Consider the following 55,051-nt stretch of genomic DNA (forward strand, 5'->3'; position numbering starts at 1 on the left):
CTCCCCCCCCCCCCAGCCCCCCCACCCCCACCCACCCCTCCCCCACCCCGCGCCACCGGAGAACAGCAAGGGGTGGGAGGTGTGGGAGGGTCAGGGGGTTGGGGTGGAGAGGCTGGCGCTGGCGGCGTCTCGGGCGGTTTCGCGGGGCATCAGGCGGCCGGAGCGGTAGCCGATGCCGATGCCGGCGATCAGTACGAAGATCGCGCCGAACGTCTGCAACGAGCCGATCAGGGCACCGCCGAGGCCGAGCAGCGGCGCGGCGATGATCAGCATGACGCCGTCGCCGAGGCTGAAGGTGCCGGAGCGGGCCACCGCCCACCCGGTGAGGAGCCAGCCCACGCTGTAGAACGTCGCGCCGACCAGGACCAGCGACCGCGCGGTGGCACCGAAGACCGGCGTGTGCTCTTCGAACCCGGCGAACGGCAGCATCAGCACGGTCCCGGCGATGCTGACCAGCAGCCCGGCGGCGGCCACCCGGCGGCTGCGGGTCGCGGCCAGCAGCCCGGTGAGGGCCAGCAGCGCGAGCAGGCCGAGCCAGACCGCCGCCACCCAACCGATCAGGTACACCGCACGGCCGTCGGCCGGATAGGGGTCGTTGCCCACCCCTCCGTCGCTGGCCATCGCCACCGCGCCGTAGAGGATGGCGTACGCGGGCAGCAGCCACACCGCCGCCCGCGCGAACCGACGCACCGACCAGGCCCAGCTGGCGTTCGTGGCCGGGGCGCCCGGGGTCGGCTCACCGACGAAGGGCAGTACGCCGAACCCGCCACCGCTGCGCCGGGAGCCCAGTGGGGCGACCGGGTCGTGCGCGCCGGGCGTCGGGGCGGAGGACCACATCCGATTCGCCGGATCCTTCATGCGTCACCTCGCTCGTCGTCGAGCGGTGCACCGACGCGCCGGGGCGCCCCGATTGCCTGGTCACCACCCGTCCTAGGACCGATCGTGGCAGGCGTCGGAGCGCCCCATGAGTCTTTCTCGCATTTAACCGGCCGGGCGGCCGGCGTGCTGGATCAGCCGCGCTCGCGCTGGTCGGCAGGATCCTCGGTCAGGCTGGCCGGGGACACCGGCTCCGGGGCGGGCAGCCCCTGCGGCTTGTTGCCGCCGGTGGCCTGCGCCTCGGCGACGCGTACCTCGTCGTGGATCTGCTGGGCGGCGTCCGCCGCGGCCTGCGCCGCCTCGGCGGCCTCGCGCTCGACCTGGCTCGCGTGTTCGGCCGCCTCCGGCGCGGGCAGATCCCCCACCATCTGGCTGAGCCCGCCGAGCGCGCCACCCATTCCCTCCAGGGCCTTGGTCAGCTCCGCCGGGATGATCCAGACCTTGTTGGCGCTGCCCTGGGCGATCTGCGGCAGAGCCTGCAGGTACTGGTAGGCGAGCACCTTCTGACTCGGGTTCGCCTGGTGGATCGCGTCGAAGACAGTCCGGATCGCCTTCGCCTGACCCTCGGCCTGCAGGATCCGGGCCTGCCGGTCACCGTCGGCCCGCAGCACCGCCGACTGCTTGTCACCCTCGGCGGTCAGGATCACCGACTGCTTGTGGCCCTCGGCGGTCAGGATCGCCGCCCGGCGGTCCCGCTCGGCACGCATCTGCTTCTCCATCGAGTCACGGATGCTGGCCGGCGGCTCGATCGCCTTGATCTCGACCCGGGTCACCTTGATGCCCCAGCGGCCGGTGGTCTCGTCCAGCACACCCGAGAGGTGCCTGTTGATCTCGTCGCGGCTGGTCAGCGCCCGCTCCAGATCGAGCGAGCCGATCACGTTACGCAAGGTGGTGACGGTCAACTGCTCGATGGCCTGGAGGAAGCTGGAGATCTCGTAGGTCGCCCGGACCGAGTCGACCACCTTGAAGTAGAGAACGGTGTCGATCGAGACCACCAGGTTGTCCGAGGTGATCACCGGCTGCGGCGGGAAGCTGACCACCTGCTCCCGCATGTCGACCTTGGTACGAACCGCGTCGATGAACGGCACCAGCAGGTTGAGGCCGGGGCTGAGGGTGCGCTTGTACTTGCCGAGCCGTTCCACCACGTCCTGGCGTTGCTGCGGCACGATCCGCACCGCCTTGGCCAGCGTTATCACGGCGATCAACGCCACCGCGATCACCACCACCCCGATTAAGGTCATCCCGTTCACCCTCTCGATTCCGGCAGCTCGCCGGCGGAAGAAACATCGTCCTGCCACACCAGGGCAGTCGCGCCCCGGACCTTTATCACCCGAACCCGTTGACCGGGGTCGTAGACCTGTGTCGTGTCGTACGAACGGGCGCTCCACAACTCACCGTCGATCTTGACAAGACCGTGCTCGGCGTCCACCCGTTCCAGCACCAACGCCGTGGAGCCCTCGATCGCCTCCACGCCGAACGGCTGCTCGCCGCTCTCCAACGCGGAACGACTGTGCCGCCGGATGACCGGTCGGACCACCAGCAGACTCAACGCCGACACCACCGCGAAGACCAGCGCCTGCACCGCGACCGGCGCACCCAGGGCGGCCGCACCGGCGGCAGCGAACGCACCGGCCCCAAACATGATCAGAAATAGCGTCGTCGTAAAGATCTCGGCGACGGCCAGCAGCACACCCAACACGATCCACACCACGGCGTCCACACCACGATCGTGACACGCGAATGCACGCGCGGCCTCCCCGTGAAGATCAGTAGGCTCGGCGAAGCCCTTTTCCGGCCACCAAAACACTACGAATCGGCGGCCCGACCCGAGGAGATCCCGTTGCCCCTGCTACCCGAGACCGCCCGACAGATCGACACCCGGGTCGCCCAGGCACAGGCCGACGGTCACGCCCCATCGTTGCTGCTGGGCGTGGTCCGCGACGGCGCACTGGCGCACCTGGCCATCGCCGGCGACCACCCCCGGCCCGACGTCGACCTGCAATACCGGCTGGGCTCGATCAGCAAGACGATGACCGGCACCCTGATCATGCAGTTGCGCGACGCCGGCCAACTGGCCCTCGACGACCCGCTGGAGCAGCACCTGCCCGGCACCGGCGTCGGCGCGCTCACCCTGCGCCAACTACTCGGCCACGCCAGCGGCATCCAACGCGAACCTGAGGGCGACTGGTGGGAACGGACCGCAGGGGTCGATCTGACCACCCTGCTCGCCGGGATCAGCGCCGACAAGATCGCTTACCCACCGCACCGCACGTACCACTACTCCAACCTGGCGTACGGGCTGCTCGGCGGGTTGCTCGAACGACTCACCGGAATGCCCTGGGCCGATCTGCTCAACGCGCGGATCCTCACCCCGCTGGGCCTGCGCCGCACCACCTACACGGCCACCGAGCCCTACGCCCGCGGCTACGTCGTACACCCCTGGCACGACACGCTGCGCGAAGAACCCCGTACCGACACCGGCGCCATGGCCCCCGCCGGGCAGCTCTGGTCGACGATCGAGGACCTGGGCCGCTGGGCCGCCTTCCTGGCCGACCCCGACCCGTCGGTGCTCGCCGCCGAGACCCTGACCGAGATGTGCTCCCCCGTGGTGATCAGCGACCCCGACTCCTGGACCGGCGGGCACGGTCTCGGGCTTGAGCTCTACCGCGATGGCGAGCGCGTGTACGTCGGGCACGGTGGCTCGATGCCCGGGTACGTGGCCGCCCTCGTGGTGCACCGGCCCAGCCGTACCGCAGTGGTCGGCTTCGCCAACTCGTACGGCTTCCCGATCACGGGGCTCGGCCGGCGGCTGCTGACCACCGTTCTGGACGCCGAGCCGGCGTTCCCGCAGCCGTCGCGGCCGGCCACCGCCGCGCCTGGTGCCGAGGTGGCCGAGCTGACCGGTCGCTGGTGGTGGATGGGCACCCCGTTGGACCTGCGCTGGGACGCGGGTGACCTGGTCGCCCACGTACGCGGTGAGCGGGTCAGCCGGTTCGTCGCCGAGGGGACGGACCGCTGGCGGGGCCGGTCCGGCCCGGAGAACGGTGAGATCCTGTCGGTGCTGCGCGACGACAGTGGACGGGTGCGGGCGGTCGACATCGCCACGTTCGTCTTCACGCGCAGCCCCGACGAGGCCCCCTGACCGGTGCCGCAGGGCGGGGCGGAAGGTCAGGCTGGCTCGGTCACGAAGTCGATGAGGCGTTCCACGGCGTTGATCAGAGGTGTCTCCACGTCGGCGAAGCTGTTCACCCGGGACAGGATGTGCCGCCACATGTCGGCCGGCTCGGCCACCCCGAGGTCCGCGCAGACCCCCTCCTTCCACGGCCGCCCCGGCGGCACCACCGGCCACGCCGCGATGCCCAACGCCGTCGGCTTGACCGCCTGCCACACGTCCACGTAGGGGTGCCCGGTCACCAGCACGTGCGGCGAGTTCACCCGGGCAACGATCCGGCTCTCCTTGCTGCCCGGCACCAGGTGGTCGACGAGCACGCCGAGTCGTCGGGTCGGGCCGGGGCCGAAGTCGCGTACCTCGGCGTCGAGAGCGTCGATGCCGTCCAACGGCTCGACCACCACGCCCTCGATTCGCAGGTCGTCGCCCCAGATCCGCTCGACGAGCGCGGCGTCGTGGATGCCCTCCACCCAGATCCGGCTGGCCTTGGCCACCTGGGCCCGGACGTTGTCCACGGCGACCGAACCGGACGCGGTCCGACGACGGGCCGCCGGCACCGTCGCGCGGGTCGGGCGACGCAGCGTCACCGGGCTGCCGTCGAGCAGGAACGCCGCTGGTAGCAGCGGGAAGTTGCGCCGCTTGCCGTGCCGGTCCTCCAACACCACCGCGCCAGACTCGAAGCCCACCACCGCGCCGCAGAACCCGGAGTCGGCATCCTCCACCACGAGATCTGGTTCGGCATCCACCTCGGGGGTGACCTTGCGCCGCCGCCAGTCGCCCGCCAACACGTCCTCGCCGTATCGCCCCGCCATGTCGATCACGCTAACGCCACCCGCCCCACCGCACCCCCCGACACACCGCCCGCCCCGCCCGGGTGGGGGCTCGGAACGGGTGGGTGCGGGGCCGCTCAGGGGTGGACTGTGGGGTCGGTGGGGCGGGGCCAGTGGGGGCGGTCGGCGTCGCGCAGGGCGGCGGTGCGGACGGCAGCGAGCTGACGCTCCACCTCAACGAACTGGTCCGCCGGTAGCGGGCCCCGGCGCAGCGCGGCGGCGTTCTCCTCGACCTGGGCGACCGTACGGCAGCCCGGGATCGGGATGGTGCGACCGCTGCGCGCCCAGATCCAGCCCAGCGCACCCTGGGCGAGGGTGCGACCGTCGGCGGTGAGCGCGGCACGGACCGCGCCGACGCGGCGCAGCCACTCCGGTGCCGGCCGGCCACCCCGGAACCACTCCAACCAGCCCGGGGCCAGCCCGCGTACGTCGTCGTGGGGCAGTGTCGACCCGGCTGAGTACTTGCCGGTCAGCAGCCCCATCCCGAGTGGACCTCGGTTGATGCTGGCCAGGTCGTACTTGTCGCAGACGGCGAGCAGTTCGGGGGCGTCGCGCAGCACCGAGAGGGTGTGTTGCACGGCGGTGGCGCCGGCGGCGCCGTGCCCGAACGCGGCGGCCCGGTCCGGGCGGTCGGTGCTCCACCCGTAGGCGCGGATCAGACCCTCGGCCACCAGGTCCTCGCAGGCCCCGATCAGCGCCTGCGCCCGCGGCACCGCCAGGTCGGCCAGGTGCAGCTGGTAGAGGTCGATCCGGTCGGTGTCCAGCCGGCGCAGCGAGGCGGTCACGGCACTGCGCAGGTACGCGGGCGACGCGTCCTCGCCGGTGGCCTGTCGGCTGGCCTCGTCGAAGGTGTAACCCCACTTGGTGGCGATCACGGCATCGTCGCGGCGGCCGGCGAGCGCGCGTCCGAGCACCCGCTCACCGTGCCCGGCGCCGTACGTGTCGGCGGTGTCGAAGAGGGTGATGCCCAACTCGAGCGCCCGACGTACCGCCCGCACCGACTCGTCGTCGTCGACCGCACCCCAGCCCAGCGGCTGGGTGCCCTCCGCCCAGGGGCCGCCGATCGCCCAGCACCCCATGCCGAGGGCGCTGACCTCGATGCCGCTGCGCCCCAACGTCCGTGTCGTGACTGCCATCGGCCGATCGTGCCACCTCCACCGGGTCGGGGCGTAACAGATCCGGTGGGCGGACACGCGGGTGCACGGCGACGGTCACACTGCGGCATGATCGACGCCATGCGACGGCTGGGTGTGGACATCGGCGGAGTGATCATCGAGCCGGCCGACGACGACGCCGACACGTCGTTCTTCGGCGCGCACTACCTGCGAACCCCCGCCGTCGTCGGGGCGTTCGACGCGCTCGCGGCGCTCGGCCCGGCGTTCGACGAGGTGCACCTGGTGTCCAAGTGCGGGGAGTCCACCGAGCGGCGTACCCGGGAGTGGTTGGCCCACCACGACTTCGCGGCCCGCACCGGCGTCCCCGTCGAGCGGGTGCACTTCTGCCGGACCCGCCCGGACAAGGCGCCGATCGCCCGGCGGCTCGGCCTGACCCACTTCGTCGACGACAAGCTGGAGGTGCTCGGCTACCTCGACTCGGTGCCGCACCGCTTCCTGTTACGGCCCCGCACGGCGGAGGTCGCCGCACACGCCGCGTTGCTGCCCCGCGTACACCGGGTGGAGAGCTGGTCGGAGCTGACCCCGCTGCTGCGCGCCGACTAGCCGGGCCGGCGCGGACGCCGCGCAGCCGACGCCGCGCGGCGGTCAGGACGGCCAGGCGCGGGCGAACAGGTCGCGGGTGTCGTTGAGCAGCTGCGGCAGGACCTTGGTGCGGCCGATCACCGGCATGAAGTTCGCGTCGCCGCCCCAGCGCGGCACCACGTGCTGGTGCAGGTGCGCGGCGATGCCGGCGCCGGCCACCCCGCCCTGGTTCATGCCCAGGTTGAAGCCGTGGGCGTTGCTGACCTTGCGGATCACCCGCATGGCGGTCTGGGTGTACGACGCCAGCTCGATGGTCTCCGGCACGTCCAGGTCGGTGTAGTCGGCGACGTGTCGGTAGGGGCAGACCAGCAGGTGCCCCGGGTTGTACGGGTAGAGGTTGAGCACCGCGAAGACGTGCTCACCCCGGGCCACCACGAGGCTCTCCTCCGGCGGCAGCTTCGGCCCTCGACAGAAGGGGCAGCCGGTGGGCTTCTCGTAGCCCTCAGCCGGGCGGTCCTCGCCGGAGATGTAGGTCATCCGGTGCGGCGTCCAGAGCCGCTCCAGGCCGTCTGCCATGCCGTCGGTGTCCGTGTGCCGTTCCGCCCCTGTCACGAGCCGATCCTACGGAGCCGCCCGGGCATGCCGCGACACCCGCCGTCGGGAAACTCGATACTGCAAGTTCTTGACGGATCAATGCCGAAACCTGAAGATTCCATGCATCCAAAAACTTGCATAGACTGATGGAGGGTTACATGATCCGACGGCTCGGCAGGTTCCTCGCGGCACTTGCGCTGACCGCCACCACCACAGTGGCCGGCGTCACCCTCACCGCCGGCGCGGCCCAGGCGGACGGCTGCTACACCTGGGGTCGCACCCTGGCCCAGGGGGCATCCGGCGAGGACGTCCGGCAACTTCAGATCCGGGTCGCCGGCTACCCCGGCTACGGCGCGGTGCTCACCCTCGACGGCGCGTTCGGCCCGGCCACCCGGTCGGCGGTGGTCCGCTTCCAGCAGGCGTACGGACTCCCCGCCGACGGCATCGCCGGCCCACAGACGTTCAACCGCCTCTACGCCCTTCAGGACGACGACTGCACCCCGGCCAACTTCAGCTATCCCGAGCTGAACAAGTGCAACAGCGACTGGTCCGGCGGCGCGGTCTCGGCGAGCACCGCCCGGTTCAACGCGCTCGTCTCGATGTGGAAACTCCAGGCCATGCGGCACGCCCTCGGGGACGTGGCCATCTCGATCAGCAGCGGCTTCCGCAGCTACGCCTGCAACAGCGCGGTCGGCGGCGCGTCGAACAGTCGGCACCTCTACGGCGACGGCGTGGACCTGGTCGGATCACCGTCGTTCTGCCGGCTGGCGCAGCAGGCCCGCAACCACGGCTTCGGGCAGATCCTCGGCCCCGGCTACCCGGACCACAACGACCACACCCACGTAGCGGCGGTCGGAGGCTGGTCAGCACCGAACTGCGGCATCTGACCCGGGGGCGCCGCCTCCGGGCACCGGCCTCTCGCGCTGGCCTCCCGCACCGGCCTCCCGGCGAAGATCGCGCTCGAACATGGAAGTAGTGGCCTCCCACACCGGGGAGGCCACTACTTCCTGGATCGAGCACGATCATGCGGCCGGCAGCGTGATCACGCGGCAAGGCGGGCCGCGCAGGCCGGCCGCGCGAGCGGTCGGCCTTACTCCGCGGCGGCGGAGGGGCCGATGTTGGTCCGCGAGCTGACCACGTCCAGGATGTGGGTGACCGCCTCGGCGATCGGCACCCCGTTGCGCTGGGAGCCGTCGCGGTAGCGGAAGGAGACTGTGCCGGCGGCCACGTCGTCGTCACCGGCGATCACCATGAACGGGATCTTCTGCTGCTGCGCCGTCCGGATCTTCTTCTGCATCCGGTCGTCGCCCGCGTCCACCTGGGCCCGGATGCCCTCGGCGCGCAGCGCCGCGACGAAGCCGTGCAGGTAGTCGGTGTGGTCCTCGCGGATCGGGATGCCCACCACCTGCACCGGCGCCAGCCAGGCCGGGAAGGCACCCGCGTAGTGCTCGGTGAGCACCCCGAAGAACCGCTCGATCGACCCGAACAGCGCACGGTGGATCATCACGGGCCGTTGCCGGCTGCCGTCGGCGGCCTGGTACTCCAACCCGAACCGCTCCGGCTGGTTGAAGTCGACCTGGATGGTGGACATCTGCCAGGTCCGGCCGATCGCGTCGCGGGCCTGCACGGAGATCTTCGGCCCGTAGAACGCCGCGCCGCCCGGGTCGGGCACGAGCTCCAGCCCGGAGGTCGCGGCGGCGGTGCGCAGCGCCTCGGTGGCCTCGGCCCAGTCCTCGTCGGCGCCGATGAACTTGGGCGAGTCGTCCCGGGTCGACAGCTCCAGGTAGAAGTCGTCCAGGCCGTAGTCGCGCAGCAGGTCCAGCACGAAGCTGAGCAGCGTGGACAGCTCACCGGCCATCTGCTCACGGGTGCAGTAGATGTGCGAGTCGTCCTGGGTCAGACCACGAACCCGGGTCAGGCCGTGCACGACGCCGGACTTCTCGTACCGGTAGACCGTGCCGAACTCGAACATCCGCAGCGGCAGCTCCCGGTACGACCGCCCGCGCGACCTGAAGATCAGGTTGTGCATCGGGCAGTTCATCGCCTTGAGGTAGTAGTCCGCGCCTTCGAGCTGCATCGGCGGGAACATGGTGTCCGCGTAGTACGGCAGGTGCCCGGAGGTCTGGAAGAGCTGCGCCTTGCTGATGTGCGGGGTGTTGACGAACTCGTACCCCGCCTGCTCGTGCCGTTGGCGGGAGTAGTTCTCCATCTCCCGGCGGATGATGCCGCCCTTGGGGTGGAAGACCGCCAGGCCGGAGCCGATCTCGTCGGGGAAGCTGAACAGGTCGAGGTCCGCGCCGAGCTTGCGGTGGTCGCGCCGGGCGGCCTCCTCCAACAGCTTCAGGTACGCCTTGAGCTCGTCCCGGGTCGGCCACGCGGTGCCGTACACCCGCTGTAGTTGGGGGTTCTTCTCCGACCCCCGCCAGTACGCGGCGGCGGAGCGCATCAGCTTGAACGCGCCGATCAGTCGGGTGGTCGGCAGGTGTGGCCCCCGGCACAGGTCCGACCAGCAGACCTTGTCCTCCTTGGCGTCGAGGTTGTCGTAGATGGTCAGCTCACCGCCGCCCACCTCCATCACCTCGTCGGTGTCCAGGCCCTCGCCCTTGACCTCGATCAACTCCAGCTTGAACGGCTCGGCGGCCAGCTCGGAGCGCGCCTCGTCCAGGCTGTCGAAGCGGCGACGGCGGAACCGCTGCCCGGACTTGATGATCTCCTGCATGCGCTTCTCGAGCTTGCTGAGGTCATCGGGCTGGAACGGCTTGTCGACGTCGAAGTCGTAGTAGAAGCCGTTCTCGATGGGCGGGCCGATGCCCAGCTTGGCCTCGGGGAAGATGTCCTGCACGGCCTGGGCGAGGACGTGCGCGGTGGAGTGGCGCAGCACGTTGAGCCCGTCGGGCGAGTCCAGGCTGACCGGCTCGACGACGGTCTCCTCGGCCGGCGCCCAGTCCAGGTCGCGCAGCTGGCCCTGCGGGTCGCGGACCACGACGATCGCCTTGGGGCCGTTCGCGGGCAGTCCGGCCGCGGCCACCGCGTCGGCCGCCGTGGTCCCGGCGGCGACGACGACGGGGTCGGCCACGGCGGGGGTACGGGGTGCGGACACGATGACTCCTCCAAGTGGTACGAAACGGTGCCGATCCTCGGCTCCTGCCGATGCTATCGGTCGCCCCGCCCCCGACCGGGAACGGCACCTTCCTTAGCGGCGGCGTTGAACCTTTCGCGCCTCACAGCCGAACTAGAAGGTGTGGCTGGAAACGGTGCCGGCCGCGTCGACACGGATGGGGGCACGAGATGGCGAGCACGCACGGCGGTGGCCGTCGGCGGCGGATCGTGGCGGCGACCGCGGTGACCGCCGCTGGCCTGCTGCTCTGGCCTGGCACGGCGTACGCGGCGGACGTGACGACCACCCCGACCGAGGCTCGGCAGGGCGACGCCATACGCCTGGAGTTCACCGTTCCCGAGGAGCGGGCCGGCACGAAGACCAACCAGATCGAGGTCCGGTTGCCGGCCGACGCGCCGATCGCCGAGGTCTACCCGATGTCGGTGAACGGCTGGGCGCCTCGGATCAGCTCCCGCACCCTGGACAAGCCGGTGGCCGGTATCCACTCCTCCGGAGTGAGCACCGTGACGACCGGGGTGACCTGGGTCCGGGTTGGCGAGAGCGATCCAGGGCCGGCCCGGTTGTCGCTCTCCATGGGGCCGATGCCCCAGTCGGAGCGGCTCACCTTCGAGGTCGTGCAGACGTACGCCGACGGCACGGTGGTGAAGTGGGCGGACGCCGCTGGCGCGCACCGGGCGCCGGTGCTCACCCTGCTGCCGGCGGCCCCCGGCGGGGCGGGAGCGGTCGGGCACGGCCACGGTGCCCCGGCGGCCGGCGGCCCGGCCACTGCGGACAGCGGTGGCGACGCACCGCCCGCTAGCGCGGGCGGTGCGCCCGAGGAGTCCGGCAACGCCGACGGGATGTTGGCCGCCGGCCTGCTGGCCGGGTTGGGCGGCGGCGCGGCGATCGGCTGGCTGGTCAGCCGGTGGCGTCGACGCAACCCGGACGAGGCCACCGCGCTCGCCGAGGTGACCGGCGGCCCGGACCAGGCCGCGACCCTCGCCGAGATCACCGGCCGCGCCGACGAGACCGCAACGCCCGAGCCGCAGCCCGCGGGGTCAGGGCAGCCAGGCAGGTAGCGGCTCGCGGGCGGACAGCCACGACTCGGGCACCCCGCCCGGGGTACCGACGCCGGTGTACGCCGCCACCACCGCTCCCGCGATGGCGGCCGTGGTGTCCACGTCCCCACCGACCCGCACGCAGGTCTCGATTGCCGCCGGATAGTCGTCGAGGTGGGTGGCGGCCACCCAGAGGGTGAACCCGACGGTGTCCTGGGCGGTCACCCGGGAGCCGTTGCCGAGCGCCGCCACCACCCGGGGCAGTGGCCGGCCGAGCAGTCCGGCCGCCCGCTGTATGCCCCGATGCACCTCGGTGCCCGGGTCGAGCGCGGCGGCGATCCCGGCGAGCAGGCGCTGCGGGGCGGGCCGGTGCCCGTCGAGGCGGGCCCGGGCGGCCAGCGCGGCGGCGACGGCCACGGCGACCGCGCCGGCGACCCCCTCCGGGTGCGCGTGCGTCACCTCGGCCGAGGCGCGGGCCTGCGCCGCGGCGCGCACGGTCGAGTCGGCGAAGTACGCGCCCAGCGGGCCGACCCGCATCGCCGCGCCGTTGCCGCAGGAGCCCTGCCCGTCGAAGGCGGAGGCGGCGGCCAGCGGCCAGGGGGTGCCGGTGCGGATCAGCTCCAGGATCAGCATGGCGCCCGCCCCGTAGCCGCGGCGCGGAGCGCACCGCTGCGCGAAGGAGAGGGCCAGCCGGTCCCGGTCGATGCTGCCGGAGTCGGCCAGCTCGGCGAGGACCGAGCAGGCCATCTCGGTGTCGTCGGTCCATTCCCAGGGCGCTGGCGGCAGCGCGTCGGCGGCGAGATCCACGGACGTCGACCCGGAAAGGAAGAATTGCGCGCCGAGCGCGTCGCCGGTGGAGAGACCGGCGAGGCTGTCCCGGGCGAGCGCCAGGCGGGCATCGGCGAACAGGGTGAACGACATCGTCGTACCAGCTTGCCCGGTCGCCGGGCAGGTGGCAACGCGATCAACTTGCCAGGCCAAGTACGGTCTTGTCGTGGCCTCCGTGCTCCTGGTCGAAGACGATCACGTCGTACGCGGCGCGATGCTGCGGTCCCTCACCGACCGGGGGCATGCCGTGCACGCCGTGGGTACGGCGTTGGATGCTCTGCGTCGGGTCGCCGCTGAGACACCCGACCTGGTGGTGCTCGACCTCGGCCTGCCCGACCTGGACGGCTCGGACGCGCTGCGGATGTTGCGCGGCATCACCGACGTTCCGATCATCATCGCCACCGCCCGTGACGACGAGCAGTCGGTGGTCAAGCTGCTCCGCGCCGGTGCCGACGACTACATGGTCAAGCCGTTCACCGGGGCGCACCTGGACGCGCGGATCACCACCGTGCTGCGCCGGGCCGGCCGGGCCAGTCGGACGGTGCAGCCCGCGGTGCACAGCGTCGGCGGGCTCCGGGTGGACGTGGGCGAGCGCAGCGCCCAGCTCGACGGGGAGCCGCTGGCGCTGACCCGCAAGGAATTCGACCTGTTGGCGTATCTCGCCGCACGACCAGGGCGGGTAGTGTCCCGCCGGGAACTCTTGGAGGAGGTATGGCGGCAGCCATCGGTCGGCGAGGATCAGACCATCGACGTTCACCTGTACTGGCTCCGCAGAAAGATGGGCGAGTCCGCGGCGAAGCCGCGCTACCTGCGCACCGTGCGGGGGGTCGGGTTCCGGCTGGTGGCACCGGACTGAGGACGGCGCTGGCCCTGCTCACGGCCGGCATGTGCAGTCTCGTCGCGCTCGCGTTTCTGATCCCGCTCGGGCTCAGCCTGCGCGAGCAGAGCCGCGACGAGGCGATCGCCGACGCGGCCCGGCGCAGCGCGCTGGTGACCGGCGCGCTGGCGGTCAGCACCGACCCGGCGGTCGTCGAGCGTGCCGTGGTGGCCAGCGCCGAGGGTGCCCCCACCCGGCCCGTGGTGCACGGGTTGGGGCTGGACGAGTCCGCTACTCGGGCCCATGGCGGCGATCTGGACCGGGCCCGCTCCGAGCGCCAGTCGTTGGTCGTCGACGTCGACGGGGGTGTGGTCCGGCTCGACCCGGTCGTCCTCGGTGACCGGACGGCCGTGGTAGAGGTGTTCCTTCCGGACTCGACGCTGGGCGAGGGCGCCGGCGGCACCTGGCTGCTGCTGTTCGCGGTCGGCGCGGCGATGGCCGGTGCGGCGGTGCTGGTGGTCGACCGGGTCGCTGCCCGCGCGGTGGACTCGACCCGGGGCCTGGTCAAGGCCGCGCTCTCCATCGGCGACGGCGACCTCGGCGTACGCGTCGAGCCGACCGGGCCTCGCGAGTTGGCCGAGGCCGGGTACGCCTTCAACCGGATGGCGGACCGGTTGGACGCCGCTCGCACCGACGAGCGGGAGTTGGTCGCCGACCTGTCGCATCGGCTGCGTACCCCGTTGACGGTGCTGCGATTGGACGCGGAGGCGCTGGAGTCCGACGACACCAGCGTGGGTTCGTTCAGCCCGGCGGAGTTGGACCGGCTGCGCGGGATCCGGCGGATCCGGCAGGCGATCGTCACCCTGGAGGGTGAGATCGACGTGTTGATCAAGACGACCCGCAAGTCGGTGGCGCACGAGGCCGGGCCGGCGATGTGCGACGTCAGCGAGGTGGTCCGGGACCGGATGGTGTTCTGGGCAGCGCTGGCCGGCGACCAGAACCGGCCACAGCGGGTGAACGGCGCGCAGCTGCGCATCCCGGCGCCGGTGCCGCGGGCCGAGTTGGCCGCCGCGCTGGACGCGGTGATCGGCAACGTCTTCCGCTACACGCCGCAGGGCACCGCGTTCGAGGTGGCGGTGTCCCGGCGCGACGGTTATGTGGCGATCCGGATCGACGACGCCGGCCCCGGCATCGCCAACCCGGACCGGGCGCTGCGCCGGGGCACCAGTGACCAGGGCTCGACCGGGCTCGGCCTGGACATCGCCAAGCGGGTGGCGTTGCAGGCCAACGGCTCGGTGAGCATCGACCGTGCCCGGCTGGGCGGGGCCAGCGTGGTGATGCTGCTCGCCGACCCGGAGGCGACGCCCCGGCAGGTCAGCCGCTTCGGTCTGGTCGGTCGGATGGCCCGCGACGCCCGGGACACGAAGACCACCGGACGTCGCTGGCCCCGCCAACGCCCCACCGACGACTGACCGGGCCGAGCCCGGGGTTGTGCGCTAACGCAAGTCTTCCTTAGATCGCGGTTAACGACCGCGTTGGATCGGCCGTGGGCTGACAGGATCAGAGCACGAACCCACCAGTTCCACCGGCCGAGCGCACCACGCACCCACGGCCGGTGGAGCCGCGCGCGCGGCGGGAGTCTCAGGTCCCCCCACACCCACGCTCCCGCCGCGCGCCCTGCTCACCGACCAGCTCAGCCGGCGCTGGCGAGGTACGCGTCGATCTCGTCGCTGATCCGCTGCTTGCCGGCGGGGTCGAGGAAGGACGCGGTCACCGCGTTGCGGGCCAGCCCGGCCAGACCCTCGGCGCCGACGCCGAGCAGGCGGGCCGCCACCGCGTACTCGTCGTTGAGGGTGGTGCCGAACATCGGCGGGTCGTCGGAGTTGATGGTGACCAGCAGCCCGGCCTCGACGAGCCGGCGCAGCGGGTGCTCGTCGAGGCTCGCCACCGCCCGGGTCCGGACGTTCGACGTCGGGCAGACCTCCAGCGCGATCTGCCGCTCGGCCAGGTACGCGAGCAGCGCCGGGTCCTGCGCGGCGGAGATGCCGTGCCCGATCCGCTCGGCGCCCAACTCGTTGAGCGCGTCCCAGATGGTCTGCGGCCCGGTGGTCTCCCCGGCGTGCGGCACCGAGCGCAGCCCGGCCGCGCGGGCCTGGTCGAAGTAGGGCCGGAACTGCGGTCGGGGTACGCCGATCTCCGGGCCGCCCAGACCGAAACTGACCAGCCCGTCCGGGCGCTCGTCAAGCGCGATGCGCAGCGTCTCCTCGGCTGCCGGCAGGCCGGCCTCGCCGGGGATGTCGAAGCACCAGCGCAGCTCGATCCCGAAGTCGGCCAGGGCTCGCTTGCGGGCGTCCTCGATCGCCTCGCAGAACGCCGGCGCCGGGATGCCCCGTCGGACGTGCGAGTACGGGGTGATGGTCAGCTCCGCGTACCGGACCTGTTGGCGGGCCAGCTCCCGGGCCACCTCGTGAGTGAGGATCCAGACGTCCTCCGGGTCGCGGATGAGGTCCACGACGCTCAGGTAGACCTCGATGAAGTGCGCGAAGTCGCGGAACTCGAAGTAGCTGGCGAGCGCGTCCGGGTCGGCCGGCACGGGGCTGCGTCCCTCGTGGCGGGCGGCCAACTCGGCGACGATCCGGGGCGAGGCGGAGCCGACGTGGTGCACGTGCAGCTCCACCTTGGGCAGGCCGGCGATGAAGGTGGGCAGGTCGGTCACGGGTTCTCCTGGGCATGGTCGCCGGTGCGGGCGACGACGAAGACGCGGCGGAACGGGAAGTACACCTGACCCTGCCGCACCGGGTACGCCGCGGTGAGCCGTACGCCCAGCTCGGCCCGGAAGGCGGACCAGCCGGCGGCGTCCAGCGCGGCCCGGACCGGGCGCAGCGCGGTGCCCTCCATCCAGGCCAGAACCGGGTGCTCGGCGGCGGGTCGAGCCGGCAGCAGGTGCACGTAGGTAGTCTCCCAGGCGTCCACCGCGCAGCCGGCGGCGGTCAGCAGCGCCGCGTAGTCGGCCGGGTCGTCGACCGGGTCCGTGCGTAGCAGCGGGGCGATGTCGGCCCGCCAGGTCGGCCGGCTGGCGACCTCCCGCAGGGCACGGTGCGATCCGGCGTCGAAGTTGCCGGGGACCTGCATGGCGAGCCACGCCCCGGCGGGCAGCTCGACGGCCCAGCGGCGCAGCAACTCCTGGTGGCCGGGGACCCACTGGAGTGCCGCGTTGCTGAGCACCACGTCCTCGTCGCCGGCCGGACGCCAGTCGCGCAGGTCGGCGACCGCGAAGTCGACAGGTACGCCGAGAGCCTCGGCGCGGTCGATCATCTCCGGTGACGAGTCGAGGCCGAGCACCCTGCTCGTCGGCCAGCGCTCGGCGAGGACGGCGGTGAGCTGGCCGGGGCCGCAGCCGAGGTCGACGACCGTCCGGGGCCGCTCGGCCGGGATCCGTGCGACGAGGTCGTAGAACGGCCGGGATCGCTCGTCGCCGAAGCGCAGGTAGGTCGTCGGGTCCCACATGACCGCCTCCTAAACCGTACGTCCGTACTGCTTACGGTACGACTCACGTGGCAGGGTGGCAACCGCATCACTAGGCTCGGGGCATGGAACAGCGCAGCTTCAACCGGCTCGGCCGGACCGTTGGCGCGGTTGGCCTGGGCGCCTGGCAACTCGGCGCCGACTGGGGCACCGTCAGTGAGGACGACGCGATGGCGGTGCTCGCCGCCGCCGTGGACGCCGGGGTCACCTTCCTCGACACCGCCGACGTGTACGGCGACGGCCGCAGCGAGCAGCTGATCGGCCGCTTCCTCCGCACCCGCCCCGACGCCGGGCTGACCGTCGCCACCAAGATGGGCCGCCGCGTCGAGCAGCGGCCGGAGGCGTACACCCTGGCCAACTTCCGGCAGTGGACCGACCGCTCCCGGGCCAACCTGGGCATGGACACCCTCGACCTGGTCCAGCTGCACTGCCCGCCCACCGCGGTCTTCTCCTCCGACGAGGTCTTCGACGGCCTGGACACCCTCGTCGCCGAGAAGGCCATCGCCGGGTACGGGGTCAGCGTCGAGACCTGCGACCAGGCCCTCACCGCGATCGCCCGACCGGGGGTGGCGAGCGTTCAGATCATCCTCAACGCGGTCCGCCACAAGCCCCTGGAGCGCGTCCTGCCGGCTGCGGCGGCAGCCGGCGTCGGCATCATCGCCCGAGTTCCGCTCGCCAGCGGCCTGCTCTCCGGCCGCTACGACGAGCACACCGAGTTCCCCGCCGACGACCACCGCAACTACAACCGGCACGGGGCGGCCTTCGACGTCGGGGAGACGTTCTCCGGAGTCGACTTCGATCGAGGTCTGGCCGCCGTACGCCGGCTGGCCCCGCTTGTCGACGCGGACCGCACGATGGCGCAGTTCGCGCTGCGCTGGGTCTTGGACCAGGCGGGCGTCACCGTGGTCATCCCCGGTGCCCGCGACGCTGACCAGGCCCGACGCAACGCCGCCGCGGCGGCGCTGTCCCCGCTCACCGACGAGCAGTTGGCAGCCGTACGCGAAACCTACGACGAGCTGATCCGCCCGCAGGTGCACGACCGGTGGTGACGGCGCGATGAGGGGCTGGCTTGCGCTCACCGTCGGCCTGCTGGCCGTGGTGATCGGTGCGGTGTGGACGGTCCAGGGCCTCGGCTACGTCAGCGGCAGCGTGATGACCGACGAGAAGATCTGGGCGGTGCTCGGCCCGCTGGTGGCGCTGGCCGGGCTGGTGGTGCTCTGGCTCGGCCTGCGCTCGCGCCGACGCTGAGCGGTCGCTCCAGTGGGGAGCCACAGCACGTGAAGAGCCCCGCACCCCTTCCGGGGATGCGGGGCTCTCACAACGAGCCTGGGCTGAATCGTCCCACTGGCCGGCGGGGGCCGGCCAGCTCACTCAGATGGGACGAACCTGCTCAGCCTGCGGGCCCTTCTGACCCTGCGCGATCTCGAACTCCACCCGCTGGTTCTCCTCCAGCGAGCGGTAGCCGCTGGTCTGGATGGCCGAGAAGTGGACGAACACGTCAGCACCCCCACCATCGACGGTGATGAAGCCGAAGCCCTTGTCAGCGTTGAACCACTTCACGGTTCCCTGAGCCATGTGTATCTCCCTCTAAAAACTGGCGGCCGTGCACGCCGTCCGGCCGATTGGCCGTTTTTGAGCAGCGGCGCCTGAGGCGGCCCCACGAAGGAGACTTCTCTCAACCCACGCCATCTCGCAACAGCGGGGACCAGCAAATCACGTACGCAAAAAGTCTGTCACGACCTCTCCGACGAATTTCTCCGACATGTGACCTGACGGATGCCTCAGTTGCGCTGGGCGGCGTCCGAAGCCATGCGAAAGCCCCCTTCCCATCGATGCGGGAAGGGGGCTGAAGTCGCTGACTGGTCAGTCCGGCCAGCTGCCGGTCATCCGGCGGACGCCCACCGCGCCGCCCCGGTCCACGGCGGCCCGGACGACCGCGAAGATGGCGCCCTGCAACGCCGCGGCGGCCAGGATCTCGCCCCAGCCGCGATCCTCGTCGGTCGCGTTGGGCGCCTCACCGTCGCCCGCGGTGACCTTCCAGACCTGCCGGAAGATCGCCCCAGCCACCGCGCCTGCGGCGATACCCATCAACACGCCGACCGGCCGGTACGCGACCCTGCCGATGCTCTTGCTCACCTACGCCTCCCCCGCACGATCATCAGCACCACCACGGTGGCCACCGCACCGGCGGCGATGGCCGCCCACGGCACCGGGTTGCGTCGTACCAACTCGCCCTTGTCGTACGCCTGCGCCCGCGCCACCCCGGCGTGCCCACGGACCCGGGAGGCGGTCTGCGCGGCCTGATCGCGCAGCCGTTCCTTAGCCTGCGCGGCGGACTCCTTCAGACGCGCCTTGACGTCGGCCTTGGCGGCCAACGCCTCCATCGTCTCGCCCAACTCGACCCGGGTGCGACGGATCTCCTCGCGGAGGGCCTCCGTGTCGCCGGTCCCGTTGCCGGTCATCGCCGCCCCCTGTCCTTCACCGCGGCGGTGACGGTGTCCATGTCTGCCCGGAGGCTGCGGACCGTGGCCGCCGGCATCGGCGGGACAGCACGGCTGACCTGTTTCTTGCCCACCAGGGCGAGGATGCCGGCCACCAGGAAACAGGCCACCGCCACGATCAGCGCCGCGGCCCAGGCGGGCAACACCAGATCGAGCAACAGGATCGCCGTGGCGACCAGCGCACCCACGCCGAAGAACGCGAGCGCGCCACCGCCGCCGAACAGGCCGATTCCGATGCCCGCGTGCTTACCCTTCTGGGTCAACTCCGCTCGGGCCAGCGTCAGTTCGTCCCGCACGAGGCGGGAAATCTGCTCGGTGGCCCGCTGCACCAACTCGGCGGTGGAGGGCTCGCTCCCGTTCTGGGATGTGCGGGCTTTCGCCACGTCAGCCATGCTGTCCTCCTTTCGTCATCACCGCGCTGTATGCCCGGAGTCGCCGCTCGTCAATCCTAAAGCGCGCCGAGCCGCTCACCGTCCCCGTTGTCGGGACGCCGCGCCGCCGATACGCGGCCAGCCGCCGCGTGCACGCCAGAGACGTCCGGCAGCAGATCCCCCACCCAAGCCCGACCAAACCTCGCAACCGGCCGCCTCTCCCCGGCTCCGCAGCGGTGATCACGAGGTTGCCCATGATCCTCGGGGCCTGCCGGGCAAGATCGCACTCGATCCTGGTTGTAGTGGCCTCGACGGGGAGGGAGGCCGCTACAACCAGGAAGTTGCACGATCTTGCAGCGGCGGCGCGGGCGAAGCGGCGGGGCAGCGCGGCGCGGGGGCGGGGGGTCAGGGGGTCAGGGGCGGGATTCTTCGGGGCCTACGAAGGCTTCGCTGCGGGCGTCGCCGTCGTCGCTGCCGCCGAAGACACGGGCGTCGTCGGGCGCCTCAGTGTCGGAGAGGCGGCGGGCCGGCCTCCTCGGCTGCACCCACTGCCAGGACAGGTCGCTGGTGGCGTCGCCCAGCTCGGTACGCACCCGGGGCATCGCGGTCGGGCGGTTGTCCCGGATCCAGGCGACCAGGTGCTCCCGGACGAGGCAGCGCAGGTCCCACAGACTGCCCGCGTCGGCGGCGCTGACCAAGCCGCGCATCCGTACCACCCCGCCAGTGGCGTCGGTGACCTGCAGGACGCAGACCCGCCCGTCCCACAGCTCGGTGCCTTCGACCAGCCGGCGCAGCTCCTCGCGCATGGTCTGCACCGGCACCGCCCAGTCCACGTCGAACTCGGCGGTGCCGAGCACTGCCGCCTCGGTGCGGGTCCAGTTCTGGAAGGGCTTGCTGGTGAAGTACGAGGTGGGCAGGATCAACCTGCGGTCGTCCCAGATCTGCACCACGACGTAGCTGAGGGTCAGCTCCTCGATCCGACCCCACTCCCCCTCGACGACGACCACGTCGTCGAGCCGGACGGCGTCGCTGAAGGCGAGTTGGAGGCCGGCGAAGACGTTGCCGAGCAGGCTCTGCGCGGCGAGCGCGGCCACCACACCGACCACACCGGCCGAGGTCAGCACACCGGCGCCGATGCCCCGCACGCTGGGGAAGGTCATCAGCATCACGCCGACGGTCAGGATGACGATCACCGCGATGGTCAGTCGGCGCAGCATCACCACCTGGGTCCGGACGCGGCGGGCGTGCCGGTTGTCCGGTACGTCGACCCGGAACCGGGCCAGCGCGGTGTCCTCCACGACGACCAGCAGGGAGGCGACCAGCCAGGCGGTGGTGGCGATGACGGCGAGGATGAGCAGGTGCAGCAGCAGCCGTCGCCAGCTCTCGCCGACCGCGTACCCGGTGCTGAAACGGGCGGCGAACTGCACGGCGAGGACCGTCCCGGCGACCTGGAACGGGCGGTGCGCGTGGTCGGTCAGCTCGGTCAGCAGCAGTGAGCGGCGGCCGAACCGGCGGGTCAGCCGGTGGACGACCTCGACCAGGAACAGGGCGACCGCCGCCGCGACGAGCGCGGCGACGGCCGTTTCGAGATAGTTCTGCACGGCTTCGATGCTCCCCTTCGACCAGGCGTCGGGCACTTCGGGCAAAAGCCCAAGAGTGCCCGACGGCCCGCGTTTCGACCAGTCAGACCTTGCGGTACCGGGACTGAAGGAAGCAGTAGATGCCGAAGGCGGCGATGCCCAGGGCGACCAGGGTCAGCAGGAACATGCCGTACGACTGCTCGCGCAGGGCGTGCAGCGCGGCATCCAGACCTCGGGCCTTCTCCGGGTCGTAGTTCACGGCGGCCACGATGACCAGCAGACCGGCGATGCCGTACGCGACGCCCTTGGCCACGTAGCCGGCGATGCCGAGGCGGCGGGCGAGCTGGCGGGTCTTCGGGCTCATCTCGCCGGTCTTCAGGTGCTTCTCGAACTTCTTGCGGGCGCCGTAGATGACCAGGCCGACGCCGATCGCGGCGAGCACGAGCCCGGCCAGGCCGACCAGCCAGCGACCGCCGCTGGAGGTCATCAGCTTGCCGGTCAACGCCTCCTGCTGGTCGGCGCTGTTGGACGAGGCGTCGCTGAAGACCTTGAAGGCGGTCCAGGCGAAGTAGAGGTAGACGATGGTCCGGCCGGCCGAGGCGAGCCGTTCCATGACCCGCTCCTTGCCCCGCTCGGCGCGGTGCCCGCCCGCCGCCTCCAGCGCCTGCCAGAGCGCCATCGCGAGCAGGCCGATCCCGACGGCGATGACCAGGAACTTACCGAGGGGCTGTGCGGAGAGGGTACGCAGCGCGCCGGACTGGTCGCCGTCGTCGGACGACGTGCCGAACGCGATCTGCAACGCCAACCAGGCGAAGAGGAGGTGGACGATGCCGTAGCCGATGAAGCCGGCCCGGGCGAGGAGTTCCAGCCACCGGCTGTCCGCCGTTCGGGAGGCGGTGGCTTCGGCGCTACGGGTGAGTGACATGGCGTCACAATCTCCGATTCTGAAGATTCCCAAACGTCGGCCACCGCCGCCCGCCCAGCTCAGCTGCCCGGGTTACGCGATACGCGAATCTTGACCTGCTGGTCGGTCACGCTGTCCAGGGTGACCGCGAAGCCTCCGGCCTCGGCGGCCTGCTGGCCCACGGTGAGGCTGAGCTGCTCACCGGCGACCTCGACGGTGACCTGGTCACCCTCGGCGCCGACCAGCTTGGCCTCGACGCCCAGGATGGTGGCGCTCGCGTCGACACCCCGCTCGAAGGTGACAGTGCAGGCGTCCAGCCCGCAGTCGGTGGAGGCGCCCTGGGAGCTGCACCCGGCGAGCACGGCGAGGCCGAGCGCCAGACCGGCGAAGAGACCGGCGGCGCGACGGACGGGGGGAATGGGCATGGTGGCGGGTCGGTTCGTCACCTAGCCAAGAGTACGAGACATCCGCGACGGCACCGCCGAACGGTGATCACCCGGTGGCTGAGCAGGGCCGCAGGAGCACCAGCTAGGGTCCGGGACATGCCGTTCGACATCGCCCGCACCCGGGCCGCGTACCCCGCCCTGACCGAGGGATTCGTCCACTTCGACGGTGCCGGGGGCACCCAGACCGCAGCGGGTGTGATCGACGCGGTCACCGACGCCATGCGGACTGCCGTCGGTAACCGCAGCGCCGCCAACGTCGCGGGACGCCGGTCGTTGGAGATGGTGGCCGAGGCCCGCTCGGCGGTGGCCGATCTGCTCGGCGCCGACCCGGCCGGAGTGGTGCTGGGCCCGAGCGCGACCGCGCTGACGTACACCCTGGCTCGCACGCTCGGCGCGACCTGGCGCCCGGGTGACGAGGTGGTGGTGTCCCGGCTCGACCACGACTCGAACGTGCGACCGTGGGTGCAGGCCGCCGAGGCGGCCGGCGCGACGGTGCGCTGGGCCGAGGTCGACCGGCACACCGGTGAGCTGCCCGCGGCCCAGTACGCGGACCTGGTCGGTGAGCGGACCCGCCTGGTCGCGGTGACCGCCGGCAGCAACGCCATCGGCACCATGCCGGACGTGCCGGCGATCGCCAAGACCGCCCACGCCGTCGGCGCGCTTGTCTACGTCGACGGGGTGCACGCGGTTCCCCACGGGCCGACCGACCTGGCCTCGCTCGGTGCCGACGTGCTGGTCACCAGCGCGTACAAGTGGTCCGGGCCGCACCTGGCGGCGATGGTGGCCGACCCGGCCCGGTGGGCGGCGCTGCGCCCGGCGAAGCTGGTGCCGTCCTCCGACGCGGTGCCGGACCGGTTCGAGTACGGCACGCCGAGCTTCCCGCTGCTGGCCGGCGTGGCCGCCGCGGTGGATCACCTGGCCGGGCTGGACCCGGACGCGGTCGGGGACCGGCGGGCGCGGCTGCGGGCCGGGCTGGCCGCCGCCCAGGCGCACGAGGAGGCGCTGCTGGAACGGCTGCTCGCCGGGTTCGCGCAGCGGCCCGCGATCACCGTCTACGGCTCGCCGGCCCGGCGTTGCCCGACGGTGTCGTTCCGGGTCGCCGGGATGTCGCCGGCGGCCACCCAGGAGGCGTTGGGCGCCGCCGGGTTCTGCCTCTCCGTCGGCGACTACTACGCCTACGAGTACTTCCAGCTGATGGGGCTGCGCGACAGCGGCGGCGCGGTGCGGGCCAGCATCTACCACTACAACACGGCCGACGAGGTGGACCGGTTGCTCGCCGAACTCGACGCGCTGGCCGATGCCCCGGGGACAATGGCCGGATGAGCACCCTGGTCGAGGACAACCCGGCGAAGCACCGCTTCGAGATCCTGGTCGACGACGCGCTGGCCGGCTTCACCGCGTACCTGCCGCGCGGGGAGGTCCTGGTCTTCACCCACACCGAGGTGGACCGGGGCTTCCAGGGCAAGGGGGTGGGCAGCGCGCTGGTCCGGGGCACCCTGGACGAGCTCCGCGCGCGCGGCACGACCGTGGTGCCGCAGTGCCCCTTCATGGCCGCGTTCATCGACAAGCACCCCGAGTACGCCGACCTGGTCGCCGACCTCCCGTAGGGCGGGACTGTCAGCGGGCGCCGGTGAGCACCTCGGCGGCGGCCCGTCCACTGGCCCGGGTGGCGCTGTGGGTGGCCAGGTGCACCGCCCCGGTGACCAGCTCGGGCACGCCCAACTCGACCACGACCGCGTCCGGCCGGGCGGTCAACGCGCGGTGTACGGCGGCGCGCATCCAGTCGTGCCGGTGCAGGTCACGGACCACCAGGACGAGCGGACGGGTGCCCGCCCCGGCGCCGGGGTCTTCCGGCACGTCCGGTTCGGCGTAGCGGACCGTGCTGGTGCCGGGCAGCAGCTCGCCCAGTGGCCCGCCGATGCCCCACGGGGTCTCCGCGCCGATGGCGATGTTGCGCAGCGGCTCGAACTCGACGACGTGTGCCGCACGGGTCAGCGGCAACGCGACCGTCGCGGTCGATGCGGCGGTGACCCGGACGGCTCGGCGGGCGGCGACCAGCCCGACGTCGGCGGCACCGCGCGCTGCGGCCGAGCCGGCGGTGCGGGCGGCCACCGTCCAGGCGGCGAGTTGACCGACGCGCTTGGCGGCTTCGGCGAGACGTTCCTCGGGCAGCTCACCGGAGACGACGGCGGCCACGATGGCGTCGCGCAGCTCGCGGGCGTCCTGCTCGCCGGCCCGCTCGCCGCCGATGCAGATCGCGTCGGCCCCGGCGGCGAGGGCGCGGACCGTCGCCCCGGCGAAGCCGTATTGGTCGGTGACCGCGCGCATCTCCACCGCGTCGGTCACCACCACGCCGGAGAAGCCCATCTCGTCGCGGAGCAACCCACTCAGGATGCGCTGGCTCAGCGTCGCGGGCAGGTACGGGTCGAGCGCGGGGACCAGCAGGTGGCCGGTCATCACCGCCTGCACCCCGGCGGCCACGGCGGCCCGGAACGGGGCCAGCTCGCAGGCGTCCAGCCGATCCCGGTCGGCGGTGATCCGGGGCAGGTCGTGGTGTGAGTCGACGCGGGTGTCGCCGTGCCCGGGGAAGTGTTTGGCGCAGGCCGCGACGCCGCCGGCCTGCAGGCCGCGGACCCAGGCGGCGGTGTGCCGCGCGACAAGCGCCGGGTCGGCGCCGAACGAGCGGACGCCGATCACCGGGTTCGCCGGGTTGGAGTTGACGTCGGCGTCCGGGGCGTAGTTGAGGGTGACCCCCGCCGCGGCCAGCTCGGCGCCGAGGTCCCGGGCGACGGCCTCGGTCAGCTCGGTGTCGTCGACCGCGCCGAGGGCGAAGTTGCCGGGCCGGGAGCTGCCGTGCACCGACTCCAGCCGGGTGACGTCGCCGGCCTCCTCGTCGATCGCCACGATGACGTCCGGCCGCTCCGCGCGCAGCGTCGCGGTGAGCGCTGCCACCTGCTCGGTGTCGACGACGTTGCGGGCGAAGAGCACCACGGAACCGAGACCCTCCCCGAGCCAGCGGCACACCCACAGCGGTGGGGTGGTGCCGACGAAGCCGGGTTGCAGGACGGCAGCGGCGAGCGACGGGAGGTGCCCGGTGGTCGTGGTCACTCCGCCCCCTCGCAGTGGTCGCTGTCGATCACCGGCGACGGTGCGCCCCCGTTGACCCGCTGGTTGCGCTCGCTCATGCGGCCCCCGTACCCCATCTCTCGCGCGCCTTCGGCGCACCGCCACCGGCAGGCGGTCATGCCATGGTCACACCGCGCCATTCAATAGTCAATAAACCTTACAGTTGCCGGACGGCCCGCTCTGCGGGGAGAGTGCGGGGATGGACCCCGCCCTCCTGGCCGACGCGACGAGCCCGGCCGACATCCCCGGCGTACGCCTGCTCGGCCTGGTGGTCGGCGCCCTGCTGCTGCTCGCCGCGATCCGGGCGATGTTCGGTCGACGCTGAGCGCCGGCCATCGACGAGCCGGTCATCGAGACCATGGCGGGTGCTCTGCCCATGATCGTCCGAATGCGTTTCGGCGGTCATGGGCTCGGGTACCTCCGGCCCTCGATGAAACTGTCCACGCACTCGATGACGTTGCGCCGCGCGGCCCGCAGCCTTTTCGGCTGGAAGGCGCTGCGGCCCAACCAACTGGCCGCCATGCGCGCCGTGATGAAGCGACGCGACGCCCTGGTGGTGTTGCCCACCGGAGCCGGCAAGTCGGCGATCTACCAGATCCCGGCCAGCCTGATCCCCGGCCCCACCGTGGTGATCTCCCCGCTGCTGGCCCTGCAGCAGGACCAGATCGCCTCCCTCAACGAGCGGCAACGCCCGGAGCTGCGGGCGGTGCGGATCAGCTCGAACGAGTCGCCCACCCAGCAGGCCGAGGCGATCACCGAGATTCGCGAGGGCCGGGCGGAGTTCCTCTTCATCACCCCGGAACAGCTCAGCAACCCCGAGCGGATGGCCGAGGTCGCCGCGCTCAAGCCGGCGCTGGTGGCGATCGACGAGGCGCACTGCATCTCGGCGTGGGGGCACGACTTCCGCCCCGACTACCTGGCGCTCGGGCACCTCATCGACGGCCTCGGCCGGCCGCCGGTGGTCGCGTTGACCGCCACCGCCTCCCCTCCGGTACGCGACGACATCATCGCCCGGCTGCGGCTACGCGAACCGGAGGTGGTGGTCTCCGGGCTGGACCGACCGAACCTGTTCGTCGAGGTCGCGCACTGCCCCACCGAGGACTACCGGTGGCGGCGCCTGATCGCGCTGCTGCGCGACGACGTGCGGCCCGGGATCATCTACGTGCCGACCCGTCGCGCCGCCGAGGAGTTGACCACCCGGTTGACCGACGCCGGCTTCCCGGCGCAGTTCTACCACGGAGGGATGGCCGCCGGCGCGCGCGCCGAACTGCACGAGGCGTTCCTCGCCGACCAGGTGCCCATCATGGTGGCGACCTCGGCGTTCGGGATGGGCATCGACAAGCCGAACATCGCCTGGGTGGTGCACATGGCGCTGCCCGACTCGCCGGACAGCTACTTCCAGGAGATCGGCCGGGCCGGGCGCGACGGGCAACCGGCCCGGGTGCTGCTGCTCTGGCAGGCCGAGGACGTGGGCCTGCAACGGTTCTTCAGCGGCGGCCTGCCCGACGTCGACGAGCTGCGCGACCTGGCCGCGCTGCTGCGCCGCAAACCAGCCACCAAGACCGAGCTGCGCGAGGCCAGCGGCCTCGGGCCGCGCAAGCTGGGCCAGTATCTCTCCCTACTGGAGCAGGTCGGCGCGGCCGAGCCGCGCGCCCGGCAGCGCATCGGCGCTCCCCGCTACTCTCCCACCCCGGCCGACGCCGCGGCGGCGGCGCTGGCCGAGGCGGAGCGCCAGCAGACCGTGACCCGATCCCGCACCGACATGATGCGGGCCTTCGCCGAGACCAGGGCCTGCCGGGGGCAGACCCTGCTGGCCTACTTCGGTGAGCAGATGACGCACGTCTGCGGCCACTGCGACAACTGCCACAACGGCACCAGCGTGGCTGATCAGGGTGCGGTCGGGCCGTTCCCGGTGCACAGCCAGGTGCGTCACCCGGAGTGGGGGCCCGGCCTGGTGCTCTCCTACGAGGAGGACAAGATGACGGTTCTCTTCGATGAGGTCGGGTACAAGACGTTGTCGGTGCGCGTGGTGTCCGAACAGGGCCTGCTGACCCTGGACTAGCCTGACCCGGGCGCAGACGTGGGGCCCGGTGGATCGAGACCAAGCAGAGCAGGGCGGAAGGGGCATTGCCGTGATCGAGCAACCGGCGTACACCGGGTTCGGTTTCTCCGACGAGGAGTGGGGGCTGTTGGTCGGCCTGCCGCAGTCGGTGCTGACCGCGGCGAGCGCCGCCGAGTCCGACGGCACCCGCCGGACCATGGCGGAGACCGCAGCCGGGCTGGAGACCATCGCCGCCGGCCGGGAGTCGGCCAGCCCGCTGGTCGCCGCCGTGGCCGGCGAGATCGTCACCCGGGTCGGTGACCCGGAGGCCGGCGCGGAGCTGCCGGTCATCGCGCCGTCCGACCCGCGCGGGCTGATCGACGACGTGCTGTCGCGCGCCGGCCAGGCCGCCGAACTGCTGGCCGCCCGTGTCGACGAGGGCGAGGCCGGCGCGTACAAGCACTGGCTGGTGCAGGTCGCCGAGCAGGTGGTGGGCGCCGCGTCCAGCGGTGGGCTGCTGGGCATCGGCGGCGAGTCCGTCAGCGACTCCGAGCGGCGCTTCCGCGACCGGCTCGCGCACGTGCTCACCGACTGACCGACGACAACGACGGATCGGCCGGACCGGTCGGCTCGGCGGCCAACGCCGCAGGGTCGGCCGGCCGGACGCCGCGCAGCGCGACGAGCGCGGTGACCGCGCCCAGCAGCATCGCCACCATGGCGGCGTACGCGGCGAGGTGCAGCCCATCAGTGAACGCGACCCGGGCGGCGTGCAGCACCGCGTCGGCCAGCTCGGCCGGCAGCCCCTCGGCGACCGCGAGCGCACCGCCCAGGGTCTCCTGGGCTGCGGCGCCGGCGTCGGCGGGCAGGCCGGTCGGCAGGCCGTCGAGGATCTCGTGGCGGTAGACCGCCGCGCCGACGCTGCCGAGGATCGCCATTCCCAGCGCGCCGCCCAGCTCACTGCTGGATTCGGTCAGCGCCGACGCGACACCTGCCTGCTCCGGTGGCGCCGCGCCGAGGACCAGCTCGGTGACGAGGGACATCACCATCACCAGACCGCCCGCGTAGACGCTGGCGCCGACGAGCAGCAGCCACAGCGGCGTCTGGGGCGTGACGCGGGTCAGCACCGCGAAGCCGAGCACGGCGATGCCGAAGCCCGCACCGATCAGGTACGCCCGTTCGACGCGCTGGGCCAGGGCGGCGGCCGCCGGCGCGATCCCGCCCACGGCCAGCGACGGCACGAGGCTCCACAGTGCCGCCCGCAGCGGGCTCAGGCCGAGCACCAGCTGGAGGTGCTGGGTGGTGAAGATGGCGAAGCCGACCAGGGCGAACATCGCCAGCAGGTTGACCGCGAGCGACCCGGCGAAGCCGGGGCGGCGGAACAACCCAAGATCGATCATCGGGTACGCCCGGGTGCGCTGCCGGCGCAGGAACAGCACGCCCACCAGCAGGCCGGCGACGATGGCGAGCACCCGCGCGGGGCTGAGGCCGTCGCGGGCCATCTCCTTGATGCCGTAGATCACCGGCAGCAGCGCGCCGAGTGACAGCGCCGCGCTGATCAGGTCGAACCGCCCGGTCGCCGGGTTGCGGAACTCGGGCACCAGCAGTGGGGCGAGCAGGAGCAGCATCAGCATCGCCGGGATGTTGATCAGAAAGATCGAGCCCCACCAGAAGTGCTCCAGCAGGACGCCGCTGAGCACCGGGCCGATCGCGATGCCGCCGGTGAGCGTGGCGGTCCAGATGCCGATGGCGGTGCCGCGCTGCTTGGCGTCGTGGAACATGTTGCGCACCAGGGCGAGCGTCGAGGGCATCAGGGTGGCCCCACCCACGCCGAGCACGGCCCGCGCGGCGATCAGCGTCGCGGCGCTGTCGGCGTACGCGGCCAGCAGCGACGCCGCCCCGAACGCGGTGGCGCCGATCAGCAGGAGCCGACGGCGGCCGATCCGGTCACCCAGAGCGCCCATGGTGATGAGCAGCCCGGCCAGCACGAAGCCGTAGATGTCGAAGATCCAGAGCTGCTGGGCGCCGGTGGGGCGCAGCTCCTCGCTGATGAACGGAACGGCGAAGTAGAGCACCGACACGTCCATCGAGACCAGGAGCAGCGGCAGCATCAGCACGGTGAACCCGATCCACTCCCGTCGGCCCGCCCGCGGCGCCGGTGTGCTGGTGGTCGTCGTCATGATCATTTCCTCTCTGCGTATGGCGTACGCTGTTATGCGTAGACCATACGCAGAACTAGGATGGCGGGGCAAGGAGGAAATGTGGCGGCGAAGACAGACGACAGCGGGCCCGTGCTCCCACCGGCCATCGAGAGCGCCTGGGGGCTGCGGGAACGACCACCCAAGGGCCCTCGACCGGGGATGAGCGTGCCCGGCATCGTGGACGCGGCCGTCCGGGTGGCCGACACCGATGGGCTGGCGGCCGTCTCGATGAGCCGGGTGGCCAAGGAGCTGGGCGCCGCCACCATGGCCCTCTACCGCTACGTCGGCTCGAAGGACGAGCTGCTGATGCTCATGGTGGACGCCGGGTACGGCCCCTCTCCCGGTCCGCACCCGCCGGGAGACGACTGGCGCGCCGGGCTGACCCGGTGGGCCTGGGCCGAGCACGAGGTGCTGCGGCAACGGTCCTGGCTGCTCCAGGTGCCGATCACCGGCCCGCCCATCACTCCGCAGCAACTCGGCTGGATGGAGGACGGGCTGCGCTGCCTCGACGGCACCGCGCTCGCCGAGGGCGAGAAGATGTCGGTCCTGCTACTGGTCACCGGGTACGTCCGCAACGAGGCCACCCTCACCGCACAGATCGCCGAGGGCAGCCGGACGGCCGGCGTCGCGCCAGGCGAGATGATGCCGGCGTACGGTCGGCTGGTGGCCCGGCTCATCGACCCGGCCCGCTTCCCGGCGCTGCACCGGGTGCTGAGTTCCGGCGCGCTCGGCCAGGACGACGACCCGGACGACGAGTTCACCTTCGGTCTGGACCGGATCCTCGACGGCGTCGACGCCCTGATCCAGCGTCGCACGGGCTGAGAGGGCCGAATGCTGCCGAGAGAAACCCTCGACACGACCGTCCTGCCACCCGGTGAACGATTCGGGATGTGGCTGGACCTGGTCGCACGCACCTCGGCGCCGATGCAGGTCCGGTCCGAGCACGACGATGATTTCATCGCCCGGGCCGACTTCGTCGACCTCGGGCCGGTCCAGCTGATCAGCTACGACTACCCGTCTCTGGACGCCTTCCGGACCCCGAAGCTGATTCGCCAATCGGACCCTGAGCTGTACATTCTCGCCCTCACCACCGGCGGCGTCGGCTCGTCCAGCCAGGACGGCCGCCGCAGCGAGATCCTGGCCGGTGAGTTCACCTTCTACAACGCGTCTCGTCCGCACGACCTCGGCCACCAGGCGACGGAGCCAGAGCGGGACCAGGCCAGCTCGATCGTCACGATGATCCCGCACGCCGCGCTGCCCCTGCCACCACAGCGGATGGCCGCGCTCTACGGCGGCCGGATGTCCGGCAGCGAGGGGATCGGGGCGCTGCTGGCGCAGTTCCTGCTCCAGGTGACCGGGCACCCCGAGCAGTACCATGCCGCCGACGCCAGCCGGCTCGGCGCGGTCGGGCTCGACCTGGCCACCACCATGCTCGGCCGGCACCTCGTCGCCGAGGACGCGGTGCCCACCGAGGTCCGCCGCCGGGCGCTGGTCACCCAGGTGCAGGCGTACGTCCACCGGCACCTCGGCGACTCGACGCTCAGCCCGCAGGTCGTCGCCGACGCCCACCACATCTCGGTGCGGTCCCTGCACCGGTTGTTCGAGGCCGAGGAGACCACTGTGGCGGCGTACATCCGGGATCTGCGGCTGGCCCGGTGCCGCCGCGACCTGACCGATCCCGCGCTGCGCAACCAGCCCGTGCAGACCATCGCGGCGCGCTGGGGGTTTCCCGACAAGGCCCACTTCAGCCGGGTGTTCCGGGCGGCGTACGGGACGAGCCCGCAGGAGCACCGCGACAGCGGCTCGCATTCGGCACGGATCGTCAACCGTCAGGCGTCCACGGTCAACTCGCTGCCGGCAGACTGACACCAACGCGGCCGATCATCGCCTGGTGGGTCGCCAACGGGGGCCGTGGCGAGGCGCCCGCCGCGCGAGCGGCGGGCGGCCGCCCGGTGGCACCCCGGTCACGCCCGAGACTCCGGCTCCGCCGCTCTCCCCCCAGGATCGCCGGCGGGGCCGGTCAGGCCTCCTCCAGCAACTCCAGGACGACCCGCTCGGCCTCCTCGCGGGGCGCCTGCGGGTCCACCGACACCACCACCCCACCGTGGTAGAGGTCGACCACCCGGGGATCCACGTACGACGCACGAGCCACCGTCGGCGTGTTGCCCAGCAGGTCCGCCACCTCCCGCATCACCGCGACCACCGCCTTGCGCCGGGCGGTCACCGAGCGAGCCGGGGCGGCGGTGGCCAACTCGGTGGCCGCGAGCACGGTGGCGTGCCAGGTCCGAAAGTCCTTGGCGGTCATCTCCCCACCGCTGGCGTCGCGCAGGTAGCCGTTGACCTCGTCGCTGCGCACGTCCCGCCACTCCCGGCCATCCCAGTAGCCGAACAGCCGGTCCGCCCGTCGTCGGCGACGGCGCAGATTGACCAGCACCTGGCACAGCTCCGGGTCCTCGATCCGGCGCACCTGCTCGATGCCACCCTTCGCGGGAAACACGAAGACCACGCAGCCGCCCCGGGACCGGGCATGCTCGGGACGCAGGGTGGACACCCCGTACGTCGGGTCGTCGCCGGCCGCGTACTGGTCGCTGCCGACCCGGAACATCCCCATGTCCAACAGTCGGGCCACCGTGGCCAGCACCCGGTCCCGGCCCAGCCCGCGACCGTCCAGGTCCCGCCCCACCCGCTCGCGCAGCGCCGGCAGCCGCCGGGCCACCTCCAGCATGCGGTCGAACTTCGCCTCGTCCTGCTTCTCCCGCCACCGCGGGTGGTAGACGTACTGCTTGCGCCCGGCCGCGTCGATCCCGATCGCCTGGATGTGCCCGTTCGGGTGCGGCGCGATCCAGACGTCCTGCCAGGCCGGGGGGATGACCAGCTCCCGCAGCCGGGCCAGGGTCTCCGGATCCCGCACCGGAGCGCCGGACGGGTCGACGAAGAGCCAGCCCCGTCCACGCCGACGCCGTCCGTACCCCGGTCGACCCGGGTCGCTACGCCGCAACCGCACCGGAGACCCGCACCACCCTCTCCACCTCGGCCACGGCGGCCAGCACCTCGTCGAGGCGCAGCGCCGCCATCGTCGGGTGGCTTCCTACCCCGTCCCACCTGGGCAAATCCGCCTCACCGGCCCAGAGCACCCGGTGCCGTGGCCGGTCCGGTGGTGGGCCCCAGTGCGCCGGTGGCACCGGCCCGAAGAGGACTACCGACGCGGTGCCGTACCCGGTGGCCAGGTGGGCGACCCCGGTGTCCCCGCTGACCACCAGCCGGGCGTTGGCCACCAGCGCGGCGAGCGCGCCGAGGTCGGTCCGGCCCGCCAGAACGGCATCCGGCGGCAGACCCGCCGCGTCGGCCACCCGGGCCGTCAACGCCCGTTCGTCGGCCGAACCGGTGAGCAGCACCCGGTGGCCCTGGTCGGTCAGCGCCCGGGCCAGCGCGGCGAACCGCTCGGCGGGCCACCGCTTGGCGGGGATCTTGCTGCCCGGGTGCAGCACTGTGACACCGCTGGGCAGCCCGGCCGACCCGGGCCGGCGCAGGCAAAGGTCGGTGCGGTCGGCCGGAATGTCGTACCAGGACAGCAGCCGACACCACCGATCCACCTCGTGCTCGTCGACGGCCCATCGCGGCCCGTCGACGCAGCCGGCGTCCGGGTTGGCGAAGGCGAACAGCCGGCCCGGCCGGGTGGCCGCGAGCAGCCGGTGCGACTGGGGGCCGCGCCCGTGCAGGTTCACCGCGACGCGCGGGGCCGACCCGACCCGCAGGGGTCGGTCCAGCCCGGCGGTGTCCACCAACCGATCGACGCCGCCGACCAGGTCGACAAGCGGGGCCAGCCAGGCGGGCGCGGCGAGCGCCAACTCCCGGGCGGGGTACGCGGCCCGCAGCGCCCGCAGCGCGGGCACTGCGGTGACCAGATCGCCGACGCCCAGGGCGCGCAGCACGAGGATCACGGGTACGAGGTCTCCTGCTCGGCGCAGACCACCAGCTCGCGCACCGCGCAGCCGGGCGGCTGGTTGAGCGCGAACATGATCGCGGCGGCGGTGTCGACGGGATCGTTGAGGATCGCGTCCGGCCCCGGCTTGTACTGCGGGTCGCGTTCGTCGAAGAACGAGGTGCGCATCCCGCCCGGAATGAGCAGGGTGACACCGATCTGACCGGCCAACTCGGCGGCGAGGGCTCGGGTGAAGCCCACCACGCCGAACTTCGCCGCGCAGTACGCGGTAGCGTCGCTGACCGCCTTGACGCCCAGGGTCGAGGCGACCGTGACGATGCGGCCCCGAGACGCCTGCAGGAACGGCAGCGCGGCCCGGATCACCGCCACGGTGGCCAGCAGATCGACGGCGACGATCCGGTCCCAGGTCTCCCCCGGCACGTCGGCGAGTCGGCCCGGCACGTCCATGCCGGCCGCGGTGACCACCGCGTCCAGGCCCCCGGCCTGCTCGGCGAGGTGCTGGGTGGCCACCTCGGCGGCGCGCGTGTCGGCCAGGTCGCACTCGGTCCAGGACACCCCGTCGACCGGCGGCTGCCGGTCCAGCACGAGCGGTCGACCACCGGAGGCGGCCACCGCGGCGACCACCGCGGCGCCGAGCCCGCTGGCACCGCCGGTGACCAGCACGGTGGGCCCGGCGCCGGGCCGCGTCGCGGTCATCGGGTCCGCTCCGCGAGCGTCCGGACGATCATGTCGGTGGTGGAACGACCGTCCAGGTACGGCACCACCACGGTGTTCCCGCCCCACCGGCGCAGGACCTCCGCCTCCGGCAGGGCAGCGGTCGCGTCCCCACCGCCGGTGGCGTAGTCGCCGCCCTTGACCCAGACGTCAGGGCGTACCCAGGACAGCGCGGCCTCCGGAGTCGGCTCGTCGAAGATGAGGACCGCGTCGACGCAGCTCAGGGCGGCCAGCAGCCGGCTGCGGTCCGCCTCGGACTGCACCGGCCGATCCGGACCCTTCAACCCGGCCACGCTGGCGTCGGAGTTCAGGCAGACGATCAGGCAGTCGCCGAGCTGCCGGGCGGCCTCCAGGGTGGCCACGTGCCCGGCGTGCAGCAGGTCGAAGCAACCGCCGGTCGCCACCACCGTGCCACCTGCGGCCCGTACCTCACCGAGGAGCGTGGCGACCGCGGCGACCCCCACCCGGTCAGCCAGAGCACCGCCTGGTGGCCGCGACCGCGACCCCGGCGCGCTCCCCGCCCGCGCCGGAGGCAGCGCCGCCGCCACTCCCCCACCCGCCACGTACGCGGACGCCTCGGCGACCGCCGCCTGCACCGCCTCGGAGACCAACGCACCCTGGGCCAACGCGAGGCTGGCGGCCGACGCGAACCGGTCGCCAGCACCGCAGGTGTCCCCCTCGGCGCTGCCGGACGTCGGCACCACCAGCGGGGTCGACCCGGCGTGGCAGAGCAACGCGCCGTCACCGCCCAGCGTCACCGCGACCGCACCGGCCCGCCAGCGCCGCCGTAGCCCCTGGGCGCCCCGCGACGCGGTGGCCAGTCGGGAAGCGCCGGGCAGCGCGGGGACCAGCTCGCGCACCTCCGACTCGTTCGGGGTGGCCAGGTGCACGCCGGGCACCGCCGCCGGGCCACGCGGATGCGGATCCCACACCACCGGCGCGCGGGTGGCGGCCAACGCGTCGCGCAGCGCGGGCTGCCGGGCGACCCCCCGGCCGTAGTCGCTGACCAGCACCGCCGACGCCGCGCCGATCACCCGGAGCACCTCGTCGGAGGGCTGACCCGGCTCCCCGGAAGCGCCGCCGCGGTCGTGGCGCAGCAACACCCGCCCCCGGGCCCGCAGCCGGATCTTCTCCGGTGTCGCGCCGGCGAGGGCCAGTGGGTACACCTGCACGCCGGCGGCGGCGAGCAGAGCGGTGAGCCGGGCCCCGCCGGCATCGTCGGCGAGCGCGGTCACCAGCACCACCTCGGCGCCCTGCGCGGCAGCGAACACCGCCGCCAGGCCGGCGCCACCCGGTCGGTCGGTCGCCGCGGTCTCGTCCAGCACCGGCACCGGAGAGTCCGGGCAGAGCCGGTTGACCACACCTTCCACATCCCGGTCGAGCAGGGTGTCCCCGAGCACCACCACCGGTCCCCTCACGCTTGCCTCCTCATCCTCACGCGTCGACCTGCTGGCCGGCCCCACCGTCGAGCACTACCTCGACCCCGGTGCGCACCGGTGCTGGCTCCCCCGGCACGGGGTGGACGACCGCCGGTGCGGCGACCGCCGCCAGCGCGGCGGGCAACTCCTGTTCGAGGTACTCGCAGAGCAGATGACTGGTCACGAGGTGCAGCTCCTGGACGACCTGGGTGTCTCCGGACGCGACGGCCAGCACGTCGTCGCAGGCGGCAGCGAGCGGATTGGGGGCGGCGCCGGTGAGCGCCCAGGTGGTCACCCCGACGTCGCGGGCGGCCCGCGCGGCGGCGATCAGGTTGGGGCTGGTTCCGCTGGTGCTGAGCAGCAACAGGACGTCGCCGGGGCGGCCGTGGGCGCGCACCTGACGGGCGTACACGTCGGTGTAGCCGTAGTCGTTGGCGATCGCGGTGAGCGCGCTCGTCTCGGCGTGCAGCGCGATCGCGGAGAGCGGCTGACGGTCGTCATGCAGTTTGCCGACCAGTTCGGCGGTGAGGTGCTGGGCCTCGGCGGCGCTGCCGCCGTTGCCGGCGACCAGCAGGCGACCCCCGGCGGCCAGCCGGTGGGCCAGGTCCGCACCCCAGCGGGCCAACTGCCGCTCACACCGCCGGTACGGCACCAGCGCCGCGGCGAGATTCGTCAGGTGGGTGTCGAGCAGGCTGCCCGCCGGCATCAGGCCACCACCCGGGTCGGCCGGCGCACGGCGGCCACCTCGCTGTAGACCTCGACCAGCCGCTCGGCGGTGGCCGCCCACGAGTACCGCGCCCGAGCCCGCTCCCGGGCCGCCGCCGCGTACGCGAAGCGCCTGATCCGGTCGTCGAGCAGCCCCTGAATCGCTGTGGCCAGCGCGTGCGGGTCCCGGGCCGGCACGAGGTCACCTGTCGTCCCGTCGACCACGGTGTCCCGGATGCCGCCCACGGCGGTGCCGACGACCGGCACCCCACAGGCCATCGCCTCCAGCGGGGTCAACCCGAACGGCTCGTACCAGGGGGCCGCGACCAGCAGATCCGCCGAGCGATACCAGCGGCCCATCTCCTCCCGGGGTACCGCGCCGACCAGGTGCACCCGGTCGGCCACCCCGCACGACTCGGCGAGGGCCCGCAGCCGCCGCGCATACGGGTCGGTCTCCAGCAGCCCCTCCGGCGGGCCGCCCACGACCACGCACTCGGCGTCCGGGACCAGCGCCATCGCGCGGATCACGGTCTGGAAGCCCTTGCGCTCGACCAGCCGCCCCACGGTGAGGATCCGGGCCCGCCCCGGTTCCCGGTCGGCGGCCGGCCCGAGCGGGGCGAAGGTGCTGAGGTTGACCCCGGAGGGCACCACGGTCATCCGGGACCGGGGCACACCCATCCGGACCAGCTCGCCCACCTCGTCGCGGCACTGCGCGACGATCCGGTCCACCGAGCGGCCCAGCTCCCGCTCGTAGGAGACCCGGCGGGCCGGGCTGGTGTCCTGCACGCCCTGGTAGCGGCGCTTCACCGTGCCCAGCGCGTGGTACGTCTGCACCACCGGCACCCCGGTCTGCCGGCCGGCGGTCAACCCGGCCAGACCACTCATCCAGAAGTGCGCGTGGATCACCTCGGGCACCCACTCGCCGCCCCGCCAGCGCTCGATCAGCCAACTGCTGAACTCCCGCATGTGCGGCAGCAGCGCGTCCTTGGCCACCGGCTCGGCCGGCCCGGCCGGCACGTGCACCACGTCGTACCCGTCCGGGCTGCGAACGGTCACCGGCAGGTCGGGCGCGTCGCGGCGGGTGTAGACCCGCACCTCGTGCCCGGCGGCGGCGAGCGCGGCGGACAGCTCCGCGACGTGCGTGTTCTGGCCGCCGGCGTCCTCCCCTCCGAGGACGGCGAGCGGGCTGGCGTGCTCCGAGATCATCGCGATCCGCATACTTCCTCCTCCAGCAGCCGGTCCCAGTCAGCGAGGAAACGGTCGAGGCCGTACCTGTCGCGTGCGGCGGTTCGCGCCGCCGCTCCGGCCTGACGTGCGGTCGCCGGTTCGTCGATGAACCGGCGGGCGGCGTCGAGCAGGGTGTCGGTCCGGGTGGCGAGTGCGCCCGCCTCCGGGGGCACCGCCATCACCGCCTCGGTGGTGGCGAGCGCGACGACCGGCATGCCGATCGCCATCGCCTCGATGAGGCTGAGCCCGAGCGAGGTCCACCGGCACAGGTGCAGGTACGCCCGCCGTCGGGCCAACTCGGCGTGCATCCGGTCCTGGGGCACGTCGTCGTGGCTGATGAGCCGGTCGGCGGGCAGCCCGAGGTGGTCGGCCAGGCCGGCGACGCCCATGCCGAACACGTCCAGCGGCGCGATCTCGGCGAATCGGGGCAGCAGGTCGGTGCCGGTGACCCGGCCTCGCCGGACCGGCTCGTTGATCACCACGGCGAGCCGGTCCAGCTCGCCGGTGTAGGACGCGCCGGGGGCGACGATGCCGTGGTCGACCACTGTGGTGCGGGTGCCGCCGGTGTCCCAGAAGATCTGGTTGAACCCGGTGACGTGGGCGATCAGCAGGTCGTCCCGGTCGGCCATGGGGTGACGCGTGTTGGGCACGTCGCCCTTGGGGGTGTTGTGTTCGACGTAGATCGCGGGGACGTCGCGGCCAGGCCGGCGGCGAAGCCACTGCTCGGCCCGGTCGATCTCCTCAGGGCGTTGCAGGATGACCAGGTCGACGTCGGCGCCCGGCAGATCCTCCGGGGCGACCTCGACCGCGCTCTCCGGCCACGGGTAGGTGCGGGCCCGGCCGAGGCCGTAGGGGCCGCGGTCGGGTGTGGTGGGAATCAGGTACCGGTGGCCGCCGTGCACGAACGACGTGGTCCAGGAGCCGTGCACGTGCCAGAGCAGGATGTTCATCGGATGCCACCACCACTCACGGCGAGCGTCCGAAGCGCGTCGACCACCTCGTCCGGGTCGATGCCGCGCAGGCACGGGTGCCCGGGGACCGGGCAGCTGGCCGCCCGGGTGTCCCGGCAGGGCGCTGCGGCGTTGCCGAGCCGGACGGTGGGCACCCGGTAGGGCCCCCACTGGCCGAACGGAACGGTCGGCGCGAAGAGACTCACCACGGGCACACCGGCGGCGGCGGCCAGGTGCGCGGGCCCGGTGTTGCCGACCACGACCGCGCTGGCGTCCGCGACGATCGCGGCCAGCCCGGCCAGGTCGGTTCGGCCGCCGAGGTCGGTGCCGCCGGCCGCCGCGACCCGGGCCGTGATCGCGCGCTCGTCCGGGCCGCCGGTGACGAGCACCCGGTGCCCGGCGTCGGTCAACGCCCCAGCGATCCGGGTCGCCACCTCGGGCGGGCACGCCCGGCTCGACGCGGCCGACCCGGGGTGCAGCACCACGTACCCCGGGTCGCCGAGGTCGGCCGGGCGTGGCGCCACGGCGTCTCGGCGCAGCCGGAGCACGGGTTCGTCGCCGTCGGGCAGCCGATAGCCGGCAGCGGCGGCGAGGGAGAGGGCCCGCTCGGGCTCGGGGACGCCGATCGGCACCCGGTGCCGGACGTCCAGCAGCGAGCCCGGATAGTCGTCGCTGATCGCCGCGATCCGGTCGATCCCCGCCATCCGCAGCAGCAGCGCCAGCGGCAGCGCGGACTGGTGGAACGAGGTGAACACCACCGCCTGGTCCGCACCGACCGCGCCGAGGCGCGCGGTCAGGCTCCGCAGGGCCTCCGGGTCAACCGGCTCCGGCGTGGGATCGATCCACGGCAGTGGATGCTCGATGATCTCGTCGACGCCGGGTAGCAGGTCGGCGGCGGCTCGGCCGCGCGGCCCACAGAGCAGCACCACCCGCTGCGCTCCGGCCGCGACGGCGCGGATCGCCGGCCCGGTGACCAGCACGTCCCCCGCCGAATCCGACCGGACCACAAGCGCCGTCCGCACCGGCTCGCCGGGCGAGGTCGAGGGCTGCACGGCCTGTTGGCGGCGCAGGATCTCCGCCACCGCCGCCGGCAGATCGGTCGCCACCCATCCGGCGGCGGCGATCTCCTCTGGCCGGGTCACCGGGGTGGGCACCAGCACCCCCGCCGCCCCGGCGGCCAGCGCGGCGACCACGTCCCGGCCGATGTCGCCCACCAGCACGCACCGGGACGCGGTAGTACCCAGCTCACGGGCGGCGGCGAGCACCAGACCGGGCGCCGGCTTACGGCAGTCACAGCCATCGGCGTCGTCGTGCGGGCAGACCAGCCACGCGTCGAAGCGGCCCAGCAACTCCTCGACGCGGGCGTGCACCGCCCGCATCTGCTCCTCGGTGAAGTAACCCCGGGCCAGACCCGACTGGTTCGTGACGACCGCCAACCGCAGCCCGGCCGCGCGCAGGCGGTCCAGCGCGGCCCGGGCGCCCGGCACCGGCCGCACCTTCTCCGGGTCGCCGTTGTACGGCACGTCCTCGATCAGGGTGCCGTCGCGGTCCAGCAGCACCGCGTCGTAGAGGACGGGTCGGGGGCCTGCGACAGACCCGGAACCGGCGCGGTCAGCAGCGGCGTACACCCGGGCTGACCTGCGCTGATACGGATCCTCCTGGTCCTGTCGCACAGCCGGCGGGTTCCCTGCGCCCCGAGGAGTAAACGTCGTCGTCGAGGCGGTGGGCCAGCGCCGCCAGCGATGCCCCGCGTCGGCCTTACCCGCCGCCGGAGAGAAGCTAACCCGTCCGGTTGTTAGCCCGTGCCGCGCGGCGGGTACGGGAGCACAGTGGCGATAGTGGAGAAAGTGATCGACGCTTCCCCGCAGCAGGTGTTCGACGTGCTCGCGGACGGCTGGACGTACAGCGACTGGGTGGTCGGCACGACGCACATGCGGGACGTGGACGACGCCTGGCCCCGGGTGGGCAGCCAACTGCACCACCGCGCCGGGCCGTGGCCGTTCTCCCTGCAGGATGCCTCGACGGTGCTGGTCTGCGAACCGCCGCATCGGCTGGTGCTGAGGGCCGGGCTCTGGCCGGCGGGCGAGGCGATCGTGGCCTTCACCCTGCAACCGGTCGGCGAGGGCGCCACCCGGGTCCGTCTCGGGGAGGAATTCGCCGCCGGTCCGCTGCGCTGGGTCCACAACAAGATCAACGAGATGGTGCTGCACCTGCGGAACCGGGAGACGCTGAATCGGCTCTCCGACATCGCCACACGCCAGAGGTCGGCGCGCTGACCAGCACGAACGCCTGCGCAGCGCAAGCCCCTGACCAGGACACCAACGCCCGAATGTGGGGGTCGGTGGCGATCCGCAACGCCCGAGAGGGGTGCCTCTTTCCAACCTAATGCGGCAACTGGATACCCTTTCCAGGACCCTTGTCCGCAAACCGAGGATGTCCGACATGATCAAGCCGGTGCAGTTGCCGTCGCCGTGGCGGGACGCACGCCTGACCGTCGTCGTGCCCACCTACAACGAGGCGGGCAACCTCCCGGCGCTGGTCGAGCGGCTGCTCGCGCTGCCGCTGCCGGGGCTGCGCATCCTCGTCGCCGACGACAACTCCCCCGACGGCACCGGGGAGGTGGCCGACAAGCTGGCCATCGAGAACCCCGACCGGGTCGAGGTCGTGCACCGCGCCGGCAAGGAGGGCCTCGGCCGGGCGTACGTGGACGGGATGAGTCGCGCGATCGAGGGCGGCGCCGAGTACGTGGCGCAGATGGACGCCGACCTCTCGCACCCACCGGAGGCGCTGCCCGGGATGCTGGGCGCGCTGCTCAGCACCCAGGCCAGCGTGGTGATCGGCTCCCGGTACGTGCCCGGCGGCGAGCTGGACGAGAACTGGCCGCTGTACCGCCGGGCGCTCAGTGGCTGGGCCAACCTCTACGTGCACACGCTGCTGCGGGTAAGAATCCGGGACCTCACCGCCGGCTTCAAGATCTGGCGGGCTGAGGCGCTGCGCGACATCGACCTGGAGCGGGTGCAGTCCAACGGCTACAGCTTCCAGGTGGAGATGCACTACCTCGCCACCAAGCTGGGGCACACCATCCTGGAGGTGCCGATCCGCTTCGAGGAGCGGCGCGACGGCGTCTCCAAGATGACCACCGCGACCAAGGTGGAGAGCGCCCTCATGCCCTTCCGCCTCCGCAGCAAACACCGCAACATAACCCGCTGACCCCACCCCACTCCCTCGGTGATCAAGAGATTTGCGTCGCCAGCGCCGGAAGATCTGACGCAAACTTCTTGATCACCGGGACTCAAGGGGTGGGGTAGATGGTTTTGTGGGCCTTGGCTATTGCCGCGGCGTAGGCGGTTCCGGTGAGGGCGCGGTCGCGGGCCAGCGCCGCGCGGGCCGCGTTCGCGCCGGGTGCACCGTGCACACCGCCGCCGGGGTGCGCCGACGCGCTGGCCAGAAAGAGCCGGTCCACCGGGGTGTCCGCCCGGCCCAGGCCAGGGATCGGGCGCAGGAACAGCTGCTGGTACGCGGCGGCGGTCCCGCCGCCGAGCGTGCCACCGACCAGGCTCGGGTTGCCCTTCTCCAGGTCGGCCGGCCCGGCCACGTGCCGGCCCACGATCAACTGGCGGAAGCCGGGGGCCGCCGCCTCCAGCACGTCCTCCATCCGCTGCACGTGCCCGGCGACCTCCTCGGCCCGCCAGTTGCGCCGGAACGGCAGGTGGGTGTAAGACCAGAGCGACTCGGTGCCCGGCGGGGAGTGACTCGGATCCGCCACCGACATCTGCCCGACCAGCAGGAACGGGTCGCGAGGCAGCTCGCCACGGGCCAACTCGCTGGCGTAGTGGGTCAGCCCGTTCAGGTCCGCGCCGAGGTGCACGGTGCCGGCGCCGGCCAGCTGCCGGTTCGTCCAGGGCACCGGAGCGGAGAGCGCCCAGTCCACCTTCAGCGTGGAGCCGTCCCACCGGAAGTGCGCCAGGTCCTCCACCAGCCGGGACGGCAGCGCCGCCGCGCCGACCAGGTCGAGGTAGAGCGCGGGCGCCGGCACGTCGGCGAGCACGGCCCGCCGGGCCCGCCACAGGGTGCCGCCGACGGTCCGGGCCCCCATCGCCCGGCCCCGGGCGGTGAGCACGCGGTCGACGCGGGCACCGTAGAGGATCGTTCCGCCGCGCCCCTGCAGTCGGGCCACCAGCGCGTTGGTGATCTGCTGCGCGCCGCCGGCCGGCACCGGCCAGCCGACCTGCTGGCCGAGCATGGCCAGCAACCAGCCGTACACCCCGGAGCCGGCCTCCTCCGGGGACAGGTCGGTGTGCAGGGCGCAGCCGGCCAGCAGGGCCGGCCCGCCGGGGCCGTCGAAGAGCTCGTCGCCGAGTTTGCGGACCGGCACCACCAGGCGCCGCGCCAGTCGCAGCGCGCCGGCGACGCGCAGCTGACGCAGCAGCCCCACCCCTGCGCGTACCGGCGGGAACGGCGAGGTGATCGCCGCCAGCATCGGCTCGGCCACGTCGAGCCAGTCGGTGTACGCGTTGAGCCAGCGCTTGCCGTCACCGGGGGCGAACTGCTCCAGCGAGGCGGCCGTGACGTCCGGATCCCGGTTGATGACCGCGGCCCGGCCATCCGGCAGCAGGTGCGCCAACACGTCCGGCGAGTGCCGCCAGGACAGCCCGTGCCGGCCCAGGTCGAGGCCGCCCAGCACCGGTGAGGCGTACCCCAGGGGGTAGAACGAGCTGTAGAGGTCGCTCAGGTAGCCGGGTGCGGTGACCTCGGCGGAGCGGACCGCGCCGCCGGGCACCTCGGTCGCCTCCAGCACCACCACGTCCCAGCCGGCGTCCGCCAGCAGGTTGGCCGCCACCAGGCCGTTGTGCCCGGCCCCGATGATGACGGCGTCCGCGCTCTGCGCGGTGGTGCTTGTCATCGGATCCGCCTACCCGGCGCGCAACCGGGCGAAACGCGTTTGCCTCGCCGAAGCCGGGGCATCCAGCGCCGCATGTACACGGTTGCGCAGCTGGTGGGCGGGGTGTGGGGTGCGGGCGGCGACGGCGGCGAGTTGGTGGTGTGTGATCCGGCGGACGACACGCCGGTGAGCACGGTGCCGGTGGCCACGGCCGACGAGGTGGGCAAGGCGGCGCAGGCGGCGCGCAACGCGGCGGCACAGTGGGCGGCGACCGCGCCGGCCGAGCGGGCGGCGGCGCTGCACCGGGCGGCGGACGCGGTGGCGGCGGTCACCGAGGAGTTGGCGGCGGCGGTCACCGCAGAGATGGGCAAGCCGTTGGCGGACGCGCGCGGCGGCGTCGAGGCGGGGATCGGCACGATGCGACAGTATGCGGAGCTGGCTCCGCTGCGCGGCGGGCGCACGCTCAACGGCGAAGCCGACGCACTGGACTTCCTCACCCCGCAGCCACGTGGTGTGGTAGCGGCGATCACGCCCTGGAACGACCCGGTGGCGGTCTCCTGCGGGCTGCTCGGCGCGGCCCTGGTGACCGGGAACGTGGTGCTCTACAAACCGAGCGAACGGACACCGGCGACGGGTTGGCTGCTGGCGCGCGCACTGGATCAGGCGCTGCCGGCCGGCGTCTTGTCGCTGCTGACCGGCGGCGCGGAGGTGGGTGCGGCGCTGGCGGCGCAGGAGGTCGACGTGGTGGCGCACGTGGGCTCCACCGCGACCGGGCGGGCGATCGCCGCCGCAGCGGCCCGCACCGGCGCGAAGGTGCTCCTGGAGAACGGGGGCAGTGACCCATTGATCGTGGACGCGGGCGTCGACCCGGAGTGGGCGGCGGAGCAGGCGGCGCTCGGCGCGTTCGCCAACGCCGGGCAGATCTGCGTGGCGGTGGAGCGGCTCTACGTGCACCGGGAGGTGGCCGAGGAGTTCGTGGCCGCGCTGGTCCGTCGCGCCGCGGCGCTGCGGCTCGGGCCGGGCCGGGACCCGGGCACCGAGCTGGGCCCGCTCGTCGACCGGCGGCACCGGGAGCACGTACACGGGCACGTCGCGGCGGCGGTGGCGGACGGCGCACGGGTGCGGGTGGGCGGCGAGGTGCCGGACGGGCCGGGCGCGTTCTACCCGGCCACCGTCGTCACGGACTGCCGCCACGACATGCCGCTGGTCCGGGAGGAGACATTCGGGCCGGTCGCGCCGGTGGTGGTCGTCGACTCGTTCGACGAGGCGCTGCGCTGCGCGGCGGACTCCCCGTACGGGCTGGCCGCCACCGTGTTGACCGCGTCGATGAGCCACGCGCAGCGGGCCTGGCGGGAGCTGCCGGTGGGGACCGTCAAGGTCAACGCGGTGTTCGGGGGTGCGCCGGGGGGTGCCGCGCATCCGCGCCGGGCCAGTGGCCAGGGCTTCGGGTACGGCCCGGAGTTGCTGGACGAGTTCACCGCCACGAAGGCAGTGCACATCGAGGCGCCGGGCGGCGGGCACTGGTGAACAGCACGGGCGGACGCAGGGGTGGCGCGTCCGCCCGTACCGCGTCGGTGGTGTCGCGGTGCGGCGCTGCTCAGTCGCCGCGAGCCTTGCGGGTGGCGCGGTCGTTGGCCTTCTCGATGGCCGTGACCAGCTCCGGTTTGGTCATGCTGGATCGGCCGGGAACGTCGAGTTTGCGGGCCACCGACAGCAGGTGGTCCTTGGTGGCGTTGGCGTCCACCCCACCCGCGGTGGGGGCCCGGCGTTCCGGCCCGCCGCCGGCGGCCTGCTGGTCGCTGGGGCCCTTGCGGCCCTTCGGCTCCCAGTGGTCGCCCACCTTCTCGAACTGATGCTTCACCGCGGCGAAGGCGGTGCGGTGCGACCGCTCCCCCTCGCCGTAGGTCTCGACCGCCGAGTCGTGCGTCTTCTCCCAGGTGCGCTGCGCCTTGTCCGGGGAGCGCCGCAGCGTGCTGGGCATGTCCTCGCGCCCGGGCATCTCGTCCTCCTCCGTGTCGATCAGATCCCCCTGACGTTCCCCCGGCGTCCCGGCCTAAACAGGAGGCGCACGGCGGTCGGGTTTGTCGATTTCGTCATCGGGGTACCGGCGGGCCAGGCCAGACCGGACGACCGGTCATCCGGCGGCCGGGGCGCAGGGAGCGGGCATGACGACCACGGACCCCGGTACGACGCTCGACGGCACACCCGGCACCCGGGTGCCCCGGCGGATGCGGCAGCTGAGCTGGCGGACCTGGCGTGGGGTGCTGGTCCGTAGCGTGCGCAACTTCGTCACCGACAACTCCTCCGACTGGGCCGCCGCGCTCACCTACTACGGGGTGCTGGCGCTCTTTCCGTCCGCCATCGTGGTGGTGGCGCTCGTCGGCCTGGTCTCCGACGGCGAGCGGACCGTCGACACCGTGGTCGACCTGGCCAACCAGGTGGGTGCCGGGGCGGTGCTCACCGACGACGAGGGTGGCGTGGTCGGGGTGGTCCGGTCCGTGGTGCTGGAGCAGAGCAACCCCAAGCTGCTGCTGAGTTTCGGCCTGCTCGGCGCGCTCTGGTCCGCGTCGGGCTTCATTGGCGCGTTCACCCGGGCCTCGAACGCCGTCTACGGGGTGACCGAGGGCCGGCCGGTCTGGAAGCTTCGGCCGCTGCAGATCGGCCTGGCGGCGATCACGCTGGTGCTGCTCGCGGTGGTCGCCCTCGGCCTGATCGTCAGCGGTCCGGTGACCGACGCGGTCGGCGACCTGATCAACGCCGGCGGCCTGGCCCGTACGACGTGGAGCATGGCGAAGTGGCCCGTCCTCGCCATGATCATGATGGCGCTGCTGTCCCTGCTGTTCTGGATCGCGCCAAACGTACGTCAGCCCCGGTTCCGCTGGCTCACCCCCGGCGGCGCGGTGGCCCTGATCTCCTGGGCGGCGGCCTCCTTCGGCTTCGGCCTCTACGTGGCCAACTTCGGCTCGTACAACACCACCTACGGCAGCCTGGGGGCGGCCATCGCGTTCCTGGTCTGGCTCTACCTCTCCAACTCGGCGTTGATGCTGGGCGTGCAGATCAACGCCGAGGTGCAGCGCGGGCGGCAGTTGCAGGCCGGCGACCCGGACCCGGACGGGCCGGTGCTGCCGCCCCGCAAGCCCGCCGACGACTGAGCCCCCCGTTCGGTCGCAGTGTCCGGTTCGCCGCCGGGTCGAGGGCCGGTTCGTGGCCCGGTGCCGGTTTACCCGGCTGGGTGCCGGGTAGCGCAGAAGGCATGGAGCGTGGCAACAGCAAGCACGGACCGAGGATCGACGAACAGATGAGTCAGGAGGTCAGCGGCCTCATACAGGGGCCGGGGACCGGTGGCTCTCGGGTCGATGAGTCGCGGGTGCCGGAACCGGCTGGCGAGGACCAGCCGGAGACGACCACCGCCCCGGCCGGCGACCTGCGCACCGGCACCCCACAGGGCATGAGTTCCACGGACGTCGAGCAGCGCAGCCGGCTCGGCCGGTTCATCTCGATGAGCGCGCTGCCGGGCGACCGCCTGGTGCTCATCGCCAGCGCCCGCGAGAACGAGGCGCCGGCCGACATCGTGGCGGCGCTGGAACGGCTGCCCGAGGGCACCGTCTACCAGACGGTCTCCGAGGTGTGGGCCGCGCTCGGCAACAAGAACGAGACAACTCGCTGGTGAGAGGGATCGCCCCCGATCCACCACTCCGCCAGCGGCTGAAGGAGGTTCCCCAATGAGTGGCGTTACCGAACATGTGGACGTCTCTGTGCCCGTACGCACGGCGTACGACCAGTGGACGCAGTTCGAGGAGTTCCCCGAGTTCATGGAGGGCGTGTCGGAGGTCCGGCAGCTCTCCGACACGATGACCCACTGGACGGTGGACATCGCCGGGGTGAAGCGCGAGTTCGACGCCGAGATCACCGAACAGCTCCCCGACGAGCGGGTCGCCTGGCGCTCGACCGACGGCACCCAGCAGGCCGGCGTGGTGACCTTCCACCGGCTGGACGCGGACAAGACGCGGGTCACCCTGCAGCTCGAGTTCGAGCCGCACGGGGTGGTCGAGCAGGCCGGCGACAAGCTCGGCATCGTCGACCGGCGGGCCAAGAACGACCTGGAACGGTTCAAGAACTACATCGAGCGGCGCGGTCAGGAGACCGGCGCCTGGCGCGGAACGGTGGACCGTCCGCAGCCGTGATCCTGAGCCACGACATCCGATGGCCGCCGTGTTCCGGCGGCCATCGCCGTGTCCGAGCCCGTTTGCGATCATCACGCCCGGGTACGGCTGAAGGTATGACCGACGACAACATCAGGGTGTGGCGGGACGAGAAGCGGCTTCCGTTGGAGGAGTTGGAGCGGGCCGTGTCGGGCTCCAGCCTCGACGGGGAGGCCGACGACGTGACCGGCGGCGACGCCGGCGAGGAGGCCGCGTTCGGGCACGGCCCGGCAGCGTCGGACCGCGACCGGCAGGCCCGGGGCAACAGCCGGGAGGCCACCGACCCGCAGCGCGCCTACCGTCCGTCCACCACCGGTCGCACCGGCCCGGACGTCTGATCCTCTCGGCCGGGCTGGGCGGGCACCGCCTGGGCGGGTTGCCCGGCGCTGGGTCGGCGCGCACCCCACTCGTAGAGCACGATCAGCGCCAACGCGAGCGCCAGCAGCGCCGAGCCCAGCACCTGCACCGACGTGTTCCCGATCAGCACGCCAAGTCCGGTCGGCACGAGCGCCGCACCGACGCCCGAGGCGCCGATCTGCAGCCCGATGGCCCGGTCCGCGTGCGCCGCACCGACCCGGTCGGCGGTGGTGAGGGTGAGCAGCGGGAACACCGGCGCGGCGGCGAAACCCACCACGACCAGGCCGAACACCGCCAGTACGGCCGGACCGGGAACGGCGATCAGCGCCGCGCCGACGGCCATTCCGGCCAGGCTGACGCGGAGCACCAGCCCGGCCCCGAGACGCTCGGCCACCACACCCTGCACGATCCGACCGACGAAGAGGCTGCCCCAGTACGCGGAGACGCAGCCGCCGGCCAGCGCGTCGCTGACCCCGCGTCCCTCGGTCAGCAGCAGGAACGCCCACAGGCCGGCAGACACCTCGATCGCCACGTAGAGCGCGAAGGCGAGCGTCCCCGACCAGACCGCCGGCATTCGCAGCGTGTCCCGGATCGGGACCCGGACGATCGGTGCCGCCTGCGCCTCGGTGGACACGCCGCTGCTGGCCGGGACGCCGCGGTGCCAGGCCCGCACGGTGAGCACGAACGCGGCGGCGAGGACGAGCTGGGCGGCGGCCACGATGCCGTACCCCCAGCGCCAGGCGAGCCCGCCGCTCAGCACCCCGGTCATGATCAGTGGACCGATGGCCACGCCGAGGCCGAAGAAGGCGTGCAACCAGTTCATGTGGCGGGCCCCGAAGGCCCCGGCGGCGTACGCGTTGAGCCCCGAGTCGACCGCGCCGGAGCCGAGCCCGAGCAGCAGCGCGCAGCCCACCAGCACCGCCAGCACGGGGCTCACCGAGTAGCCGGTCAGCGCCAGGCTGGCCAGCAGGGTGCTGCCGGCGAGCAGCGCCCCCACGCCGATCCGGGCCAGCGTGAAGCCGGCCAGCACGCTGGAGGTGAGGTAGCCGACGGTCCCGGCGGTGAGCACCCAACCGACCGCCTCGGTCGGTACGTCGAAGTCGCCCCGGATCGAGGGCCAGGCGACGCCGAGCAGGCCGTCGGGCAGGCCGAGACTCACGAACGCGAGGTAGGCCAGCAGGAGCAGCGAGGCGCGGGGGCGCGCGGGCGGGGTCGACACGAGACACCATCCTGCCGCAGGGCACCCTAGCGCCGCCGGCACCCGATTGCCCGCCGCGCAAAGAAGTCGTGTCCGTACGGTCGAGAAAACGGACAGCTCATCCAGAATCGGCCGATCGGAGGACGGCAAGCCGGCCGGTTCGCGTAAGAATTTCGGGATGCATCAAGGCTCCGGATTCCTCTCGACGCGTCAGCGCCGGCTCGCCTGGCTCGGCTTCCTGCTCGCCGCCCTGCAGGCACCCGTGTCCGCCTGGCTCGTCACCGACGACTCGTGGCTGTTCAGCCTCTGCGTCGCGCTGATGGTGGCCACCGTGATCATCGCTGACGACGCGGCCCGGCGACGCCCGGCCGACGCGACAAGCGACTAGCCACCACTTCCCGGTCGGGCCTCGTGCCCTGGCCGACCCCGGCTACGCCGACGTTCCTTCATCTCCGCCTCGTAGAGGTGGCGCCGCCCGCCCACCAACTCGTCGCGGGCCTGCTGGTCCAACTCCCGAAACAGCGCGTGGTAACCGTCGTCGAAGTCCTCGACGATCTGGAACGTCCACCGCCCGGCGATGACGTTGCGGCCCAGCAACTCCGTGTCGATCCGGTCGGCGAGCTGCGGATGCCCGGCGGCGCGAAACTGTTCCACCGCGTCGTCGAGCATCAGGTCGGCATGCCCGATCAACTGGTGCATCGAGTACAGGTGCCCCCGGGCCCGCTCCACGCACTCCAGCGCCTCGCTGAGCTTGCCGAGCGCGGCGAGGGTCGCGTCGCTCACCCCGTCCGGCCGCTGGTGCCGCTCGTCCGGGCCATCCGCCTGCTGTCCCATCCCTGCCTCCGTGCCGTGTGCCGCCGTCTGTGGGTGTTCTCCTGCTGCCCCGTCTGTGCCGGATCAACCCCCGTGGTCAGTGGCGATCGCCCCAGTGGCGCAGCCGACATCCACCAAGCGGCCGAGGTCGACACGGTCACCGGTCGGATAGCCTCGGTCACCATGCGTGTGCCGTTCAACCGGGTCGCCCCCCGTTCCGCCGTCGACTCGGCGCGGTCCACCCTGGCCGCCCTCACCGTCTCCGTGGGCACTGTCGGGCTCACCGCCGCCGCCGTACGACCGGGGTTACTGGCCCTCGTCGACCAGCACGCGGCGGCCGTGCGGGACAGCCTCGACGGCGACCGCACGCCGCTGACCTCGGCGGCGCTCGCCGGCTACGCCGAGGGGGTCCGAGCCGCAGCCCTGGAGCACGGGTGGACGCCGCCGGTCGGGCCGGTGGACTGGAGCTGCCCGGAGTGGCTGCTGCTGCGATTGCTCGCGGTCTGCGCGCTGGCGCGCTCACTCGACCGAGACTGAAACGGGCTCGGGGAGGGCACCCCGCGCGTCGTACGCGGAACACCCTCCCCACCCGTCGTGCCGTTACGCCCCGCTACGAGCGGTACTGCTGGGCTTCGTCCACCCGAGGCATCGCCTGGGTACGGTCACCCCCGCGGTCGGCCATCTGCCGCTCCACGTCGCTGCGCCCGGCCGCCGTGGCCTGACGCTGCTGCTGCACCGCCCGGGCCTCCCGGGCCGCCCGGTCCAGCCAGCCGTCCCAGCGGTTCTGCATCGGCTTCACCAGACCACCGCCGACGCCGACGATCAGGATGCCGGCCACCGTGGCGAGCACCGCGATCAACACCGGGGTGGTCACTGTGGTGGCGATACCCACCTGGTTCAGCGCGGCGATCACACCGAGGGCGATGATGAAGATCGCCGTCAGGTCGGCCAGGACCTTGCCGTACGAGAGCCCTCCCAGCGCCCCGGTGACCAGATCCCGGACGGCGTTGGCGATCGCGGCCGCCACCACCACGATGACGATCGCGATGAACGCACGCGGCAGCCAGGCCACCACGCCGCTGATCAGGTCACTGATCGCGTTGGGCCCCCAGACTCCGAAGGCGAACTGCAGCGTGAACAGCAGTACGGCGTAGTACGCCAGTCTGGCCAGAATGTCGCTGGCGTCGTACTTCGTTCTCTCCAGGGCCCGTTTGATACCGCCGCGTTCGACCGCTTGGTCGAAGCGCACCCGTTCCAGCACCGTATCCACGATCTTGAGGACGGCTCTGGCGATGATCCAGCCGACCACCAGGATGACGATGAAGGCCACTGCCTTCGGGATGAAGAGCAGCACCGACCTCCAGGTGTCGGCGATGGCATCACCGATGTCGGCCTGCCGGACCGCGAGGGTTTTCAGCATGATGTCCCTCCTGTCGCATGGACTGCGCCGGGCGCTTACCCGGCAACAGGTCCGGCAGTCCGCGCAGCGCACGGCGTTTTTGCCGACACCCCTCCGGACGGGGGCTCTGAACTGCCCGAACAGCCACCCCGACGGACTCGGCGACGGCCCGCCGCCGTGCTCAGATGTCTTTTCCGGTCGGCCGACTAGGCTGCGAACATGCCAGGAACGGTCGGGCGGGTCCCCACGCCAGCAACTCCAGGCCCGGACGCACCCACCGGGCCCAGCGCTGCCGCTGGCGTGCTCGCCCACGACTGGGCCGCCACCGCGCTGGGCTCACCCGACAACTGGGACGTGGCGGTCCGGGCCGTGATCGAGCTGATCCTCGCCTCGCCGATGCCGATGGCCCTGGCGTACGGCGACGACCTCGTTTTGCTCTACAACGCCGCCTACGCCGAGTTGCTGGGCACCAAACACCCGAGCGCGCTGGGCCGCCCGGCCGCCGAGGTGTTCGCGGAGATCTGGGCGCTGCCGAGTGTCGGTGCGGTGATCGAGCGCAGCTACCGGCAGGGCGTGCCGTTCCTGGAGAAGGAGTCCACCCTGCCGCTGGTGCGGGGGCACTCCGCGACGGTGGAGCAGGCGGTCTTCACCCGGGGCCACTCGCCGGTGCGCGACAGCGCCGGGCAGATCATCGGCGTGTTGACGGTCGCGGCCGAGACGACTCACGTCACCGAGCAGTTGCAGAGCCTCAGCCAGGTGGCCGCCGCGCTCGCCGGCACCCTCACCCTCGACGACGTGGCCCGGGTGGCGCTGCGGTACGCGATCAACACGTTCGACCCCGACCAGGCGTCATTCGCCGTCGACGAGGGCGGCGGTGGCTGGCGCATGGTGCGTCGGGTCCGCGGCGAGTTGTTGGACGAGGCCGACGAGCGCCTCCCCCCACTCTGGCGGCGCGCGGAGGCCGACTGGTCGGCACCCGTGGTGCAGGCGGCCGGCTCCGGCGTCCCGTCGTTCACCCGCGACGGGCAACCGTTGCGGGACACCGCCGTGGACCGCCACGACCAGAAGATCCGCGCGATGGCGGCCCTGCCCCTGGGCACCTCGGTGGTCCGCGGCGGGCTGGCGGTCGGCTACCAGGCCCCGCACACCTGGTCGCCCGCCGAGCGGGCGCTGCTGGCCGCCTCGGCGGAGCTGATCGGCCAGGCCGCGGAGCGGGCCCGCCGGTTCGAGACCCAGCACGGCACGGCCCAACTGCTGCAACGGAGCATGTTACCGGAGCACCTGCCGGATCTGCCCCGGTTGCGGATCGCGGCCCGCTACGACCCCGGGGTGGACGGCAACGCGGCCGGCGGCGACTTCTACGACGCGTTCCTGCTGCCCGACGGCTCGCTCGGCGTGGTGCTGGGCGACGTCGCCGGGCACGACGTGCAGGCCGCCGCGCGGATGGGGCAGGTCCGGGCCGCGCTGCGCGCCCTGGCCCTGGCCGACCCGGCGCCCGACGCCGTCCTGACCGGCCTGGACCGGCTGGTGACCAGCCTCGGCGCGGAGGCCGGCACGCACGAGCTCTTCGTCACCGTGGCGTTCGGGGTGATCGACGCGGAGCGGCGGGAGTTGACCCTGGCCAGCGCCGGTCATCCCGCGCCGCTGATCCGCCGCGGCGGATCGTCGGGTCGCGCCCACGCCGAGTACGTCGACGTGCCAGCCGGCCCTCCGCTGGGTCTGGGCGGGCGGCCGGGCACCACGACTGTCGCGTTCCGTCCCGGTGACACCCTGCTGCTGTTCAGCGACGGCGTGGTGGAGCGTCGCCGGCAGAGCCTGAGCGCCGGGCTGTCCACCCTGAGCGACGCCGTCGCCAAGGCCAGCAGCGGCGACCCGCGCGCGCTCTGCGCGGTGGCCACGGCGGCGGTTGCGGGTGGCACGGAGGACGACGTGGCCGTGCTGGCGGTCGAACACGCGCTGAAACCGAGTCGTTCGGCGAGCATGGAGGTGCCCGCGGAGCCGACCGCGCCCAGCCGGGTCCGGCACTGGATGACCGGCCAACTCACCGAGTGGCAGGTGCCCGAGTCGGTGATCGGGGCTGCGGTGCTCTGCACCAGCGAGTTGACCACCAACGCGTTGCTGCACGCCGGCACCGCCGCTCGGGTGGAGATCGACCTCAGCCCGGAGCGACTGCTGGTCTCGGTCGCCGATTCCGGCACCCGGGGCACCGTGACCCGCGCCCGCACCGACACGTTGAGCAGTCGTGGGCGTGGTCTCGGCCTGATCGAGGAGCTCAGCGACGCCTGGGGCACCGACCCGTCGGTCCGTGGTTCCACGGTCTGGTTCGAGATCCTCACGCCGCCGCCCGCACATCCCTGAGACGCCCGAAGGGTAGGAGGACGCCCATGCGTACCGACCGGCCCGCCGGGGTCCTCTTCGATATCGATGGCACCCTCGTCGACACCACCTACCTGCACACGGTGAGCTGGTGGGAGGCGTTGCGGCAGACCGACCAGCCGGTGCCGATGGCGACGGTGCACCGCTCGATCGGGATGGGGTCGGACAAGCTCCTGGACCACCTTCTCGGCCCGGAGCGGGACCGCGACGCCGACACGAGACTGCGCGACGCGCACGACACCCTCTACGCCGAGTACTGGGAACGACTCACGCCGCTGCCCCGGGCGGCCGATCTGCTGCGCGCCTGCGCCGAGCGAGGGCTGCGGGTGGTGCTCGCCACCTCCGCCTCGGAACCCGAGGTGAGCGCGCTGCGCCGGGCGCTGGCCGCCGACGACGTGATCGACACGATCACCTCCTCGGCGGACGCCCAGCAGAGCAAGCCGGCACCGGACATCCTGGTCGCCGCGCTGGAGCAGTCCGGGTTGGCCGCCGAGCGGGTGGTCTTCGTCGGCGACTCGGTGTGGGACGTCGTGGCGGCCGGCGGGTTGCACATCCCCTGCGTGGGTCTGACCTGCGGTGGCACCAGCCGAGGCGAGCTCGCCGGCGCGGGCGCCGTGGCGGTCTACGACGACCCGGCCGCGCTGTTGAACGAACTGGCGGACTCGCCGCTGACCCGCCCCAGGTGAGACTCACTCCGGTTCGCCAGCACGTACGCGCATAGCCGAGGCCCCGGCGGGGCATGGACTGTCACCACCTGCCCCGCGCCTCGCGGGTGCGGCTGAAGGGTGGTGCCGTGGAGCCGGTAGATGTGGCGTTCGCGCTGGTGGGCCTGGGCGCTCTGCTCGCCGGCATCCTGCCGCGGGTGTTGGAGCGACGCCCGCTGTCCATGCCGATCGCCTTCCTCGCCCTCGGCATGCTGGTGTTCCTGCTGCCGGTCGGGCTGCCGACACCGGACCCCCTGGCCCACCCGGAGCTGACCACCCACCTCACCGAGATCGGGGTGATCGTCGCGCTGATGGGCGCCGGCCTGAAGATCGATCGGCCGTTGAGTTGGCGGCGGTGGTCGTCCACCTGGCGGCTGCTGGCGATCGCGATGCCACTGTGCATCGCGGCGGTGGCCCTGCTCGGCTGGTGGTGGGCGGGGCTGGTGCCGGCCGCTGCGCTGTTGTTGGGCGCCGCGCTGGCCCCGACCGACCCGGTGCTCGCCGC

At 72.7% G+C, this 55,051-nt stretch carries 59 protein-coding genes (1 of these 59 cut by a window edge); 27 read left to right on the plus strand and 32 right to left on the minus strand.

The window, feature by feature from the left end:
* Positions 1-90: 90 nt before the first annotated feature.
* From IF46_RS0115740 to IF46_RS0115750, 3 genes are all read right to left on the minus strand, one after another.
* Positions 91-858, minus strand: a complete 768-nt coding sequence (locus IF46_RS0115740) for a hypothetical protein (protein WP_030489096.1) — start codon at positions 856-858, stop codon at positions 91-93.
* Between the two features lie 152 nt (positions 859-1,010).
* Positions 1,011-2,117 (minus strand): SPFH domain-containing protein, encoded by a 1,107-nt coding sequence (locus IF46_RS0115745; RefSeq protein WP_030489097.1) that lies wholly within the window; start codon positions 2,115-2,117, stop codon positions 1,011-1,013.
* A 5-nt stretch (positions 2,118-2,122) separates the two neighbouring features.
* Positions 2,123-2,596 carry an NfeD family protein gene (locus IF46_RS0115750; RefSeq protein WP_030489098.1) on the minus strand — a complete coding sequence of 158 codons (474 nt, stop codon included), beginning with the start codon at positions 2,594-2,596 and terminating at the stop codon, positions 2,123-2,125.
* A gap of 120 nt (positions 2,597-2,716) precedes the next feature.
* Between IF46_RS0115750 and IF46_RS0115755 the strand changes: the two genes are divergently transcribed.
* Positions 2,717-4,018 carry a serine hydrolase domain-containing protein gene (locus tag IF46_RS0115755; RefSeq protein WP_030489099.1) on the plus strand — a complete coding sequence of 434 codons (1,302 nt, stop codon included), beginning with the start codon at positions 2,717-2,719 and terminating at the stop codon, positions 4,016-4,018.
* 26 nt (positions 4,019-4,044) lie between these two features.
* Here IF46_RS0115755 and IF46_RS0115760 read toward each other — a convergent pair whose 3' ends face one another.
* Positions 4,045-4,857, minus strand: coding sequence for a DUF3097 domain-containing protein (locus IF46_RS0115760; RefSeq protein WP_030489100.1), 813 nt, complete (start codon positions 4,855-4,857; stop codon positions 4,045-4,047).
* Between the two features lie 95 nt (positions 4,858-4,952).
* Positions 4,953-6,011, minus strand: coding sequence for an aldo/keto reductase (locus tag IF46_RS0115765; protein WP_030489101.1), 1,059 nt, complete (start codon positions 6,009-6,011; stop codon positions 4,953-4,955).
* A 99-nt stretch (positions 6,012-6,110) separates the two neighbouring features.
* Here IF46_RS0115765 and IF46_RS0115770 point away from each other — a divergent pair, with 99 nt between their 5' ends.
* A complete protein-coding gene (locus IF46_RS0115770) occupies positions 6,111-6,593 on the plus strand; it encodes a hypothetical protein (protein WP_232234058.1) in 483 nt (160 codons plus the stop codon).
* A gap of 42 nt (positions 6,594-6,635) precedes the next feature.
* On the opposite strand, the gene IF46_RS0115775 is transcribed toward IF46_RS0115770, so the two are convergent.
* Positions 6,636-7,148: an HIT family protein gene (locus tag IF46_RS0115775; protein ID WP_198041460.1), complete on the minus strand. Its 513-nt coding sequence runs from the start codon at positions 7,146-7,148 to the stop codon at positions 6,636-6,638.
* A 176-nt stretch (positions 7,149-7,324) separates the two neighbouring features.
* Here IF46_RS0115775 and IF46_RS0115780 point away from each other — a divergent pair, with 176 nt between their 5' ends.
* Positions 7,325-8,053 (plus strand): D-Ala-D-Ala carboxypeptidase family metallohydrolase, encoded by a 729-nt coding sequence (locus tag IF46_RS0115780; protein WP_030489104.1) that lies wholly within the window; start codon positions 7,325-7,327, stop codon positions 8,051-8,053.
* A 203-nt stretch (positions 8,054-8,256) separates the two neighbouring features.
* Here IF46_RS0115780 and thrS read toward each other — a convergent pair whose 3' ends face one another.
* Positions 8,257-10,266 carry a threonine--tRNA ligase gene (thrS, locus tag IF46_RS0115785; protein WP_030489105.1) on the minus strand — a complete coding sequence of 670 codons (2,010 nt, stop codon included), beginning with the start codon at positions 10,264-10,266 and terminating at the stop codon, positions 8,257-8,259.
* A 188-nt stretch (positions 10,267-10,454) separates the two neighbouring features.
* Between thrS and IF46_RS0115790 the strand changes: the two genes are divergently transcribed.
* The gene (locus IF46_RS0115790; RefSeq protein ID WP_051723940.1) at positions 10,455-11,342 is read left to right on the plus strand and encodes a DUF1775 domain-containing protein; all 888 of its coding nucleotides are present in this window, start codon (positions 10,455-10,457) and stop codon (positions 11,340-11,342) included.
* On the opposite strand, the gene IF46_RS0115795 is transcribed toward IF46_RS0115790, so the two are convergent.
* Positions 11,322-12,242 carry an ADP-ribosylglycohydrolase family protein gene (locus IF46_RS0115795; RefSeq protein WP_030489107.1) on the minus strand — a complete coding sequence of 307 codons (921 nt, stop codon included), beginning with the start codon at positions 12,240-12,242 and terminating at the stop codon, positions 11,322-11,324. The two genes, IF46_RS0115790 and IF46_RS0115795, sit on opposite strands and share 21 nt — an antisense overlap.
* 73 nt (positions 12,243-12,315) lie before the next feature.
* Here IF46_RS0115795 and IF46_RS0115800 point away from each other — a divergent pair, with 73 nt between their 5' ends.
* Both IF46_RS0115800 and IF46_RS0115805 read left to right on the plus strand, forming a co-directional pair.
* Positions 12,316-13,005, plus strand: coding sequence for a response regulator transcription factor (locus IF46_RS0115800; protein WP_030489108.1), 690 nt, complete (start codon positions 12,316-12,318; stop codon positions 13,003-13,005).
* A gap of 29 nt (positions 13,006-13,034) precedes the next feature.
* A complete protein-coding gene (locus tag IF46_RS0115805; RefSeq protein WP_030489109.1) occupies positions 13,035-14,438 on the plus strand; it encodes a HAMP domain-containing sensor histidine kinase in 1,404 nt (467 codons plus the stop codon).
* A 221-nt stretch (positions 14,439-14,659) separates the two neighbouring features.
* Here IF46_RS0115805 and IF46_RS0115810 read toward each other — a convergent pair whose 3' ends face one another.
* Positions 14,660-15,682 carry an adenosine deaminase gene (locus IF46_RS0115810; protein ID WP_030489110.1) on the minus strand — a complete coding sequence of 341 codons (1,023 nt, stop codon included), beginning with the start codon at positions 15,680-15,682 and terminating at the stop codon, positions 14,660-14,662.
* Positions 15,679-16,473: a trans-aconitate 2-methyltransferase gene (locus IF46_RS0115815; RefSeq protein ID WP_030489111.1), complete on the minus strand. Its 795-nt coding sequence runs from the start codon at positions 16,471-16,473 to the stop codon at positions 15,679-15,681. Before IF46_RS0115815 ends, IF46_RS0115810 begins: the two co-directional genes overlap by 4 nt.
* An 83-nt stretch (positions 16,474-16,556) precedes the next feature.
* On the opposite strand from IF46_RS0115815, the gene IF46_RS0115820 reads away from it, so the two are divergent.
* Both IF46_RS0115820 and IF46_RS0115825 read left to right on the plus strand, forming a co-directional pair.
* Entirely contained in the window at positions 16,557-17,540 is a 984-nt protein-coding gene (locus tag IF46_RS0115820; protein WP_030489112.1) for an aldo/keto reductase, read from the plus strand.
* 7 nt (positions 17,541-17,547) lie between these two features.
* Positions 17,548-17,739 carry a hypothetical protein gene (locus tag IF46_RS0115825; RefSeq protein WP_030489113.1) on the plus strand — a complete coding sequence of 64 codons (192 nt, stop codon included), beginning with the start codon at positions 17,548-17,550 and terminating at the stop codon, positions 17,737-17,739.
* Between the two features lie 123 nt (positions 17,740-17,862).
* Here IF46_RS0115825 and IF46_RS0115830 read toward each other — a convergent pair whose 3' ends face one another.
* From IF46_RS0115830 to IF46_RS0115860, 7 genes are all read right to left on the minus strand, one after another.
* Entirely contained in the window at positions 17,863-18,066 is a 204-nt protein-coding gene (locus IF46_RS0115830; RefSeq protein ID WP_030338233.1) for a cold-shock protein, read from the minus strand.
* 288 nt (positions 18,067-18,354) lie between these two features.
* On the minus strand, positions 18,355-18,627 hold the full coding sequence (locus IF46_RS0115835; RefSeq protein WP_030338235.1) for a DUF4235 domain-containing protein: 273 nt from the start codon (positions 18,625-18,627) through the stop codon (positions 18,355-18,357).
* Complete coding sequence (locus tag IF46_RS0115840) at positions 18,624-18,953, minus strand: DUF3618 domain-containing protein (RefSeq protein WP_030489114.1); 330 nt, start codon at positions 18,951-18,953, stop codon at positions 18,624-18,626. Before IF46_RS0115840 ends, IF46_RS0115835 begins: the two co-directional genes overlap by 4 nt.
* Positions 18,950-19,384: a phage holin family protein gene (locus IF46_RS0115845; protein WP_030489115.1), complete on the minus strand. Its 435-nt coding sequence runs from the start codon at positions 19,382-19,384 to the stop codon at positions 18,950-18,952. Before IF46_RS0115845 ends, IF46_RS0115840 begins: the two co-directional genes overlap by 4 nt.
* A gap of 392 nt (positions 19,385-19,776) precedes the next feature.
* Positions 19,777-20,964 carry a mechanosensitive ion channel family protein gene (locus IF46_RS0115850; protein ID WP_030489116.1) on the minus strand — a complete coding sequence of 396 codons (1,188 nt, stop codon included), beginning with the start codon at positions 20,962-20,964 and terminating at the stop codon, positions 19,777-19,779.
* An 82-nt stretch (positions 20,965-21,046) separates the two neighbouring features.
* Complete coding sequence (locus IF46_RS0115855) at positions 21,047-21,868, minus strand: DUF1206 domain-containing protein (protein WP_030489117.1); 822 nt, start codon at positions 21,866-21,868, stop codon at positions 21,047-21,049.
* A gap of 59 nt (positions 21,869-21,927) precedes the next feature.
* The gene (locus tag IF46_RS0115860) at positions 21,928-22,293 is read right to left on the minus strand and encodes a hypothetical protein (protein ID WP_030489118.1); all 366 of its coding nucleotides are present in this window, start codon (positions 22,291-22,293) and stop codon (positions 21,928-21,930) included.
* Between the two features lie 96 nt (positions 22,294-22,389).
* Between IF46_RS0115860 and IF46_RS0115865 the strand changes: the two genes are divergently transcribed.
* Together IF46_RS0115865 and IF46_RS0115870 are read left to right on the plus strand one after the other, a co-directional pair.
* Positions 22,390-23,616 (plus strand): cysteine desulfurase-like protein, encoded by a 1,227-nt coding sequence (locus IF46_RS0115865; RefSeq protein WP_030489119.1) that lies wholly within the window; start codon positions 22,390-22,392, stop codon positions 23,614-23,616.
* A complete protein-coding gene (locus IF46_RS0115870) occupies positions 23,613-23,900 on the plus strand; it encodes a GNAT family N-acetyltransferase (RefSeq protein WP_030489120.1) in 288 nt (95 codons plus the stop codon). Before IF46_RS0115865 ends, IF46_RS0115870 begins: the two co-directional genes overlap by 4 nt.
* A 10-nt stretch (positions 23,901-23,910) precedes the next feature.
* Here IF46_RS0115870 and IF46_RS0115875 read toward each other — a convergent pair whose 3' ends face one another.
* A complete protein-coding gene (locus IF46_RS0115875; RefSeq protein WP_030489121.1) occupies positions 23,911-25,401 on the minus strand; it encodes a glycoside hydrolase family 3 protein in 1,491 nt (496 codons plus the stop codon).
* Positions 25,402-25,618: 217 nt separating this feature from the next.
* On the opposite strand from IF46_RS0115875, the gene IF46_RS35520 reads away from it, so the two are divergent.
* The 3 genes from IF46_RS35520 to IF46_RS0115895 all read left to right on the plus strand — a co-directional run bounded on the left by IF46_RS35520 (position 25,619) and on the right by IF46_RS0115895 (position 28,055).
* Entirely contained in the window at positions 25,619-25,744 is a 126-nt protein-coding gene (locus IF46_RS35520) for a hypothetical protein (RefSeq protein WP_255421242.1), read from the plus strand.
* A 105-nt stretch (positions 25,745-25,849) separates the two neighbouring features.
* A complete protein-coding gene (locus IF46_RS0115890) occupies positions 25,850-27,481 on the plus strand; it encodes a RecQ family ATP-dependent DNA helicase (protein ID WP_030489122.1) in 1,632 nt (543 codons plus the stop codon).
* A 70-nt stretch (positions 27,482-27,551) separates the two neighbouring features.
* Complete coding sequence (locus IF46_RS0115895) at positions 27,552-28,055, plus strand: hypothetical protein (protein ID WP_030489123.1); 504 nt, start codon at positions 27,552-27,554, stop codon at positions 28,053-28,055.
* On the opposite strand, the gene IF46_RS0115900 is transcribed toward IF46_RS0115895, so the two are convergent.
* Positions 28,045-29,637 carry an MFS transporter gene (locus IF46_RS0115900; protein ID WP_030489124.1) on the minus strand — a complete coding sequence of 531 codons (1,593 nt, stop codon included), beginning with the start codon at positions 29,635-29,637 and terminating at the stop codon, positions 28,045-28,047. The genes IF46_RS0115895 and IF46_RS0115900 overlap by 11 nt on opposite strands.
* 81 nt (positions 29,638-29,718) lie before the next feature.
* Here IF46_RS0115900 and IF46_RS0115905 point away from each other — a divergent pair, with 81 nt between their 5' ends.
* Together IF46_RS0115905 and IF46_RS0115910 are read left to right on the plus strand one after the other, a co-directional pair.
* Entirely contained in the window at positions 29,719-30,480 is a 762-nt protein-coding gene (locus IF46_RS0115905) for a TetR/AcrR family transcriptional regulator (RefSeq protein ID WP_030489125.1), read from the plus strand.
* A 9-nt stretch (positions 30,481-30,489) separates the two neighbouring features.
* Positions 30,490-31,524: a helix-turn-helix domain-containing protein gene (locus tag IF46_RS0115910; RefSeq protein ID WP_030489126.1), complete on the plus strand. Its 1,035-nt coding sequence runs from the start codon at positions 30,490-30,492 to the stop codon at positions 31,522-31,524.
* Between the two features lie 154 nt (positions 31,525-31,678).
* On the opposite strand, the gene IF46_RS0115915 is transcribed toward IF46_RS0115910, so the two are convergent.
* Genes IF46_RS0115915 through IF46_RS0115950 form a run of 8 tightly spaced genes read right to left on the minus strand, consistent with a single transcriptional unit; the run spans position 31,679 to position 40,288 of the window.
* Entirely contained in the window at positions 31,679-32,662 is a 984-nt protein-coding gene (locus IF46_RS0115915; RefSeq protein ID WP_030489127.1) for a DNA topoisomerase IB, read from the minus strand.
* Positions 32,646-33,599, minus strand: coding sequence for a glycosyltransferase family 9 protein (locus IF46_RS0115920; RefSeq protein ID WP_030489128.1), 954 nt, complete (start codon positions 33,597-33,599; stop codon positions 32,646-32,648). Before IF46_RS0115920 ends, IF46_RS0115915 begins: the two co-directional genes overlap by 17 nt.
* Positions 33,596-34,297, minus strand: coding sequence for an SDR family oxidoreductase (locus IF46_RS0115925; RefSeq protein ID WP_030489129.1), 702 nt, complete (start codon positions 34,295-34,297; stop codon positions 33,596-33,598). The genes IF46_RS0115920 and IF46_RS0115925 overlap by 4 nt, the downstream gene beginning before the upstream one ends.
* Positions 34,294-35,733 carry a PfkB family carbohydrate kinase gene (locus tag IF46_RS0115930; protein ID WP_036392276.1) on the minus strand — a complete coding sequence of 480 codons (1,440 nt, stop codon included), beginning with the start codon at positions 35,731-35,733 and terminating at the stop codon, positions 34,294-34,296. The genes IF46_RS0115925 and IF46_RS0115930 overlap by 4 nt, the downstream gene beginning before the upstream one ends.
* A gap of 16 nt (positions 35,734-35,749) precedes the next feature.
* Positions 35,750-36,442: a D-sedoheptulose-7-phosphate isomerase gene (locus IF46_RS0115935; protein WP_030489131.1), complete on the minus strand. Its 693-nt coding sequence runs from the start codon at positions 36,440-36,442 to the stop codon at positions 35,750-35,752.
* Complete coding sequence (locus IF46_RS0115940; RefSeq protein WP_030489132.1) at positions 36,439-37,656, minus strand: glycosyltransferase; 1,218 nt, start codon at positions 37,654-37,656, stop codon at positions 36,439-36,441. The genes IF46_RS0115935 and IF46_RS0115940 overlap by 4 nt, the downstream gene beginning before the upstream one ends.
* Entirely contained in the window at positions 37,641-38,615 is a 975-nt protein-coding gene (locus IF46_RS0115945) for a glycosyltransferase (RefSeq protein ID WP_030489133.1), read from the minus strand. The genes IF46_RS0115940 and IF46_RS0115945 overlap by 16 nt, the downstream gene beginning before the upstream one ends.
* Positions 38,612-40,288 (minus strand): HAD-IIIA family hydrolase, encoded by a 1,677-nt coding sequence (locus tag IF46_RS0115950; RefSeq protein WP_030489134.1) that lies wholly within the window; start codon positions 40,286-40,288, stop codon positions 38,612-38,614. The genes IF46_RS0115945 and IF46_RS0115950 overlap by 4 nt, the downstream gene beginning before the upstream one ends.
* A 165-nt stretch (positions 40,289-40,453) precedes the next feature.
* Between IF46_RS0115950 and IF46_RS0115955 the strand changes: the two genes are divergently transcribed.
* Both IF46_RS0115955 and IF46_RS0115960 read left to right on the plus strand, forming a co-directional pair.
* A complete protein-coding gene (locus tag IF46_RS0115955) occupies positions 40,454-40,891 on the plus strand; it encodes an SRPBCC family protein (RefSeq protein WP_332261494.1) in 438 nt (145 codons plus the stop codon).
* Positions 40,892-41,057: 166 nt separating this feature from the next.
* Positions 41,058-41,825: a polyprenol monophosphomannose synthase gene (locus IF46_RS0115960; protein WP_030489136.1), complete on the plus strand. Its 768-nt coding sequence runs from the start codon at positions 41,058-41,060 to the stop codon at positions 41,823-41,825.
* Positions 41,826-41,907: 82 nt separating this feature from the next.
* Here IF46_RS0115960 and IF46_RS0115965 read toward each other — a convergent pair whose 3' ends face one another.
* A complete protein-coding gene (locus tag IF46_RS0115965) occupies positions 41,908-43,518 on the minus strand; it encodes a phytoene desaturase family protein (RefSeq protein WP_030489137.1) in 1,611 nt (536 codons plus the stop codon).
* 72 nt (positions 43,519-43,590) lie between these two features.
* Here IF46_RS0115965 and IF46_RS0115970 point away from each other — a divergent pair, with 72 nt between their 5' ends.
* Positions 43,591-45,024, plus strand: a complete 1,434-nt coding sequence (locus IF46_RS0115970; RefSeq protein ID WP_030489138.1) for an aldehyde dehydrogenase family protein — start codon at positions 43,591-43,593, stop codon at positions 45,022-45,024.
* Between the two features lie 70 nt (positions 45,025-45,094).
* On the opposite strand, the gene IF46_RS0115975 is transcribed toward IF46_RS0115970, so the two are convergent.
* The gene (locus tag IF46_RS0115975; protein WP_030489139.1) at positions 45,095-45,496 is read right to left on the minus strand and encodes a ChaB family protein; all 402 of its coding nucleotides are present in this window, start codon (positions 45,494-45,496) and stop codon (positions 45,095-45,097) included.
* A gap of 166 nt (positions 45,497-45,662) precedes the next feature.
* On the opposite strand from IF46_RS0115975, the gene IF46_RS0115980 reads away from it, so the two are divergent.
* The 4 genes from IF46_RS0115980 to IF46_RS0115995 all read left to right on the plus strand — a co-directional run bounded on the left by IF46_RS0115980 (position 45,663) and on the right by IF46_RS0115995 (position 48,037).
* The gene (locus IF46_RS0115980) at positions 45,663-46,649 is read left to right on the plus strand and encodes a YihY/virulence factor BrkB family protein (RefSeq protein WP_030489140.1); all 987 of its coding nucleotides are present in this window, start codon (positions 45,663-45,665) and stop codon (positions 46,647-46,649) included.
* A 101-nt stretch (positions 46,650-46,750) separates the two neighbouring features.
* On the plus strand, positions 46,751-47,167 hold the full coding sequence (locus tag IF46_RS0115985; RefSeq protein WP_030489141.1) for a DUF2795 domain-containing protein: 417 nt from the start codon (positions 46,751-46,753) through the stop codon (positions 47,165-47,167).
* A gap of 52 nt (positions 47,168-47,219) precedes the next feature.
* Entirely contained in the window at positions 47,220-47,681 is a 462-nt protein-coding gene (locus IF46_RS0115990; RefSeq protein WP_030489142.1) for an SRPBCC family protein, read from the plus strand.
* Between the two features lie 95 nt (positions 47,682-47,776).
* Entirely contained in the window at positions 47,777-48,037 is a 261-nt protein-coding gene (locus tag IF46_RS0115995; protein WP_030489143.1) for a hypothetical protein, read from the plus strand.
* On the opposite strand, the gene IF46_RS0116000 is transcribed toward IF46_RS0115995, so the two are convergent.
* Entirely contained in the window at positions 47,995-49,275 is a 1,281-nt protein-coding gene (locus tag IF46_RS0116000) for an MFS transporter (RefSeq protein ID WP_030489144.1), read from the minus strand. The genes IF46_RS0115995 and IF46_RS0116000 overlap by 43 nt on opposite strands.
* A 157-nt stretch (positions 49,276-49,432) precedes the next feature.
* Between IF46_RS0116000 and IF46_RS0116005 the strand changes: the two genes are divergently transcribed.
* Complete coding sequence (locus tag IF46_RS0116005; protein WP_030489145.1) at positions 49,433-49,642, plus strand: hypothetical protein; 210 nt, start codon at positions 49,433-49,435, stop codon at positions 49,640-49,642.
* Here the strand turns inward: IF46_RS0116005 and IF46_RS0116010 are convergent.
* The gene (locus IF46_RS0116010; RefSeq protein WP_030489146.1) at positions 49,639-50,088 is read right to left on the minus strand and encodes a hypothetical protein; all 450 of its coding nucleotides are present in this window, start codon (positions 50,086-50,088) and stop codon (positions 49,639-49,641) included. The genes IF46_RS0116005 and IF46_RS0116010 overlap by 4 nt on opposite strands.
* Before the next feature lie 162 nt (positions 50,089-50,250).
* On the opposite strand from IF46_RS0116010, the gene IF46_RS0116015 reads away from it, so the two are divergent.
* Entirely contained in the window at positions 50,251-50,604 is a 354-nt protein-coding gene (locus IF46_RS0116015; RefSeq protein ID WP_030489147.1) for a DUF6401 family natural product biosynthesis protein, read from the plus strand.
* A 73-nt stretch (positions 50,605-50,677) separates the two neighbouring features.
* On the opposite strand, the gene IF46_RS0116020 is transcribed toward IF46_RS0116015, so the two are convergent.
* Positions 50,678-51,487 carry a mechanosensitive ion channel family protein gene (locus tag IF46_RS0116020; RefSeq protein ID WP_051723941.1) on the minus strand — a complete coding sequence of 270 codons (810 nt, stop codon included), beginning with the start codon at positions 51,485-51,487 and terminating at the stop codon, positions 50,678-50,680.
* Between the two features lie 198 nt (positions 51,488-51,685).
* Here IF46_RS0116020 and IF46_RS0116025 point away from each other — a divergent pair, with 198 nt between their 5' ends.
* From IF46_RS0116025 to IF46_RS0116035, 3 genes are all read left to right on the plus strand, one after another.
* Positions 51,686-53,824, plus strand: a complete 2,139-nt coding sequence (locus IF46_RS0116025) for a SpoIIE family protein phosphatase (protein WP_030489149.1) — start codon at positions 51,686-51,688, stop codon at positions 53,822-53,824.
* A 26-nt stretch (positions 53,825-53,850) separates the two neighbouring features.
* Complete coding sequence (locus tag IF46_RS0116030; protein ID WP_030489150.1) at positions 53,851-54,528, plus strand: HAD family hydrolase; 678 nt, start codon at positions 53,851-53,853, stop codon at positions 54,526-54,528.
* 107 nt (positions 54,529-54,635) lie between these two features.
* A protein-coding gene (locus tag IF46_RS0116035) for a cation:proton antiporter (RefSeq protein WP_030489151.1) crosses the window boundary here: on the plus strand, positions 54,636-55,051 show its 5' end (the start). It continues 880 nt past the right edge of the window; the window shows 416 of its 1,296 coding nt (coding positions 1-416); it begins with the start codon at positions 54,636-54,638; its stop codon lies off the right edge, out of view.

It is taken from the genome of Micromonospora chokoriensis, assembly GCF_000718555.1.
Classification (GTDB): Bacteria; Actinomycetota; Actinomycetes; order Mycobacteriales; family Micromonosporaceae; genus Micromonospora; species Micromonospora chokoriensis_B.

Coding starts and splice junctions, on each gene's coding strand:
- IF46_RS0115865 (WP_030489119.1), top strand. CDS start 22,390: ATGCCGTTCGACATCGCCCGCACCCGGGCCGCGTACCCCGCCCTGACC.
- IF46_RS0115745 (WP_030489097.1), bottom strand. CDS start 2,117: ATGACCTTAATCGGGGTGGTGGTGATCGCGGTGGCGTTGATCGCCGTG.
- IF46_RS0115890 (WP_030489122.1), top strand. CDS start 25,850: ATGAAACTGTCCACGCACTCGATGACGTTGCGCCGCGCGGCCCGCAGC.
- IF46_RS0115855 (WP_030489117.1), bottom strand. CDS start 21,868: ATGTCACTCACCCGTAGCGCCGAAGCCACCGCCTCCCGAACGGCGGAC.
- IF46_RS0115940 (WP_030489132.1), bottom strand. CDS start 37,656: ATGCGGATCGCGATGATCTCGGAGCACGCCAGCCCGCTCGCCGTCCTC.
- IF46_RS0115740 (WP_030489096.1), bottom strand. CDS start 858: ATGAAGGATCCGGCGAATCGGATGTGGTCCTCCGCCCCGACGCCCGGC.
- IF46_RS0115995 (WP_030489143.1), top strand. CDS start 47,777: ATGACCGACGACAACATCAGGGTGTGGCGGGACGAGAAGCGGCTTCCG.
- IF46_RS0115985 (WP_030489141.1), top strand. CDS start 46,751: ATGGAGCGTGGCAACAGCAAGCACGGACCGAGGATCGACGAACAGATG.
- IF46_RS0116020 (WP_051723941.1), bottom strand. CDS start 51,487: ATGCTGAAAACCCTCGCGGTCCGGCAGGCCGACATCGGTGATGCCATC.
- IF46_RS0115870 (WP_030489120.1), top strand. CDS start 23,613: ATGAGCACCCTGGTCGAGGACAACCCGGCGAAGCACCGCTTCGAGATC.
- IF46_RS0115795 (WP_030489107.1), bottom strand. CDS start 12,242: ATGTCGTTCACCCTGTTCGCCGATGCCCGCCTGGCGCTCGCCCGGGAC.
- IF46_RS0115780 (WP_030489104.1), top strand. CDS start 7,325: ATGATCCGACGGCTCGGCAGGTTCCTCGCGGCACTTGCGCTGACCGCC.
- IF46_RS0116030 (WP_030489150.1), top strand. CDS start 53,851: ATGCGTACCGACCGGCCCGCCGGGGTCCTCTTCGATATCGATGGCACC.
- IF46_RS0115965 (WP_030489137.1), bottom strand. CDS start 43,518: ATGACAAGCACCACCGCGCAGAGCGCGGACGCCGTCATCATCGGGGCC.
- IF46_RS0115805 (WP_030489109.1), top strand. CDS start 13,035: ATGTGCAGTCTCGTCGCGCTCGCGTTTCTGATCCCGCTCGGGCTCAGC.
- IF46_RS0115945 (WP_030489133.1), bottom strand. CDS start 38,615: ATGAACATCCTGCTCTGGCACGTGCACGGCTCCTGGACCACGTCGTTC.
- IF46_RS0115765 (WP_030489101.1), bottom strand. CDS start 6,011: ATGGCAGTCACGACACGGACGTTGGGGCGCAGCGGCATCGAGGTCAGC.
- IF46_RS0115825 (WP_030489113.1), top strand. CDS start 17,548: ATGAGGGGCTGGCTTGCGCTCACCGTCGGCCTGCTGGCCGTGGTGATC.
- IF46_RS0115845 (WP_030489115.1), bottom strand. CDS start 19,384: ATGGCTGACGTGGCGAAAGCCCGCACATCCCAGAACGGGAGCGAGCCC.
- IF46_RS0115910 (WP_030489126.1), top strand. CDS start 30,490: ATGCTGCCGAGAGAAACCCTCGACACGACCGTCCTGCCACCCGGTGAA.
- IF46_RS0115815 (WP_030489111.1), bottom strand. CDS start 16,473: ATGTGGGACCCGACGACCTACCTGCGCTTCGGCGACGAGCGATCCCGG.
- IF46_RS35520 (WP_255421242.1), top strand. CDS start 25,619: ATGGACCCCGCCCTCCTGGCCGACGCGACGAGCCCGGCCGACATCCCC.
- IF46_RS0115980 (WP_030489140.1), top strand. CDS start 45,663: ATGACGACCACGGACCCCGGTACGACGCTCGACGGCACACCCGGCACC.
- IF46_RS0115970 (WP_030489138.1), top strand. CDS start 43,591: ATGTACACGGTTGCGCAGCTGGTGGGCGGGGTGTGGGGTGCGGGCGGC.
- IF46_RS0115960 (WP_030489136.1), top strand. CDS start 41,058: ATGATCAAGCCGGTGCAGTTGCCGTCGCCGTGGCGGGACGCACGCCTG.
- IF46_RS0115840 (WP_030489114.1), bottom strand. CDS start 18,953: ATGACCGGCAACGGGACCGGCGACACGGAGGCCCTCCGCGAGGAGATC.
- IF46_RS0116010 (WP_030489146.1), bottom strand. CDS start 50,088: ATGGGACAGCAGGCGGATGGCCCGGACGAGCGGCACCAGCGGCCGGAC.
- IF46_RS0115900 (WP_030489124.1), bottom strand. CDS start 29,637: ATGACGACGACCACCAGCACACCGGCGCCGCGGGCGGGCCGACGGGAG.
- IF46_RS0115790 (WP_051723940.1), top strand. CDS start 10,455: ATGGCGAGCACGCACGGCGGTGGCCGTCGGCGGCGGATCGTGGCGGCG.
- IF46_RS0115975 (WP_030489139.1), bottom strand. CDS start 45,496: ATGCCCGGGCGCGAGGACATGCCCAGCACGCTGCGGCGCTCCCCGGAC.
- IF46_RS0115820 (WP_030489112.1), top strand. CDS start 16,557: ATGGAACAGCGCAGCTTCAACCGGCTCGGCCGGACCGTTGGCGCGGTT.
- IF46_RS0115775 (WP_198041460.1), bottom strand. CDS start 7,148: ATGGCAGACGGCCTGGAGCGGCTCTGGACGCCGCACCGGATGACCTAC.
- IF46_RS0115925 (WP_030489129.1), bottom strand. CDS start 34,297: ATGACCGCGACGCGGCCCGGCGCCGGGCCCACCGTGCTGGTCACCGGC.
- IF46_RS0115830 (WP_030338233.1), bottom strand. CDS start 18,066: ATGGCTCAGGGAACCGTGAAGTGGTTCAACGCTGACAAGGGCTTCGGC.
- IF46_RS0116015 (WP_030489147.1), top strand. CDS start 50,251: ATGCGTGTGCCGTTCAACCGGGTCGCCCCCCGTTCCGCCGTCGACTCG.
- IF46_RS0116005 (WP_030489145.1), top strand. CDS start 49,433: ATGCATCAAGGCTCCGGATTCCTCTCGACGCGTCAGCGCCGGCTCGCC.
- IF46_RS0115990 (WP_030489142.1), top strand. CDS start 47,220: ATGAGTGGCGTTACCGAACATGTGGACGTCTCTGTGCCCGTACGCACG.
- IF46_RS0116025 (WP_030489149.1), top strand. CDS start 51,686: ATGCCAGGAACGGTCGGGCGGGTCCCCACGCCAGCAACTCCAGGCCCG.
- IF46_RS0115760 (WP_030489100.1), bottom strand. CDS start 4,857: ATGGCGGGGCGATACGGCGAGGACGTGTTGGCGGGCGACTGGCGGCGG.
- IF46_RS0115770 (WP_232234058.1), top strand. CDS start 6,111: ATGCGACGGCTGGGTGTGGACATCGGCGGAGTGATCATCGAGCCGGCC.